The organism is Actinospica robiniae DSM 44927 (genome assembly GCF_000504285.1).
GTDB classification, from domain to species: Bacteria; Actinomycetota; Actinomycetes; order Streptomycetales; family Catenulisporaceae; genus Actinospica; species Actinospica robiniae.
Genome location: NZ_KI632511.1, coordinates 6,896,037 through 6,952,680, shown reverse-complemented (window position 1 = coordinate 6,952,680; position 56,644 = coordinate 6,896,037). Strand labels below are relative to the sequence as shown.

Annotated in this window: 52 protein-coding genes and 1 pseudogene (2 of these 53 only partly in view); 20 read left to right on the top strand and 33 right to left on the bottom strand. The window is 67.6% G+C overall.

All coding sequences use genetic code 11. The annotated features are described in order from the left end of the window. From mreC to ACTRO_RS29850, 3 genes are all read right to left on the bottom strand, one after another. Positions 1-614, bottom strand: partial view of a rod shape-determining protein MreC gene (mreC, locus tag ACTRO_RS29860; RefSeq protein ID WP_051451597.1) — the 5' portion only. The gene continues 259 nt to the left of window position 1, outside the view; the window shows 614 of its 873 coding nt (coding positions 1-614); it begins with the start codon at positions 612-614; its stop codon lies beyond the left edge, outside the window. A 52-nt stretch (positions 615-666) separates the two neighbouring features. Then, on the bottom strand, positions 667-1,686 hold the full coding sequence (locus ACTRO_RS29855) for a rod shape-determining protein (protein WP_034277304.1): 1,020 nt from the start codon (positions 1,684-1,686) through the stop codon (positions 667-669). A 331-nt stretch (positions 1,687-2,017) separates the two neighbouring features. Beyond that, a complete protein-coding gene (locus tag ACTRO_RS29850) occupies positions 2,018-3,358 on the bottom strand; it encodes an MFS transporter (RefSeq protein ID WP_211244457.1) in 1,341 nt (446 codons plus the stop codon). A 228-nt stretch (positions 3,359-3,586) separates the two neighbouring features. On the opposite strand from ACTRO_RS29850, the gene ACTRO_RS29845 reads away from it, so the two are divergent. After that, positions 3,587-4,477 carry a tyrosine-protein phosphatase gene (locus ACTRO_RS29845; RefSeq protein WP_051451596.1) on the top strand — a complete coding sequence of 297 codons (891 nt, stop codon included), beginning with the start codon at positions 3,587-3,589 and terminating at the stop codon, positions 4,475-4,477. Between the two features lie 85 nt (positions 4,478-4,562). On the opposite strand, the gene ACTRO_RS29840 is transcribed toward ACTRO_RS29845, so the two are convergent. The 6 genes from ACTRO_RS29840 to ACTRO_RS29815 all read right to left on the bottom strand — a co-directional run bounded on the left by ACTRO_RS29840 (position 4,563) and on the right by ACTRO_RS29815 (position 11,280). Continuing rightward, the gene (locus ACTRO_RS29840) at positions 4,563-5,351 is read right to left on the bottom strand and encodes a maleylpyruvate isomerase family mycothiol-dependent enzyme (RefSeq protein ID WP_051451595.1); all 789 of its coding nucleotides are present in this window, start codon (positions 5,349-5,351) and stop codon (positions 4,563-4,565) included. Between the two features lie 102 nt (positions 5,352-5,453). Next, on the bottom strand, positions 5,454-9,044 hold the full coding sequence (dnaE, locus tag ACTRO_RS29835) for a DNA polymerase III subunit alpha (RefSeq protein WP_034268412.1): 3,591 nt from the start codon (positions 9,042-9,044) through the stop codon (positions 5,454-5,456). 89 nt (positions 9,045-9,133) lie between these two features. Further along, positions 9,134-9,622: a DUF6348 family protein gene (locus tag ACTRO_RS50510; protein ID WP_157436536.1), complete on the bottom strand. Its 489-nt coding sequence runs from the start codon at positions 9,620-9,622 to the stop codon at positions 9,134-9,136. Positions 9,623-9,639: 17 nt separating this feature from the next. Continuing rightward, positions 9,640-10,065, bottom strand: coding sequence for a DUF6348 family protein (locus ACTRO_RS50505; RefSeq protein WP_034268406.1), 426 nt, complete (start codon positions 10,063-10,065; stop codon positions 9,640-9,642). 55 nt (positions 10,066-10,120) lie between these two features. Then, positions 10,121-10,561 carry a GNAT family N-acetyltransferase gene (locus tag ACTRO_RS29820; protein ID WP_034268402.1) on the bottom strand — a complete coding sequence of 147 codons (441 nt, stop codon included), beginning with the start codon at positions 10,559-10,561 and terminating at the stop codon, positions 10,121-10,123. A 62-nt stretch (positions 10,562-10,623) separates the two neighbouring features. After that, the gene (locus ACTRO_RS29815; RefSeq protein WP_034268399.1) at positions 10,624-11,280 is read right to left on the bottom strand and encodes a hypothetical protein; all 657 of its coding nucleotides are present in this window, start codon (positions 11,278-11,280) and stop codon (positions 10,624-10,626) included. A gap of 85 nt (positions 11,281-11,365) precedes the next feature. Between ACTRO_RS29815 and ACTRO_RS29810 the strand changes: the two genes are divergently transcribed. Next, complete coding sequence (locus ACTRO_RS29810; protein ID WP_034268396.1) at positions 11,366-11,824, top strand: MarR family winged helix-turn-helix transcriptional regulator; 459 nt, start codon at positions 11,366-11,368, stop codon at positions 11,822-11,824. A gap of 251 nt (positions 11,825-12,075) precedes the next feature. Here the strand turns inward: ACTRO_RS29810 and ACTRO_RS29805 are convergent, their stop codons facing one another. Continuing rightward, a complete protein-coding gene (locus ACTRO_RS29805; RefSeq protein WP_051451594.1) occupies positions 12,076-12,345 on the bottom strand; it encodes a DUF1883 domain-containing protein in 270 nt (89 codons plus the stop codon). Between the two features lie 385 nt (positions 12,346-12,730). Between ACTRO_RS29805 and ACTRO_RS29800 the strand changes: the two genes are divergently transcribed. The 4 genes from ACTRO_RS29800 to ACTRO_RS47610 all read left to right on the top strand — a co-directional run bounded on the left by ACTRO_RS29800 (position 12,731) and on the right by ACTRO_RS47610 (position 18,342). After that, a complete protein-coding gene (locus tag ACTRO_RS29800; protein ID WP_051451593.1) occupies positions 12,731-13,531 on the top strand; it encodes an abortive infection family protein in 801 nt (266 codons plus the stop codon). Positions 13,532-13,765: 234 nt separating this feature from the next. Continuing rightward, positions 13,766-14,761 carry a DNA adenine methylase gene (locus tag ACTRO_RS46195; protein WP_342673736.1) on the top strand — a complete coding sequence of 332 codons (996 nt, stop codon included), beginning with the start codon at positions 13,766-13,768 and terminating at the stop codon, positions 14,759-14,761. Positions 14,762-14,839: 78 nt separating this feature from the next. After that, positions 14,840-16,936: an ATP-binding protein gene (locus tag ACTRO_RS46190; protein WP_084316618.1), complete on the top strand. Its 2,097-nt coding sequence runs from the start codon at positions 14,840-14,842 to the stop codon at positions 16,934-16,936. 104 nt (positions 16,937-17,040) lie between these two features. Then, positions 17,041-18,342 (top strand): hypothetical protein, encoded by a 1,302-nt coding sequence (locus ACTRO_RS47610; protein WP_157436535.1) that lies wholly within the window; start codon positions 17,041-17,043, stop codon positions 18,340-18,342. A 40-nt stretch (positions 18,343-18,382) separates the two neighbouring features. Here ACTRO_RS47610 and mobF read toward each other — a convergent pair whose 3' ends face one another. The 3 genes from mobF to ACTRO_RS29775 all read right to left on the bottom strand — a co-directional run bounded on the left by mobF (position 18,383) and on the right by ACTRO_RS29775 (position 24,333). After that, positions 18,383-22,183, bottom strand: a complete 3,801-nt coding sequence (gene mobF / locus ACTRO_RS29785; protein ID WP_084316617.1) for a MobF family relaxase — start codon at positions 22,181-22,183, stop codon at positions 18,383-18,385. A gap of 471 nt (positions 22,184-22,654) precedes the next feature. Continuing rightward, positions 22,655-23,233 carry an HD domain-containing protein gene (locus tag ACTRO_RS29780; RefSeq protein WP_034268390.1) on the bottom strand — a complete coding sequence of 193 codons (579 nt, stop codon included), beginning with the start codon at positions 23,231-23,233 and terminating at the stop codon, positions 22,655-22,657. 20 nt (positions 23,234-23,253) lie between these two features. Then, complete coding sequence (locus tag ACTRO_RS29775) at positions 23,254-24,333, bottom strand: helix-turn-helix domain-containing protein (RefSeq protein ID WP_051451590.1); 1,080 nt, start codon at positions 24,331-24,333, stop codon at positions 23,254-23,256. Between the two features lie 161 nt (positions 24,334-24,494). Between ACTRO_RS29775 and ACTRO_RS51530 the strand changes: the two are divergent. The 8 genes and pseudogenes from ACTRO_RS51530 to ACTRO_RS29735 form a co-directional block, all read left to right on the top strand. Then, positions 24,495-24,902 (top strand): annotated as a pseudogene (locus ACTRO_RS51530) (ATP-binding protein); the annotation flags it as partial. Between the two features lie 113 nt (positions 24,903-25,015). Then, positions 25,016-25,375 (top strand): hypothetical protein, encoded by a 360-nt coding sequence (locus ACTRO_RS49945; protein WP_034268381.1) that lies wholly within the window; start codon positions 25,016-25,018, stop codon positions 25,373-25,375. 138 nt (positions 25,376-25,513) lie between these two features. Continuing rightward, positions 25,514-26,752 carry a methyltransferase, FxLD system gene (fxlM, locus tag ACTRO_RS29760; RefSeq protein WP_051451589.1) on the top strand — a complete coding sequence of 413 codons (1,239 nt, stop codon included), beginning with the start codon at positions 25,514-25,516 and terminating at the stop codon, positions 26,750-26,752. A 68-nt stretch (positions 26,753-26,820) separates the two neighbouring features. Further along, positions 26,821-27,009: an FxLD family lanthipeptide gene (locus tag ACTRO_RS29755; RefSeq protein WP_034268378.1), complete on the top strand. Its 189-nt coding sequence runs from the start codon at positions 26,821-26,823 to the stop codon at positions 27,007-27,009. Positions 27,010-27,093: 84 nt separating this feature from the next. Beyond that, positions 27,094-30,201 (top strand): lantibiotic dehydratase, encoded by a 3,108-nt coding sequence (locus ACTRO_RS29750; RefSeq protein ID WP_034268375.1) that lies wholly within the window; start codon positions 27,094-27,096, stop codon positions 30,199-30,201. After that, positions 30,198-31,370, top strand: coding sequence for a lanthionine synthetase C family protein (locus tag ACTRO_RS29745; protein ID WP_051451588.1), 1,173 nt, complete (start codon positions 30,198-30,200; stop codon positions 31,368-31,370). The genes ACTRO_RS29750 and ACTRO_RS29745 overlap by 4 nt, the downstream gene beginning before the upstream one ends. Continuing rightward, positions 31,352-32,332 (top strand): thiopeptide-type bacteriocin biosynthesis protein, encoded by a 981-nt coding sequence (locus tag ACTRO_RS29740; protein ID WP_034268373.1) that lies wholly within the window; start codon positions 31,352-31,354, stop codon positions 32,330-32,332. The genes ACTRO_RS29745 and ACTRO_RS29740 overlap by 19 nt, the downstream gene beginning before the upstream one ends. 2 nt (positions 32,333-32,334) lie before the next feature. Beyond that, entirely contained in the window at positions 32,335-33,432 is a 1,098-nt protein-coding gene (locus ACTRO_RS29735) for a hypothetical protein (protein WP_034268371.1), read from the top strand. A gap of 85 nt (positions 33,433-33,517) precedes the next feature. On the opposite strand, the gene ACTRO_RS47605 is transcribed toward ACTRO_RS29735, so the two are convergent. The 5 genes from ACTRO_RS47605 to ACTRO_RS29710 all read right to left on the bottom strand — a co-directional run bounded on the left by ACTRO_RS47605 (position 33,518) and on the right by ACTRO_RS29710 (position 37,910). Then, complete coding sequence (locus ACTRO_RS47605; protein WP_342673735.1) at positions 33,518-34,573, bottom strand: HNH endonuclease; 1,056 nt, start codon at positions 34,571-34,573, stop codon at positions 33,518-33,520. A gap of 250 nt (positions 34,574-34,823) precedes the next feature. Then, a complete protein-coding gene (locus ACTRO_RS46180; RefSeq protein ID WP_211244456.1) occupies positions 34,824-36,269 on the bottom strand; it encodes a restriction endonuclease in 1,446 nt (481 codons plus the stop codon). Positions 36,270-36,342: 73 nt separating this feature from the next. Next, positions 36,343-37,347, bottom strand: a complete 1,005-nt coding sequence (locus tag ACTRO_RS29720) for a DnaB-like helicase N-terminal domain-containing protein (protein WP_034268365.1) — start codon at positions 37,345-37,347, stop codon at positions 36,343-36,345. An 8-nt stretch (positions 37,348-37,355) separates the two neighbouring features. Beyond that, entirely contained in the window at positions 37,356-37,649 is a 294-nt protein-coding gene (locus tag ACTRO_RS29715) for a hypothetical protein (RefSeq protein WP_034268362.1), read from the bottom strand. Between the two features lie 66 nt (positions 37,650-37,715). Beyond that, positions 37,716-37,910 (bottom strand): helix-turn-helix transcriptional regulator, encoded by a 195-nt coding sequence (locus tag ACTRO_RS29710; protein ID WP_034268359.1) that lies wholly within the window; start codon positions 37,908-37,910, stop codon positions 37,716-37,718. A gap of 166 nt (positions 37,911-38,076) precedes the next feature. Here ACTRO_RS29710 and ACTRO_RS44125 point away from each other — a divergent pair, with 166 nt between their 5' ends. Both ACTRO_RS44125 and ACTRO_RS29700 read left to right on the top strand, forming a co-directional pair. After that, the gene (locus ACTRO_RS44125; RefSeq protein WP_157436532.1) at positions 38,077-38,685 is read left to right on the top strand and encodes a helix-turn-helix domain-containing protein; all 609 of its coding nucleotides are present in this window, start codon (positions 38,077-38,079) and stop codon (positions 38,683-38,685) included. 22 nt (positions 38,686-38,707) lie between these two features. Then, positions 38,708-39,964, top strand: a complete 1,257-nt coding sequence (locus tag ACTRO_RS29700; RefSeq protein WP_051451586.1) for a tyrosine-type recombinase/integrase — start codon at positions 38,708-38,710, stop codon at positions 39,962-39,964. A gap of 69 nt (positions 39,965-40,033) precedes the next feature. Here ACTRO_RS29700 and ndk read toward each other — a convergent pair whose 3' ends face one another. From ndk to rsmD, 10 genes are all read right to left on the bottom strand, one after another. Then, complete coding sequence (ndk, locus tag ACTRO_RS29695; RefSeq protein ID WP_034268356.1) at positions 40,034-40,465, bottom strand: nucleoside-diphosphate kinase; 432 nt, start codon at positions 40,463-40,465, stop codon at positions 40,034-40,036. A 144-nt stretch (positions 40,466-40,609) separates the two neighbouring features. Next, positions 40,610-40,942 (bottom strand): DUF4233 domain-containing protein, encoded by a 333-nt coding sequence (locus tag ACTRO_RS29690; protein ID WP_211244455.1) that lies wholly within the window; start codon positions 40,940-40,942, stop codon positions 40,610-40,612. Between the two features lie 133 nt (positions 40,943-41,075). Beyond that, complete coding sequence (gene folC / locus ACTRO_RS29685) at positions 41,076-42,452, bottom strand: bifunctional tetrahydrofolate synthase/dihydrofolate synthase (protein ID WP_051451585.1); 1,377 nt, start codon at positions 42,450-42,452, stop codon at positions 41,076-41,078. Positions 42,453-42,498: 46 nt separating this feature from the next. Further along, positions 42,499-43,335, bottom strand: coding sequence for a bifunctional DNA-formamidopyrimidine glycosylase/DNA-(apurinic or apyrimidinic site) lyase (mutM, locus tag ACTRO_RS29680; RefSeq protein WP_034268347.1), 837 nt, complete (start codon positions 43,333-43,335; stop codon positions 42,499-42,501). Then, positions 43,328-44,080, bottom strand: a complete 753-nt coding sequence (gene rnc, locus ACTRO_RS29675) for a ribonuclease III (protein WP_034268345.1) — start codon at positions 44,078-44,080, stop codon at positions 43,328-43,330. The genes mutM and rnc overlap by 8 nt, the downstream gene beginning before the upstream one ends. Before the next feature lie 25 nt (positions 44,081-44,105). Beyond that, entirely contained in the window at positions 44,106-44,279 is a 174-nt protein-coding gene (gene rpmF, locus ACTRO_RS29670; protein WP_034268343.1) for a 50S ribosomal protein L32, read from the bottom strand. A 119-nt stretch (positions 44,280-44,398) separates the two neighbouring features. Further along, positions 44,399-44,974 carry a YceD family protein gene (locus ACTRO_RS29665; protein WP_034268341.1) on the bottom strand — a complete coding sequence of 192 codons (576 nt, stop codon included), beginning with the start codon at positions 44,972-44,974 and terminating at the stop codon, positions 44,399-44,401. Between the two features lie 136 nt (positions 44,975-45,110). Continuing rightward, a complete protein-coding gene (locus ACTRO_RS29660; protein ID WP_051451584.1) occupies positions 45,111-46,202 on the bottom strand; it encodes an ATP synthase subunit B family protein in 1,092 nt (363 codons plus the stop codon). A gap of 169 nt (positions 46,203-46,371) precedes the next feature. Next, complete coding sequence (gene coaD, locus ACTRO_RS29655; RefSeq protein WP_051451583.1) at positions 46,372-46,884, bottom strand: pantetheine-phosphate adenylyltransferase; 513 nt, start codon at positions 46,882-46,884, stop codon at positions 46,372-46,374. Further along, entirely contained in the window at positions 46,874-47,443 is a 570-nt protein-coding gene (gene rsmD / locus ACTRO_RS29650; RefSeq protein ID WP_034268336.1) for a 16S rRNA (guanine(966)-N(2))-methyltransferase RsmD, read from the bottom strand. Before rsmD ends, coaD begins: the two co-directional genes overlap by 11 nt. A 126-nt stretch (positions 47,444-47,569) precedes the next feature. Here rsmD and ACTRO_RS29645 point away from each other — a divergent pair, with 126 nt between their 5' ends. Then, positions 47,570-48,073, top strand: a complete 504-nt coding sequence (locus ACTRO_RS29645) for a PNPOx family protein (RefSeq protein WP_211244454.1) — start codon at positions 47,570-47,572, stop codon at positions 48,071-48,073. On the opposite strand, the gene ACTRO_RS29640 is transcribed toward ACTRO_RS29645, so the two are convergent. The 4 genes from ACTRO_RS29640 to ACTRO_RS29625 are packed head-to-tail and all read right to left on the bottom strand — an operon-like array spanning position 48,042 to position 54,059. Then, entirely contained in the window at positions 48,042-49,052 is a 1,011-nt protein-coding gene (locus ACTRO_RS29640) for a hypothetical protein (RefSeq protein WP_034268330.1), read from the bottom strand. The two genes, ACTRO_RS29645 and ACTRO_RS29640, sit on opposite strands and share 32 nt — an antisense overlap. Beyond that, the gene (locus ACTRO_RS44120; protein WP_051451582.1) at positions 49,049-49,978 is read right to left on the bottom strand and encodes an SCO2583/SCO2584 N-terminal domain-containing protein; all 930 of its coding nucleotides are present in this window, start codon (positions 49,976-49,978) and stop codon (positions 49,049-49,051) included. The genes ACTRO_RS29640 and ACTRO_RS44120 overlap by 4 nt, the downstream gene beginning before the upstream one ends. Before the next feature lie 60 nt (positions 49,979-50,038). After that, positions 50,039-52,252 carry an ATP-dependent DNA helicase RecG gene (recG, locus tag ACTRO_RS29630; RefSeq protein WP_034268327.1) on the bottom strand — a complete coding sequence of 738 codons (2,214 nt, stop codon included), beginning with the start codon at positions 52,250-52,252 and terminating at the stop codon, positions 50,039-50,041. 58 nt (positions 52,253-52,310) lie between these two features. Then, a complete protein-coding gene (locus tag ACTRO_RS29625; RefSeq protein ID WP_211244453.1) occupies positions 52,311-54,059 on the bottom strand; it encodes a DAK2 domain-containing protein in 1,749 nt (582 codons plus the stop codon). A 160-nt stretch (positions 54,060-54,219) separates the two neighbouring features. Here ACTRO_RS29625 and rpmB point away from each other — a divergent pair, with 160 nt between their 5' ends. The 3 genes from rpmB (at position 54,220) to ACTRO_RS29610 (ending at position 56,278) form a co-directional block, all read left to right on the top strand. Continuing rightward, positions 54,220-54,408, top strand: a complete 189-nt coding sequence (rpmB, locus tag ACTRO_RS29620; RefSeq protein WP_034268322.1) for a 50S ribosomal protein L28 — start codon at positions 54,220-54,222, stop codon at positions 54,406-54,408. Positions 54,409-54,581: 173 nt separating this feature from the next. Then, entirely contained in the window at positions 54,582-55,103 is a 522-nt protein-coding gene (locus tag ACTRO_RS29615; RefSeq protein WP_245594526.1) for a SigE family RNA polymerase sigma factor, read from the top strand. Then, complete coding sequence (locus tag ACTRO_RS29610; RefSeq protein ID WP_034268319.1) at positions 55,100-56,278, top strand: hypothetical protein; 1,179 nt, start codon at positions 55,100-55,102, stop codon at positions 56,276-56,278. The genes ACTRO_RS29615 and ACTRO_RS29610 overlap by 4 nt, the downstream gene beginning before the upstream one ends. A 9-nt stretch (positions 56,279-56,287) precedes the next feature. On the opposite strand, the gene thiD is transcribed toward ACTRO_RS29610, so the two are convergent. Beyond that, a protein-coding gene (thiD, locus tag ACTRO_RS29605; RefSeq protein ID WP_034268317.1) for a bifunctional hydroxymethylpyrimidine kinase/phosphomethylpyrimidine kinase crosses the window boundary here: on the bottom strand, positions 56,288-56,644 show its 3' portion. The gene runs 456 nt beyond the window's last position; only the last 357 of its 813 coding nucleotides appear in the window; its start codon lies beyond the right edge, outside the window — the gene reads right to left on this strand; its stop codon occupies positions 56,288-56,290.

Below are 56,644 nucleotides of genomic sequence, written 5' to 3'. Positions count from 1 at the left end.
AGCGTGTGCGGGTCCTGGCCCACCGCGGTGCCGATCGGCCCCGACCCGGCCAGCCGCACGCCGAGGATGGAGTCCGGGTCCACCGCCAGCAGCACGGTGCAGGTCTGCGGCCCGACGCCGGCCACGTGGCCGACCAGTCCGTCGCCGGTGATCACGGTCTGGTCCACCGCCACCCCGTCCCGGCTGCCCGCGTCCAGGGTCGCGGTCCAGCTGCCGTCCTGGGTCGGCGCGAGCGCGACCAGCCGGGCCGGCACCGTGGACAGGCCGCCGATCGCGGTGATCTTCTCCAGCGCGTCCAGCTGGGCCGCCCGGTCCCGGTCCTGCGAGCCCGTCTCCACCTCGGTGCGCAGCGTGGAGACCTGCGCCTGCAGGCTCTTGATCCGGGTGAGGTCGGCGGTGGAGTGCCCCCAGCCGTCGAACAGCGAGCCGACAGAGCGGGTGGCCGAGTCCGCCGTGCGCTCCACCGGCCCGAACACGCCCGCGGCCACGTTCCTGGCCTGGTCCAGCGGCCCCCGCTCGCCCGGCTGCCGCCCGTGCGCGTCCACGGTGATCAGCGCGAATCCGGCCAGCAGCAGCGCCAGGAGCCCGAGCCGGGTGCGGCGGGTGTCTCGCATGAATCAAGGTCCTTCGTCAGGTACGGCGGGGTCCGCGGGCTCGGCGCCCCGGCTAGCGGCGGACTCCGGTGCCGAGCACCGGCTGGAGCGCGTCGAAGTCCTCCACGCAGCGGCCGGAGCCGAGCACGACCGAGTCCAGCGGGTTCTCCGCGACCAGCACCGGCATCCCGGTCTCCCGGCGCAGCCGCTGGTCCAGGCCGCGCAGCAGGGCCCCGCCGCCGGTCAGCACGATGCCGCGGTCCATGATGTCGCCGGACAGCTCCGGCGGGCACTTGTCCAGGGTGTCGCGCACCGCGTCGATGATCTGCGCCACCGGCTCCTCTATGGCCCGGCGGACCTCGGTGGAGGTGAGCACGATGATCTTCGGGAGGCCGGAGACCAGGTCCCGGCCGCGCACCTCGGCGTGCAGCTCGTTGTCGGTCTCGTCGGCCGAGCCGATGGCCAGCTTGATCTCCTCGGCGGTGCGGTCGCCGAGCAGGATCGAGTACTCCTTCTTGGCGTACTGGATGACCGCGTTGTCGAGCTCGTCCCCGGCCACCCGCACCGAGTTCGCGGTCACGATGCCGGCGTAGGAGATGACCGCGACCTCGGTGGTGCCGCCGCCGATGTCCACCACCATGTTCCCGGTGGCCTCCTGGATCGGCAGCCCCACCCCGATCGCCGCCGCCATCGGCTCCTCGATCAGGTGCACCTGCCGGGCCCCGGCCGCGTCCGCCGCGTCCTCCACCGCCCGCCGCTCCACCCCGGTGATGCCGCTGGGCACGCAGATGACCACCCGCGGCTGGGCCAGCAGCCGGCGCGGATGGACCTTGCGGATGAAGTAGCGCAGCATCCGCTCGGCGATCTCGAAGTCGGCGATCACCCCGTCCTTGAGCGGCCGGATGGCCACGATGTTGCCGGGGGTGCGCCCCATCATCTTCTTGGCCTCGGCGCCCACCGCCAGCACGGCCCCGTTGTGCGTGTTGACCGCGACGACGGAAGGCTCGTTCAGCACGATGCCCCGCCCCCGGACGTATACCAAGGTGTTGGCGGTACCCAGATCCACCGCGATGTCCCGGCCGACGACCGACATGCCCATAGCTGTAGCAACCTTCCGCGAGCGCTGACCGGCCTGCGCGAGGGCGGGGCGGTCGAGCGCGATCACCCAGAGCGAGGGATTTCTGACGCCGAGTGAGCTTTCCCGTCGATCCTAGCCACAAGCACGGCCTGTTCCGTGACGCCTGGGGCCTTCCCGGTGGGCGTGTCGGCGGAAACGGCTGTTCGCCTGGTCGAGTGACGAAAGAGCTTCGCTGATCGAGCGGCCGAGTGAGCGAACGGGTCGCGGAGAGGTGGTGGCGGCTGCCGTCGCCGCGGTCAGTCCTCGCCGCGGTCAGCCGTCGTCGCGGCCGGCGGACCGGGGACCGTCAGATCTCGGCGCGGTAGTCCCGGTACTGCGGCACGAACACGGCCACGGCGATCATCCCGAGCACGACGAGCACGCCACCGCCCGTGATCGTGGCCCGGGTGCCGATCGCCGCGCCCCCGATCCCGTGCACGAGGTCGGCCAGCCGCGGCCCGCCGGCCACGACGACCGTGAAGACGCCCTGCATCCGTCCCTTGAGCTCGTCGGTGACGACGGTCTGCAGGATCGATTGCCGGAAGACCATCGACATCAGGTCGGCCGCGCCGCCGAGGGCGAGGAAGGTCGTGGCGAGGGTGACGTTGCCGGACAGGCCGAAGCCGATGATGGCCGCGCCCCAGGCCCCGACGGCCACGATCGTCAGCATTCCGTGCCGCGCCATCCGGGAGAAGGACCCGGACAGCAGCCCGCCGAGCAGCGAGCCGAGCGGGATGCCGGCGTAGAGCCAGCCGAGCGCGAGCGAGTGGCCGGCGAAGGTGGTATCGGCCAACTGCGGGAACAGGGCGCGCGGCATGCCGAAGGTCATGGCGATCAGGTCGACGCCGAAGGACCAGGCGAGCAGCCGGTTGTTCAGGCCGACCTTGAAGCCCTCGGTGATGTGCGAGACTCCGGCCCGCTTGGGCGCCGACCCCAGCGGCGGCAGCGACGGAAGCCGCAGCACCGCCCACAGCGTGACGGTCAGGCCGCACGCGTCGAGCAGGTAGAGCGTGGAGAGCCCGGTGATCGGGATCAGCGCGCCGCCGACCATCGGCCCGATCAGCGACCCGGCGGACATGACGGTGCCGCCGAGCGCGTTGGCCGCGGGCAGCTCCTCCGACGGCACGAGCCGCGGGATGGTGGCCTGGCGCGCGGGCGAGTTCATGCCGAACATCGCCTGCTGGACCATGAGCAGGCCGATCAGCAGGGCTATGGAGTCGACGTGCAGGGCGGCCTGGACCCACAGCGCGATCGACGAGGCCGCGACGCCGGTGTTGGTCAGCAGCATCAGCGTGCGCCGGTCCATGGTGTCCGCGACCGCGCCGCCCCACAGCCCGAAGACGATGAGCGGAAGCAGCCCGCAGAAACTGGCGATGCCGACCCAGCCCGAGGAGTCGGTGAGCTGGTAGACCTGGAACGGCACGGCGACCGCGGTCATCTGGCTGCCCATGGCCGTGACGATGCTGGAGGTCCACAGCCGCCGGTAGGACGGGTGCCGCAGCGGCCGCGTGTCCACGGCCAGCTTCCGCAGCCGCCCGCGCCGCACCGACGGTTCGTCACTCGGCGGAGTCGCGTCGAGCCGGAGAGTGTCCGTCGCGGATCCCTCGTCATCCGGCTCGGACGGAGCGGAGGACGGGATGGAGGTCACGGACGACACGGTAAAGAATGGTACAGCTACTTGAACCTTACGTACCCCCAGTATTCAGCGGGCGGGATGGGAGCCGGCCCTGCCGCGCGGAATTCGAACCGGCGTCGCGAGCCCGCCTGGGAGCCGGGCCGCCGCGCGGAGTTCGAACCGGCGCGCTAGCTCGTCCGGGCCTCCGGATCGGCCCTCGTCGACCAACCTCCGTTAACCCGTCTGGGTTAGCGTGGCCGAATGAGCAGCGTCGAGGAACACGACCAGTCCGCCATCACCCTCTCCGCCCATGCCTCCACGCCCGTGCACCCGCCCGCGCCCGTGAACCTGCCCCCCGCCACATCGGACTCGGGCGCGTCCAGCCCGGCATATTCGCTGCTCAAAGCCGATGCGCCAGCGAAGGCGGCCGCGTCCTTCGACGTCGGCCTGCCCGCCGCGTACCTCGACGAGGTCGGCCTCGAGCGCGTGCTGAACATCGCCGGCGTGCACAACGCCCGCGACCTCGGCGGCCTGTCCGGCACGCTAGGCACAGTGCGTCGCGGCCGCGTGCTGCGCTCCGCCGCCCTCGACAAGCTGACGCCCGCTGGCGCCCGGACGCTCGCCGACCTCGGCCTCCGCACCATCTTCGACCTGCGCACGCAAGAGGAGCGCGACGAAGCTCCGAGCCGGCTGTCCCACGCCGAACTCACCGCGGTCGACCTGGTCGTCCTCGACTACCTCGGCACACTCGACGATCTGCCCGGCGGCCAGATGGAGATGTACCTGCACATCGTCGAGCGCAGCGCGACCGGGATCGTCGACCTGCTCGAGCAACTCGGCCGACCGAACGCGGCGCCCGCGCTGGTGCACTGCACCGCGGGCAAGGACCGGACCGGACTGACCATCGCCCTGCTGCTCGACCTGCTCGGCGTGCCGCGCACCGCGATCGTCGCCGACTACGTCGCGAGCAACAACGGCCTGCTCGGCCGCATCCGGACGAACGTCTCGGCCGGGCTGCTGGAGGACACGCTCGCCGCACTGGATGAGCGCTACGGCTCGCCGCGCGGGTACCTCGAGGCGCACGGACTGACCGAAGCGACAGTCGCGGCGTTGCGGGCCGAACTGCTTGAGGCGACGGTCGCAGCAAGCTGAGCTGACGCGCGCCGAACGCTCCGCCGCAGGCCGAAGCACTTGGACCCGCGTTCACTTTCACCTTCGAACTTCGACCTTCGACTGGCTACTGCGTCGCCTCCTTTCGCAGGGCCTTGAGCTGCGCCACCGCCCGATCGTCGCCCTCGATCTGCACCGCGGCGTCGTCCGTCCTGACCCAGAGCCACAGCAGCACCTCGGCGGGAGAGCCGGAGACCGTCACCGCAGCGGGCTCGGCCGACGCCGCAGTCGCCGCGGCCGCGGCCTCGCCGGGCGCGCTGTGGGCGACGTCGACCCCTGTCTCCGACGTGGTCAGCGTCCAGGTGCTGCCGCCCGCGCTCACGGCGAGCGGGCGCGGGTCGGGCTCGCGGAGGGCGGAGCCGTACTCCTCGGGGTACTTCCGGCTGAAGAAGCCGACGAACAGCGTCAGGAACTCGTCGATCCCGTCCAGCGCGATGTCCTCGTCGATCGGCGCGAGCTCGATCCCGGCCACCTGCTCCGCGTCGACGCGGTGGATGACCGACTCGTGCGCCATCCGGCGGATCCAGAAGCCGACCGTCTGGTCCGGGTCGTGCCAGGTGGCCGCCGCATCCGCCGGATCGTGGGCGTCGAAGGCGGCGGTGAGCGCGGCGAACTCCTCGTCGAGGGCTGCGACCGGATCAGGGTCGATACCCTCCGGCGGCCAGTTCTCCGGGAACGCGCCCAGCCGGATGCACTCGACCTTGTGCAGGTACGTCTGGGCGACGTGGTGGGCGAGCTGATCCGCCGTCCAATCGGGACAGCACGGCACCTTCGCCGAACGCTCGGCACTGGCGATCGCCGCGCGCAGCAGCTGGAACTCGTGGTTCAGATCGGCTCGAAGGCGTGTGGTCTCCATACATCGAGTCAATCACCCGCTACCGACAAAATCGGACAGGTCAGGCCGTGCCGCCCGTCGTAGCCGCACGTCGGACAGGCGCCGCCGCCCGCCGGCCGCGCGTCACGCGGCCATGACCCCCGGGCCGAACAGGGCCTTGACCTCGGAGTAGAAGCCGTTGCCCGCGTCCACCCGGTAGGCCGGCAGCGCGTACTTCGCCGTCGTGTCGCTGCCGACGACGTTCAGCTGCACCCGCTGGCCGCCCGGGTAGGTCTCCAGGATCCGCTTGAGCTCGGCCACGGACTGGGCGTTGACCCGCCGCTCGCGCAGCGTGAGCAGCACCGGCATGTCGGAGCCGACGGTGGAGATGTCCAGCGGGGCGAGCTCCTTGCCCATCACCGACTTGACCCCGTCGCGCTCCTTGAGGTTGCCGAGCACCGAGACCGCGGCGTCCGGACGCAGCTCGTCCATGTACAGCTGGTAGGCCTGCGGGAAGAAGAGCACGTCGATACTCGCGTCGAGGTCCTCGACCACCACGGCCGCCCACGTCTCGCCACGCTGGTTGACCTTGCGGTCGACCTTCGTGATCAGGCCGGCGATACGCACCGGACCCTCGGTCCGCTCGTTCTCCAGCAGATCCGGGATGGACAGATCGCGGTTGCGGGCCAGCAGCGGCTCCGCGCCGCCGAGCGGGTGGTCGGAGACGTAGAGGCCGAGCATCTCCCGCTCGTAGCTGAGCAGGACCTTCTTGCTCCACTCCGGCGCGTCCTGCGCGATCGCGGCGCCGCCGAAGGAGCCGGCGTCGGGCTCGTCCGCGCCGAGCTCGCCGAACAGCGAGTCCTGGCCGAAGGCCTCGGCCTTCTTCAGGCTGATCACCGAGTCGACCGCGGATTCGTGCACTTCGATCAGGGCGCGCCGGGGGTGGCCGAGCGAGTCGTACCCGCCGGACTTGATCAGCGACTCGACCGCGCGCTTGTTGCACACGACCAGCTCGACCTTGTCCAGGAAGTCGCCGAACGAGGTGTACGTGCCCTTCGACTTGCGCGCCCGGATGATCGCGTCCACCACGTTCTCGCCGACGTTGCGCACGGCGCCGAGGCCGAAGCGGATGTCGGCGCCGACCGGGGTGAACTGGTGGGCCGAGTCGTTCACGTCCGGCGGCAGCACCCGGATGCCCATGCGCCGGCATTCGGCCAGGTAGACGGCCGACTTGTCCTTGTCGCCACCGGTCGAGGTGAGCAGCGCGGCCATGAACTCGACCGGGTAGTTGGCCTTCAGGTACGCGGTCCAGAACGAGACGATGCCGTAGCCGGCGGTGTGCGACTTGTTGAATCCGTACCCGGAGAAGGGCACGAGCACGTCCCAGACGGACTGGATCGCCTCCTTCGAGTAGCCGTTGTCCGCCATGCCGGCGGAGAAGCGCTCGAACTCGGCGTCCAGGATCTCCTTCTTCTTCTTGCCCATCGCCCGGCGCAGCAGGTCGGCGCCGCCCAGCGAGTAGCCGGCCAGGTTCCGCGCGATCGCCATGACCTGCTCCTGGTAGACCACCAGGCCGTAGGTCTCCCCCAGGATCGGCTCGAGCACCTCGGCCAGCTCCGGGTGGATCGGGGTGGCCTCCTGCCGGCCGTTCTTGCGCTCGGCGTAGTTGATGTGCGAGTTCGCTTCCATCGGGCCCGGCCGGTAGAGCGCGAGCACGGCCGCGATGTCGCCGAACTTGGTCACGCCCATCGACTTGAGCAGGTTGCGCATGCCCGAGTTGTCGAGCTGGAACACCCCGAGCGTGTCGCCGCGGGACATCAGCTCGAAGGTCTTGTCGTCCTGCAGCTCCAGCGTCTCGAGGTCGATCTCGACCCCGTGGTTCACCTTGATCAGCGCGATCGCGTCGGAGATGACCTTGAGGTTGCGCAGCCCCAGGAAGTCCATCTTCAGCAGGCCCATGGCCTCGCAGCTCGGGTATTCGAACCCGGTGATGACCGCGCCGTCCTTCTCCCGCTGGTGCAGCGGGACGGCGTTGGTCAGCGGCTGCGAGCCGATGATGACGGCGCACGCGTGCACGCCGAAGTTGCGCATCATGCCCTCGACGCCGCGTGCGGTGTCGATGACCTTCTTCACGTCCGGGTCCGCGTCGTAGAGCGAGCGGATCTCGCCGGCTTCCTTGTACCGGTCGTGCTTCTCGTCGAAGATGCCGTAGATCGGGATGTCCTTGGCCATCACCGGCGGCGGCAGCGCCTTGGTGATCTTCTCGCCGAGGGCGAAGGGGTAGCCCAGGATCCGGGACGCGTCCTTGATCGCCTGCTTGGTCTTGATCCGGCCGAAGGTGTTGACCTGCGCCACGCACTCGGCGCCGTACTTGTCGGTGACGTAGCGCAGCATCTCGTCGCGCCGGTCGTCCGCGAAGTCGAGGTCGATGTCGGGGGGCGAGATGCGCTCGGGGTTCAGGAACCGCTCGAACAGCAGCGCGTGCTCGATCGGGTCGAGCTCGGTGATGCGCAGGCAGTAGGCGACCATCGAGCCGGTGGCCGAGCCTCGGCCCGGGCCGAGCGCGATGCCGGTGCGCTTGGCGTACTGGCAGATGTCACCGACGATGAGGAAGTACGCGCTGAAGTCCATCCGCTCCATCAGCGCGAGCTCGAGCTCGATCCGGTCCGCGTACTCCTGGCTCAGCTCCGGCCCGAACCGGCGGTGCGCTCCGGCGTAGACCTCCTTGCGCAGCCAGGACGCCTGGGTCTCGCCCTCGGGCACCGGGAACTGCGGCATCCAGGACTTGTTCTCGGCGAAGACCTCGTCGTACGCGTCCGGGGCTACCATCTCGGCGATCAGCAGCGAGCTGTCGCAGGCGCCGGGCACGGAGTCGAACAGCCGGCGCATGTCCTCGGCCGGCTTGATGTAGTAGCCGGTGCCGTTGAAGCGGAAGCGGGTGGGGTCGTCGAGGTTGCGGCCGACGCCGATGGCCAGCATCGCGTCGTGCGCGGGGGCCTGGTCCTCGGTGATGTAGTGCGAGTCGTTGGTGGCCAGCGGCGGGATCCCGAGCTTGCGGCCGATCTCGAGCAGGCCGTCGCGCACCTGGCGCTCGATGCCGAGGTCGTGGTCCATCAGCTCGAGGAAGTAGTGGTCCTTGCCGAAGATGTCCTGGTAGGCCGAGGCCGCCTTGACCGCCTCGTCGAACTGGCCGAGCCGCAGCCGGGTCTGCACCTCGCCGGAGGGGCAGCCGGTGGTGGCGACGATGCCCTCGGCGTGCTGCGAGATCAGCTCGCGGTCCATCCGCGGGGCCTTGTAGAAGCCCTCGAACGAGGCGATGGAGGAGATCTTGAACAGGTTGCGCAGCCCGGTCGCGTTGACCGACTGCATGGTGATGTGGGTGTAGGCGCCCCGCCCGGAGACGTCCTTGCCGCCCTCTTCCTCGTCGTCCCCGCCCGCAGACGGCCGCAGGTGCGCCGGACCGCCCCAGAACACCGGCTTCTTGGTGAACCGCGACTCCGGCGCGACGTACGCCTCGATGCCGATGATGGGCTTGATATCGGCACCCGAGGCCCGGGCGTCCTTGGCCGTCTTCCACAGGTCGTAGGCGCCGAACATGTTGCCGTGGTCGGACATCCCGACCGCGGGCATGCCCAGCCGCGCCGCCTCCGCGACCAGCGGCTTCATCTTGGCCGCACCGTCCAGCTTGGAATACTCGGTGTGGACGTGCAGGTGGACGAAGGAGTCGGAAGACACGGTCGGGGAGCTCCGTTCTTACGTGGCTGACGCGGGCCGACTCCACCTTAGTGCTTCCAGAGATGGGCTGAGCCCGGGCCCCGCCGGGCTCAGCCGACCCGTAGCCGCGGGTCCCGGTCGCCGAGCACCTGCGCCGCCGGCCAGCGCTTCCGAAGCACTTCGGCGAGCAGGAAGTTGCCCACTCCCTCGGCGATCACCATCACGTCGGTGCTGACGCGCACGAGCCGGGTGCGCTCATCGTCGGAGAGTTGCTCGATGAGGTAGGGGGCGGGCAGCGCGAAGCCCGGATGTTCGCCGTCGAGGCACCCGCCGCACTGGCACGCTCCGGCGCAGGCGTCGTCGTGCTGATGACCAGGCCCGTGGCCGGCTACCTCGCCCGCGGCCGGCTCATCGAGATCGAGCCGCACGTTCGGGAACACCGGCTCGGTTCGGCCGGGCGGCAGTGGAATGAGCAGTGCGTAGTAACGCACGGCGGTGAACGCCTTCGGCACCGGCAGGTTCAGCGGGGCCATCGCGGCGGAGGCGGCCTCGTGCCGCTCGCCGTTGACGCGGATCTCGCACTCCATCGATTCGGGCATGCCGCCGTAGAAGACTTTCACCCCGTTGAAGAACGGCGCACGCCACGCTCGTGATCCGGCCCCGTGTGGCCGGCGAAACGCTCGCGCCGGTCGAGCAGTTCGAGCAGGCAGACCCCTGCGGTCTGCACCCAGTTGTCCGCGGCGCGCCGCTCTTCTCCGGCCATCGCCGCGACGCAGTCCAGGAAGTGCGGCACCTCCGGCTGCACGCTCACGTCCGGCAGCGCGGCGAGGTCGTAGTGGCGTCCGCCGCCATGCCGGGGCGGCACGACCGCCACCGCCCACCCCTGCGGGCTGATCAGCGAGTTGCCCCTGAGCTCCGCGCCCCGGGTGACGCCCGGCACGTACGCTTCCAGGCTCGCCTTGACCAGCGCGAGGAACTCGAGGTCCGCCAGCCGCTCCGGCGGCGGCTCGGCGGGGCGTTTGGCACGGCGTATCAAGGGCATGCCGCGGATCTTAGCCGAGCCGAACTTCGGCCCACCGCCGGTTTTCCGGACTTGCTCAGATCAACCGCTTGAACATGTGCACGTCCTCCGCGCCGCCGGGAATGCCCAGCGTGCGGCCGGTTTCGACGTAGTCGTGCCGCTGGTAGAACTCGGGCGCCTGGAAGGTGAAAGACGACACGCAGACGCGGTCGCAGCCGCGTCGGCGGGCCTCCTGCTCGGCGGCGAGCAGGATCTTGCTGCCCCAGCCGTCCTTGCGGTGCCCCTCGCGGACCCACAGCATGCTGATGCCGCACAGCCCGGCCCAGTACCACGCGGTCAGGCCGCCGACGATCTGCCCCGCACCGTCGACGACCTTCACCGAGAAGTGCCCCTGATCCTCCTTGCTGGTGCCGGTCGCGGCGAAGTTGTACTCGTCCAGTCCGGCATCCAGCACGGCGGAGAGTTCGGGGTCCTGGTCGCCGGTGATCAGGTGCGGCGCGCTGTGATCAGTCGTCATGGCGCGAGTATGCCAGGACCGAGATCCGGAGGCTTCGGTCCACAGGCGCCGCCGACGGGGGATCAGCTGTGCGTGTTCACCGCCGCGACCGGCGGTAACCGCTGATCCGACGATGAGGCGGGCGCCAGCCGGGTGATCGCGGTCGGCATCTCCCCGACCGTGAACACGTGGACCGAACCGTCGATCCTGACGGCCGCGAACGAGGCCACGGAGGGGACGTCGTCGGGCATGGCGATCGCATGCTCGCCGGGCAAGAGCCGCTCGTCGAAGACGACCGCGTGCGCACTTCGGGGCTCCGGTGGCTGGAAGGACGTGCCCCACCAGGCCTCGACGGTGACGTGAGCGGCCGCGACGAGGGTGACCAGCACGGAACGTCGAGGGCTGTCGTAGACGACTGACGTGCCCGCCGACGCGTCGGCCGCGACAGCCTCGGCGGCGGCCACCCCGTCGACCTGGGCCGCGATCAGTCCGGGCATGCCGGCAAGCCCCTGGACGAAGGTCACTGCGGGGTTCGCCTTCGCCACCTCCTCACGGAGGAACTGCTTCGTATCGACGGGGACCATGCCGCCGAAGACGAGGATGTCGAGGTCCGCGGCGTCGTAATCGGTCAAGACGTCGTCGAACTGGTTGGTGGCGTCGGCCCGGTAGCCCCGGCCGCGGAGGATGTCGACAGCTTCGAGGAGCACGCTCGGGCTCCGGCCGACGATCAGGACGCGCATCAGCTCTCCTTGTTGGTCGCGCCAACAGTTGGCTCGACCAACATATCAGATGTTGGCCGCGCCAACGACGGCTAGTCTGGGAGCCATGCCGACCCGCCACCATGAGCCCGACCGCGCCCCCGACCGCGTCAAAGACCGCCCGACCTGGCTCATCAGCCGCACCTTCGCCCGTTCGTCCGCGCTGCTCGCCTCGGGCTTCGAAGAGCATGGCGACGGCTTGCGCGGCTACCACTTCCGGCTCCTCGCCGCGCTGGAAGAAGGCCAGGCGAGCCAGGCCGAACTCGGCCGCAGCACCGGCATCGACCGCAGCGACGTGACCGCGGCGCTCACCGACCTCGAAGCGCGCGACCTCGTCGAGCGCCGCGTCGACCCCGAGAACAAGCGCCGCAACATCGTCACGATCACCCCCGCGGGCATGCAGACACTCGCCGACCTCGACGCGGTCGTCGGAGGCGTCCAAGACGCCTTACTGGCACCGCTGACGGCAGCGCAGCGGGATCAGTTCATCGGACTACTGCGACAGCTCCTCGCGCCGACGGGCTGAGCACGACGAAGCCCGGCGCGCGCCTTCGCGTCGCACCGGGCTGATTCGTCCTAGCTGATTCGTCTTCGCCCCTCCCCCGGGGCGGTCCTACGCCAGGTCGGGGAAGAAGAGCTTGATCTCTCCCTGCGGGGAGTGGTTGTGCGATGGAAGCGCCGCACAACCACTCCCACCTGGCCTTTCACTTCTCAACCTCTTCCATCCGTTTCGGCTGCTTTCCGAGCTCTCACGGAACAGCGACGGAACAGACCCGGTCACAAAACCCTGTGGCGGACACGCACGCTGGCCCGAACGTCACCACCCTTCGGCTGCACGATGAGATGCCACTGGCCAGCGCTCGGCGCCTGAAGGGACACCGGCGACTTCCGAACATACCCGCCGTGGTACCGGAAGCGACGGCGCGCAACGAAGTTCTGCACTTCCGCCGGACGCATGAGCATGACGTTTGACGCAACCCCCTCGAGGGTCACAGTCACGATCTCACCCGCAGCAAGGCTCCCGAGATCGTAGTTGAGGAACGACATCGCAGACCTCCACAAGATGTGGGTCCAAATCAAGCCACCGTGGCTAGATCTAGTTGGATTAGAGCATCGTAGCCGGGAGTAGTCAATGCTCGAACGAACCCACGTTCGAGAGCGTACGGCGGGGCACCGCCGACGGAACGTGCGCCAGACCCGATGGGTAACGCAGCCGGAAGCCCGTCCCCGGAGCCGGCCCGACGGGTACCCAGTGCGGCCATCACCAAAAAGACTCGAAACAACAGGGCAAGAACCGGGAGGCCGTTATGATCACGAAGCTCCACGAGGCTTACATAGGGTGGCGAACCTGGCGAAATAAACGAACTATGATATGACTGGATCTTTGCGTATCCTGGGACACCTTGTTCGACTTTCCCCAGGAGAGGCTGCGATGCAAGACCTGTTCGAGATCGGAGCCGTGCTCGGCGCCTTCTTCGGACCCACCGGTCTCGGTCCGTCACATGACCAGCTCACCCAGGCATTCGCCAAGACGGGTCTGTCCGGTGGAGATCCCAGACTGACGGCGACTACGACAGTGTCAAAGATGAAACGCGTCCGTGAGGTCTTCGACTACGCCTCGGAGCAGAATCCCGCTGCCGGGCTACACCTCGCAGAGCGGCTGGTTGCCCTGATGCGCGCTAAAGGCTGTTTTCTCAAGGCCGGCGACCAGTACGCGGGCGCCGAAGCAATTGCTGCGGCCCAGCGCGCCTTCGAGCGCGTCGGCTTCGTCCTCACGGCCGAAGGCGATCTTCACGCGACCGTCATCGAGCAGTTGACAGGCAAGCAGTTGACGAAGGCGCTCCATGGATACGTGCGCCGGATCAACGTCGCCGGGGCCGACGCGGAACTTAAGCTCGGCAGCAGCAAGGATCTGGTCGAAGCCGTCGCCCGGCACGTCCTGACAGAGCGTGGCGGTGGATATAGCCCTGGCCAGAACTTCCCCAGCACCCTTGCCGGAGCCTTTCAGCTGCTCGGCATGTCCGTCCCAACGCCAAACGCTGCGGCGAACGCCAACCCCGCGAAGGCAATCGAAGAGGGGCTTTTTGCTCTGGCACTCAGCGTGAACAGGTTCCGCAATGCTCAGGGCACGGGCCACGGCCGGCCAGCACCTGCGTCAGTCGCCAACCGGGAGGCTGATATGGCAGCACGTACCAGCGCAGCAATCGCCAAAGCCATGCTAGACCGCCTGTAGGCGTCGTCTCCAATGCAGCTCGTAGCGAAGATGGAAAACAGGTGCCCGATATCTTCATATTTGCCCGCAAGCCGTCACGAGAGGAGGCCCTGCGTTAGCAACTTGCCCAACCCAGCTCGGTCGTAAGCCCCCTGCTAAGAAGGTCGATCGACCCTGTTGCAGCAGCAGCCGCACGTGGGAGACTACGCTTGCGTGCTGGCCTACATCCGTAGGACACAAGCGTAAACGGGAGGTGTGGTGGCAGGCGGCGGTAGCTCTCCCCAACGGGCTGCTCGCCGGACGCCTTGGACTCCGGCTGATGTTAGGGACAAGCCGGGCCCGCTTACAGACAGCCGCTTCTTCGAGCAGAGCGTCGTGAGCCCGTTGCGGTACCCTGGCGCGAAGCGCCAGCTCACGCCCGTCATTGAGAACATGATCCGCGCGAACGTACCCCCGCCACGGCTTTTCGTAGAACCCTTTTGCGGTGGAGCTACGACAGCACTGCACATGGCAGGCCGAGGCATCGTTGATCATGTGATCCTCGCCGACGCTGACCCACTAGTTGCGGCATTTTGGTACGTCGCGGCCTTCGACACGTCTTGGCTCATCGGGGCCATGCATGCCGAACCAGTGACGCTGGATCGATGGGACTGGTGGCGGCTCGCAGAACCGCGAAGTCGAAGGGACAAGGCCATGAAGTGCCTGTTCCTGAACCGCACGACCTTCTCCGGCATCTTGCATGGCCGCGCTGGACCCATCGGCGGCCGGGCTCAAGCCTCGCCCTATAAGATCGACTGCAGGTTCGGCAAAGCAGGCCTGGAGCGTCGCCTGAAGGCCGTCGGCGATCTCGCTGCGACGGGTCGAATCCTGGACGTATGGAATCTCGACTGGCGAGAGACCTTCCAACGCCTCATGCAGGAGTATGCCCACCTTAGTTTGGACGAGCTCGCCGTCTACCTCGACCCTCCGTACGTCGAGAAGGCTCCTTACCTCTATGAATGGTCCTTCGAGTCCGACCAACACGAGGCGCTTGCTCGAGAGCTTGCTCAAGCTACGAACTTTCGATGGCTGCTGTCATACGATGACAACGAGACGATCAGAACTCTTTACGCACATGTCCCAGGGGTCACTCGCCTCAGCATCCCTCACAGGTACACGGCAGCAGGCTCGGAGAAACGCTCAGTGCGCAGTGAGTTGCTCGTGACCAACTACCCAGACCTGCCGCCTGAGTCACGGAGCCAAGTCATCTAAACCCGCCGCGGTGTCGCCGTCTTCTGCTAGGAAGGTACCAGCAGCCTAGAGACTCCCAGACTCCTGGAGCAGACAGCGATGACTACGTACTCTGGGATCGCCGCGCAGGCGATCGCTGAAGCAAGCCCTCTACTCGCTTTGCTCAAGGATGCCAAAAGGCTGGGCGGGATCTACCACCTGGACTACGAGCGCGCGACGGTCATCACAGATGATCTTCTCAAGCGAGAGTGCGGTGGCGTGCCACGGCATGGCTTCCTCCTCGCAGCTGCTACGGCACCCAACCAGGAGACCCAGCAACCGCTGGACGAGGACGAGATCATCCTTCTGCGCGTGCGAGGCGTCGCTCACTTGCCCAACCAGTCAGAAGTCGTTGCGACCCGTATGGCTGCCATGCGCGATGCCGACCTGCGTGACCGCCGGCCATCCGAAATCCTCGACACCTTGACCGAGGGGCAGATCCAAATGTCAGCCTTCGAATGCGACGTGCTCGGAACCTTTTATCCAGACAGCGTAAAGAACCAGCAGTATGTCCAGTTCGGTGCCGACATCGATAATGTATACGCTGGTGCGCGCTACTTCGTCTATACGCCTTCCGCCAAGGTACTTGAATTCCTAGCTTCATATCCTCAGCGTACTCCTGACGAGATCCGCGATAATGTGAAGCCTGCCCTGATCGAACTAGGACGCGTACGTTTTGCCGCAACCCGTAGGCGGGCCGTTTCTGCCGGCCTTAGCGAGGTTCCCGTACAGGTCCGCGTCACAGATTTCATCGCCCGCAAGACCGCTGTCCTCGGTATGACGCGTGCCGGCAAGTCAAATACGAACAAGACAATATGCACTGCAATTTTTGAGCACTCGGTCGCAACGAAGCGCCCGATAGGGCAATTGATCTTCGACCCTCAAGGCGAATATGCCTCAGTCAATCAGCAGGACCAGACCGGACTCAGACTTCTCGGCGAAGAATGGGTAAGAATCTACAGGCTGGGCGCGAGTGCGGATAATAAGCAGGAACGCTCGTTGACCATCAACTTCTATGGTCAAGCCGAACTCTCGGCAGCCCGCGGCCTGATAGACGAATGTGTTGGGGACCTGGAAGCGGGCTACGTGCAAGCCTTCAGGGCCGCGGAGATTGACGACCCTGATGCTGACAATTATCCCGGCGGCAGGAACGATGACGGATACCGTGCGGCCCGAACGGGCATGTTCCGTGGGCGCTTCGCCCTGTATGCTCTGCTCGCGAAGGCCGGCTTCAAGGTCCCAAATAATTGGCCTGGTATAACATTCATAATGGCCTCGACCTTATCTGACGCCATTATATTAGATTTTGGCCCGTCGACCTTGCAGAAGGAAGATAAGGGCATGGTCAGAATCAGGACCATGGACGGGCTCAAGAACACGATGGACTGGTTGTGCAGGAATATCCAAGCAGCCGAGAAGGCCACGACCAACAAGCCGTACCAGGGACCAGATGTGGCTACCTGGCGCAATTGTGCGCCATTTATGGCCATACGTGCGGCGTACGATGGGAGTGGCGGATCCGCCGTTCTTAATAGGCTGAGGGCGTCCACGGATTTTCATGATCCCAAAGCCTCCACAAGCTTGCTCCCCGAAGTCATTAAGGATCTGACGGCAGGAATGGTCGTCATCGTTGACCTTTCATACGGCTCCGAACGCGTCGCAACTATGCTTTCCGAGCGTCTCGTCCGTGGCCTGCTAGATATGGCTAACCAACGCTTCCGAAGCAACCAGGACCCCCTGCCCATGCAGATAGTCGTAGAGGAAGCTCACCGCCTATTCGATCGCGAAAAGGCGAATAAGAACGAAACCGACCCGTGGGTGCGTCTGGCCAAAGAGTCTGCCAAATATGAAATTGGACTAATCTACGCGACCCAAGAGGTCTCTTCTGTCGACCGGCGAATTCTGTCAAATACGCACAACTGGATCATTGCGCACCTGAACTCAGATCATGAGACCAGGGAGCTTGCGCACTATTATGATTTTGCAGTTTTCTCCGACGAAATCCGGCGTTCAGAGGAGCGAGGGTTCGCCAGGATGAAGACATTTTCCGGGAAGTATATTGTCCCAGTTCAGATTGCAAAATTCGATCACGATATGATCAATCGTGCACGGAAAGCTGCTGGCCTGCCCCCTAACGAAGTCGAGACGGTCGCCTGATGCCCTACTCCAATGAGAGAGCTTCCCGGCTCGGCCATCTGCCTTCCGCCGAGAGCCCACTCATAGTCGAGGCTCTTTCCCGGTGGGAGACCCCTACTCTATCCGTGGACGAGCCTCCGGCTGTCGTGAGTCGTTGCCACGACCTAAGCGAGTTGTCGTTAGATCGGCACAACGGCCCAACCTTTGTAATCTCGTTCGATGGCTCAGACCAAGAGATTGAAGCGCGGCAAGCTTATCCGTCCGTACGAGTTGGGTATATCCAAATCGCCGGCGTGCTCGTTCGCGTCGATGAGTTTCTCAATGCGCGCGTAGACGGCCTCGTCGATGCCCGTAAAGTGCAACGCGCTCAGACGCGCCAGACTATCCAGACTGTTTTACCTGGCTCACAAGTGACTCGGCCGAAGATGTCCGGGGTCGAGTCGTGGCGGGTCGAGCTGTTCGAGACCTTCAAGCGGCAGGCCATTGCCGACTTTGGAACCCCGTACTCACTGGTGGATGCACTACTCCGCCTACACGGCGACCCAGGACAGCCAGAGGCGAGCGTCCGAACGACCCTTGGCAAGTGCCCCGAGTGCGGCCAGCCCAACCAGGAGGTTGGGAGTGAGCCGACGCAATGTTCCGGATGCCATGGCGCGTTGTACCCGACAGACCTTCTTCGCACGCACGAAGAATATGCCGATGAGGGGCCGAACGCAGATATTCTGACGCGAACGATGAATGTCGCAGAACGGCTTCTCTCACTCGCTTATATCGACAACTTCGCACGATATGCACCGATGGCTCTCAGCTCAGGCATGTTCATAACCGACGGCCCATTGGCATTCCACGGACCCACTGCTCCCTTGAAGCGACGCATGGTCGAATACTGGGGCAGGTTATGTCGATGGCTACAAGAACAAGGCCACGGCGTACCGCTGCTTGTTGGTATTGAGAAGACCGGCACTTTTGTCGATCACGCCGCCGCAATTTCCGAGCATATCCCTGCAGGCAGCGTTATGACACTAGATAATACTTACATTAGTGAAAAAATCCGCCGACGCGCCAGCGCCGGCATCTATGGAAAGGATGAATTTTACGGTCGCCGCTTCTTCTATAAGACGACGACAGAACAGATGCTCGTACTCACTGTACCTCGCATACCGTCCGGCCAACCTTACGAGAGCGGCCCAGTTGATGCCAATCCGTGCGAAATGCTCGAAAGCTACCCAACCCTTCGAGCCACATTGGAAGCACTCGACCGCTTCCAGACGCGGCTATATCCGAACGCAGTTATCCCGCTCGCTCTCGCCCACTCAGCCGCATCCCTGCCGCTAGGCACTGGCAGGGACGTACTTACCCTACTGGCTCAGCGCGGACTGCACTTAGACCGCAACAGCATTGGTTTTGGCCGAACTCCCTCCTATTGACGGGCGACCATACCCTTCGGCCCTACGTAGATAGGACTTATCACCAGCCGATCGTGGGGCCGCGGCTGTGTTGCGGCTCGGGGATTGGCAGATGCAGTGTCGGCCGCGGCTGGTGGGTGGGCTCGTCATACGCGCGCCCAAGCTCTCTATAGGTCCGCACCTGACGCGCTGCTCGATTCGTTACAGCCTCGGCGATTCTCTGGCGTTCCCCGAGGTTAAAGGCAGCGCGCCACTCTTCACGTGCCTGGGTCTGTGCGTCACCACGGGGGCCAGCAAGGAGCTCCGGTATGCATGGGTCAATGTCGGACCATGCCCGGCCTCGCGCAACCTGCCTGAGGTCAGCGGCGGCGCGGTAAGCATAGGCGTAGGCGTTGTAGTCGGAATGGTTGAACTCCACGCTGGGGCCGAGGGGGTGGTGCGGATCGTTATCGGCGACCTGCTGCTGTTCACGGTAAACAGCGATGACGCAGATACGCGACGCCCATGCGGTGCGCTCGAGCGCGTTGGTGGGTTCGTTGCCCAGCCTCTTGGTCCACGCGGGACGCTCGGCGATAACCTTCTCTGTCACCTCGGCGATGCGACCGCGGATGAGGTTGGCAGCCGACTGGAGGTACACCCACTCGCTCGGTTCGAGGGTGCCGAGTGCGGGCGGTGCGGGCAGCCACGCCGGAAGCGGGAAGATATCGGCCGGGTCCTGGGTGGTGAACTCGACCAGCGCCGCCTTGAGGTTCGTGGTTAGAACCTGGTGGGCGTGTTGGTAGTTGGGGATCAGCACGCTCAGGTCCATCGCGTCGTTTTGGGCCTTGCGGATGCTCTCGGTGGCCGACAGATCGGCGGTCTCACGCGTGATGACGCGCTCGAGGATCTCCGTGGCCGCGTACGCGCTCGGGTCGATACGGACTCTGTCGAGGCGGTCATCGGGATCGAAGCCGGGGACCTGGTGCGTGGCGACGTAGAGCGTCGTGTGTTCGCGGGCGCGGGTCGCTATGACGTAAAGGTTCTCGCGGCTCACCTCCTCCGTGATCAGCGGATGAGCTGTGTCCACGGTCGAGCCCTGAGCGCGGTATGCGGTGGTCGCGTAGCCGAGCTCGACGTGCTGACGGACATAGTCGGCGGGTAGGACGGCACGCCCACTATGCCCCTGGTTCTTGACGATCAGCGAACCGTCGTCGCGGCGGTCAGTGACAGTCCAGGTGTCGCCGTTCTTGACGAAGTCTCGGCCTGAGCAGACGGACATGCGCCGGTCGTTCCGGCGGGTGACGATCCAGTCTCCGACACCGGCTTGGTTCTCGTCGCGCAGGACCGCGCCGACGGCTTCGACTTGGCCAGCGGCAACGCGGTCCTCGCGGGCGCGGGCGTTGAGGACGGTGACGTCTTGATTCGTGGCGGCGGCCATCAGGCTGGTTTTGCCGGCGAGCACGTCGGTTCGCCAGCCTTCGTATGCGGCCTCGATCATCGCACCGCGAGAGCCGCCCTTGATCCGGTCATGCTGCTCGTAGAAGTCGAGCGCGGTCGCGTCTCCGTCGCGCAGCTTCAGCGTCGCGTCGGCCTCGGCCGGGTCGCGGAAGCGGTGGAGCGTGGTGAGTTCGGTGGCGCCGGCCTCGTTGACGAGCAGGCGGAGGGCGCCGCCGGATTCGACGGCTCCGAGTTGTCGATGGTCGCCCAGCAGGCGTACGGCTACGCCGCGGTCTGCGGCGAGTTGAACGAGTCGGTCGAGGTTGAGGGTGCCGGCCATGCCCGCTTCGTCGAGCAGGATGACGTCGCCCTCGCGGATGCGAAAACGCTCGCGGTCCGCGGATACTGCCTTGCCTGAGCGCAGAGCCTCTGCGGCCGGGCCTTGGGTGTACTCCCATAGGAACTTGTGCAGGTTCTCGGCCTTCACGCCGAGCTCGTCACCCAGGACGGCGGCCGATGCGGCGGACGTGCCGAGCGCGATAACGCGTCGTCCGGACGCTTCGGATATCGCCGCGAACGCACGCATGGCAGTGGTTTTGCCGGAGCCGGCCGGGCCGAGGCCGACGCTGACTTGGTGGGGATCGGTGGCGAAGGCGAGGGCCAGAGCGCGCTGACCTTGGTCGAGTCGGCCGAGTTCGGCCTCGAAGCGGGCGAGGGCTACATCCGCGATAGCAGACGGGACAGGCGTTTGCCGCGCGGAGGTGGTGGTAGCCGCTGCTATGAGGCGCGACTCGGCGTCCAGGATCAGCGAGCTGGTGTAGCGGGCGGCGGCGTGCTCGCTGAAGATCGATGCGCCGTCCGAACGTCGCAGTCGCGCTGGCTCGTCGAGGAGCGCGATCGCGTCTACCCGTATGCACAGATCCGGGCCGACGGCGTGCTCAAGGACCTTCCCGATGAAGGGCTCGTGTGCGTCGGGATCGGCGATGCCGCCCTCGATACGTGCAAGTCTTTCCGCTTCGGCACGCAGGTTCCAGATGGTCCACGTCGATCGCATCTCAGCCACGTTCGCCACGACCCTGGCGGCGGTCTCGACTGGATCGAGCGCGATGGTCGGGGCCGGTATCGCGCGCTGTGCGGGCACTGCGGCCATCACCTGGGTGACGATCGCTGGTCCGAGAGCGTCCGCCGCCGACTGGGTCCAGTCTGCGCGCATCTGTTGGAGGGAGCGCGGCGCCTTCTTGCCTTCCCTCGTCTCCAGGTTCGCCTGGCGGGCCAGCTTGTGGCACGCACCGGCCGCAGGATCGTGGCCGTGATCCCGCCGGTACTGTCGCACCAGCTGGTCGTATCGCGCTTCGATCTCCGTGCGCCGAGATGAGAAGTGCTGAATCAGTGCGGTGGGCACGCCGACTACCTCACGTACCGGTTCCCGGCCTGGAACGGTGTCCGGCCTGACCGTGAATGCCACCCCGAGCCGGGCGGTCAGCTCGGTCTCGAAGCGGGTGTTGTAGAACTCGGAGGCTGCCACTGTCATCCGGTACAGGCCGCGTGCGTCGAGCGCTCGCCACTTCCCGTCGACACCGAGGACTTTGCTGCTGAGCGCCACGTGGGTGTGCAGGTTGGGGTCGCCGGCCCTCGAATCGTAGTGGTCGAACACCGCGGCGATGAGGCCGTGCGTCTCGATCTGTGCCTGGCCGCGGCTACCCGTCCGAGTAAACGCGGCGTGGTCCTCGAGCAGTCCGAGGGCAGCGTCACGCGCGGCCTCGTGGGCGGCGCGCACCGCTTTTCGTACCTCGGCACGCTCGTCGAGCGCCCACATGACGGCGGCGGACTTCACCGGTGCGAACACGACGTCGAATCCGGCAACGGCAGCACGCTGTCTGTGTGCTTCCTCCGCCTTAACCTTCTTCGTCTCGGCAGCCGTCACCGCTCGCCCAGTCTCAGCCGCGATTCGGCCGAGCCGCGCAGCTACGCGCGTCTCGAAGTTCTCAAGGCCTTCGTACATCGGGAACGCGCGGCCAAGAGCGGCCGACGTGTACGCGCGGCGGACCATCGCGTTGATCCCGCGCGTTCCACGAACCGCGTCTTGGTGCTCTTCTATGTATCGGTCGACGAGCTGCTCGGTGCGCGGGTGCATCCCCAGGCCGAAGAGGTAGAACATCTCCTCTTCCGTCACCCTCTGCCCGGCGACGCCGAGCATCGGCGCGCCTCGGCCAGCCCACACTCCGGGCGGATTGCCCTCTGCGGTGTAGTACTCCGACGCGGACATCCCGCGTTCACGCTGGACGTCGCCGCCCGCGACCTGACGGGTGAGGTACGTGTACCCGTTGCCGGCGGTGAGCTTGTGGATGGTCATCACAGTCACCACCCACCCTTCGATACCTCGTCGCACTTGGGGGCGAGAGACGTCAGGGAGGCGCCTATTTTCAGAGCCATTACCTGTCGCCATTCGGTCGCCATATTGGTGACTCTAGCACGCAGGTAAGCGCGTCTTCGATGTTTTCTGCAAGAGGTGTCTTGTCGAGCTCTTGGGTGCGCTGAGCTGGTTCGATGATTGAATCTTGGCGACTGACGGAGGGCAGTAGGGTTTTCTAGCTGGATTCTTCTCGTTGCTTCTCGATGCTTTTCACTGGGGAGTTAAGGAAGGGTACTTTGAGGCGGACTTGAGTGCTCTCGCGCATTTCTATGGCGTTCGCTTTGGAGGGCCGCCCGCTGGTCCATGTAGTCGGCCGGGCGGGCGCGGTCCAGGGTGCGCGGCAGCGCATCGCGTCAGCGACGGCGGAGCCGCCCTTGACCGCAACCGTCCTGCCGCATCATCCAGAAGACGGGCGGCCCTGAATCTGGTGGCGAGCACGTGCCGGCGAGACGTCCGTTCATGGCCGATGAAGTCTCGACGATCTGCAAGCCGCGCCGCGTCCAGTTAGCTTCGAATCGCCTCGGCGTGCCACTGCTGTGACGACTCCTGGCTCAGCGCCGCGTCCGCGATCTGCTTGCCTGCCTTGGTACGCAGCTTGGACCGGCTGGTCTCGATCCAGCCGCCGACGTTGCGCGCGCCGGCGTCGCGGTACTCGATCGCCTGGAACAGGCACTCCAGCTTGTCCGCGTCCCGTGCGCACTGCGCTTCCGGGCTCTCGGCGCTCTCGTACTCGTGGATCAGCGCCCGCACGTCCGCGGCGACGTCCTCGGGGAGGCCGGAGACCTGGTCTGCAGTGACGGTCTCGTTCGAGGCTGCGTCGAGGTACTTGCGACCCAGGTGCGGGATGTCGAGGACGCGCGTCTCTTGGGTGTCGTGCCAGACCGCGAGGTATGTCGCCCTCGCAGGATCGGCGCCTTCGGCCTTGGCGAGCAGTCCGGCGATGAGTGCCGTTCGGAAGCTGTGCTCCGCGATGGACTCGGGGCTGCTGATACCGCAGTAGGACCAGCCTGTGCGCGGCAGGAGCTTGAGTACTCCCGCCTCGTGGATCAAGTGTGCAACCCGGTCTGCCTCGGAGCTCTCCATGCGTCTAGCCTTCCTAGCGATCAACGGTGCAACTTGAGGGCGTACCTTAGCGCGTTCAGTTCGGAGATCGTCCGATCTGACTCGAAGGACTCGTCCAGCAGTCTCTCAATCTTCCCAGTCAGCTCCTGCACCACACCCGGCTGCTCGCTGAGCAGGCGTGCTCGTACCCCGACCAGTGCCCACAGTGTGTGCACGTTGAGTTCGAGGTAGCCGAGGCTTGGGTCAAGGCGGTCGAGGAGGTGGCGCAGAAGGATGTCTCCGTGCCACCCGCTCATGCCCGCGACCATGAAGCTGTCGTCTCGCTGCTGGTGCCGCGCCTCACCGACCCAGTAGGCCCAGTAGCGCAGGTTGGCCATCTGGCTCTGCTCGTCAGCCAGGCCACGCTCGATGAAGTCGAGGAGCAGCGTCCGGTCACCGCGACGCGTCATGGACGCGGCGAGTGACCGCGCGGCCGGCCACGATTCGGACCAGCCGTTCAGACCGTGGAGAAGGCGGCTCCGATGCGCCGCGAGGAAGCTGCGGGCGTCGTCCCTTGAGTCGAAGCTGAGCAGGTACAGCGCTTGGCGACGCAGCAGGGTGTCTCCGGAGGCTTCTGTGACGTCGACGATCTGGCGAAGGTGGTCGAAGAACCTCGTGCGGCTCTGGGCATCGAGGAACGGTCGAGGGTGCCGCTGGCCGCGGCTTTGCGGGAGATCGAGACCGGCCGGGCTGCGGGTGCTGATCGGCCACGCGATGAGGTCGACGGTCTCGCGGCGGAGGACCCAGATGCCGAGGGGGTGGACGTCGCCGGGTCGATAGTCGGCGCCGAGAGCAATCGCGAAGTCGACGATGTGGTCGGCTTCGAGGGCTTGGTCCAACAGACTCACGAGGTCGGGCCGCGCGCCGTTGCTCATGAGTCGGTGGCGTATGGCCGCCATCTGGCCGACTTGGGTCGACGCGAGGGGCCTTCGGCCCGACTCCCAGCCCGCCACGGTGTCCGCGGAGACGGACAGCAAAGCCGCGAACTGTTCCCTGCTCACCGATGGCTTCGTGGTGTCACGCGCCAGCCGTAGGACGAAGCCCGCGATCACGTTGCGCGGCGCGGCCTGACTGCCAGTCATAGTTGGCAACCATCTCCTCGGCCGACCCGGCGCATGAGCAAAGACTACCTGTACTGCCGGTCACTGTCTCAGCCGGTTGCGTAGCCGTACCTTCGTGATCGAGGAAGAGATCTAACGCCGAGTTACGAAGCGGCTCCGAAATTCGCGGGAGGTGATGCCAGATGAAACTCGCATCGGCCAAGCTCGTTGGCGGAGCCAGTCGGCATCGTGAGACGTTGCGATTCCTGGCGCGCCCGGGCCAAGTAGCTGTTTGTCGGCGCGAGGTGCTCGCGGTGCTCCGCGCCTGGAGCACTCTCGTCCAACTCGAGGACGTGGAACTTCTCCTCAGCGAGATCGTCACCAATGCGATTCTGTACGGCACAGCCACGGATGCTGCCGTGGCCTGGGTGCGGGTGGAGTTGGACGAAACCGAGCAGGGTCTCCTCGTCCGCGTGCAGAACGAAGGCTCCCAGTGGAGGCCGGAAGCAGGCGAGCCTGCCGACCTCATGGAGTCGGGTCGTGGGCTGCTGCTCGTCGAGGAACTGGCGGAGACCTGGGGCCACGAGTGCACGGAGGACGGCACGACCGTCCACTTCCTCATCCGGTACCTCGACACGCTGCCGGGCGGGCCGCGGGCGGTCGCCGAACGCAGCGGCATCGGGCCGGAGACCCGCCCGGCCACTACCGGGGAGATGAGCCGACCATGCGACATCCCTACGATCCCGTCGCGGCGGTCGAGTTCGCACGACGTCAGATCGACGTGGCCAACGAGATCCTCACCGGGCATCTCGGAACGGGCCACGGGCTCTGCATGTGCGGCAAGACCCTACCGTGCACGGTGGCGTTCAGCTGCTCAGAGATTCAGCGCATCTACCAGGGCGAATTGGCCGAGCTCAGCTCTCCTCCTGCCGACACCATCGCGCTCCCAGTCCTTGCTGAGCCGCAACTCGTTCCGGCGCCGAAGCATCAGCATCGGATGCCGTACTGGCGGACGTTCTGCCGGGGCTGGCCGCGTAGCCCCCGGCACGCCGCACGCGATGGCTCGACGTCCGCAGACTTCTGACTGTCTGTTGCTCGCGCTGTACTGGGGTCGCTCGGGAACCGGGAGCATCGGCGGCCTCGGCGGGCGAATACCGAGGCCGGCGGCCAGCAGAGAACAACGACGTCAGCGAGCGAGCACGACATCAGTAGGGAGTTGGACATGACACGAGCGGTGGATCTGATGAAAGACACGGGCAGCGAGGCGACGTTCCGTGACGCCTTGGTGGAGAAGCTGCTGGCGACAGGAATGATCACGACGCCTGCCGTGGAGACCGCCTTCCGGCGTGTGCCCCGAGAGAGGTTCGCTCCGGCAGGTACTCCCCTGGAGACGGTCTACAACGCCGACGACGCGGTCCCGACCAAGACCGACCAGTACGGAGTGGTCATCTCGTCCGTCTCGGCGCCGTTCATCCAGGCCCAGATGATCGAGCAAGCCGCGATCGAGCCTGGTATGAGCGTCTTGGAGATCGGGAGTGGCGGATACAACGCCGCGCTCCTGGCCGAGGTCGTGGGTCCGGACGGCCTCGTCGTCAGCATGGACATCGACAAGGACGTCATCGACCGGGCCGAAGCCGCCCTGGCTGAGGCGGGCTACAGCGATCGGGTCAGGGTCGTCCTGGGAGATGCCGGGCACGGCGTCCCCGATGTCGAGCACTTCGACCGCATCGTGGTGACGGTCGGGGCCTGGGAGATCGCGCCCAGCTGGCTGGAGCAGTTGGCCGATGGAGGGCGGATCGTGCTGCCGCTCCGCATGAAGGGCGTGACTCGCACGATCGCGTTCCGCCGCGACGGTGATCACTTGGTCAGCACGTCCGCCCAGGTCGCGGGGTTCGTCGCCATGCAGGGCGAGGGGGCGCATCCGGAGAAGGTCTACGAGCTCCCGGACGGCCGCGGCAAGGCGATCAAGCTGCGGTATGACGACGGCACGCTCGAAAATCCGCACCGACTCGACAAAGTGCTGGCCACCGAGCGGAAGGCAATGTGGTCCGGCGTCACCCTCGGACGAGGCGCGTCCTTCGCGACGCTCCACTTGTGGTTTGCGAGCTTCCTCGACGGCTTCTGCAAGTTCGCCGCGGACGACGGAATGTCGATGGTGGACGAAGGCGGCAGTTGGTTCCCGTTCGGCGTGGTGCGGGGGGACTCGTTCGCATACCTCGTCGTGCGGCCGGCCGCCGAGGGCTCCGAATTCGGCGCACTGGCGTACGGGCTGCACGCGGACGAGGCGGGCGGCGCGCTGGTCGCGCAGATCCGGGCCTGGGACGAAGCCGCCCGCAGCGGGCCCGCCCCGACCTTCGCCGTATGGCCGCTCGACACCGACCGTTCCGCATTTCCGGAACGCACGGGCGTGGTCCCGAAGGACCACAGCCTGATCACGATCTCCTGGCCGGCCGCGGATTGATCCACCGCGCGCGTCCGCGACGGGCCAGGTAGCACCACCGACCATCAACGGAAGGAGACAGAGGACAGATGCCGCCGAATTTGACGCTCGACGCCCCCGACCTGGACACCGAGGTCGGCGAGGACGAGTTCGACCTGGACATGACGGTCGTGGAGGCCACGACTCCCATCGTCGTGCTGATGTGCGACACGGACGACGGCTGCGGCAGCACGTGCAGTAACAGCGCGTGCGCCACGGGCTCCAACGACCCGTCCTGACCCGATCCGCCGTCGGCGCCCGCACGCCGGGCGCCGACGGCCCTCGCTAGGCCAACGCTCGGCCCACACGAAGGAGGTTGGAACGTGGCTGTCTCATCTCGATACGAACACGCTGGCGTCGTACTCGTTCGCGCTACGACCTATACGGCGGGCCTGGACCTTCCGCTGAGCTTCGACCCCGCCGACGACTCCGCAATGCGGAGCGAAGGCCGCGTCTGGCTGGCACGTGTGTGGGCGGAGGACCGGTTTCGAGAAGCCCTGAGCGTCGCTAGTCCTGCTCTCGCCACGCAGATCGACACGGTCCTCTCCGAAGATCCGGCCCGCTTGGTCGTCCGTGACCTGCGTCGTACGGTCCTCTCGGCAATCTCCTACGTGGCCAGGTGGCAGCGCCGTACGACCCCATTCGGGCTGTTCGCGGGCGTAGCCAGTGCCGCCGCCGGAACACGCGCAGATGGCCAGATCGGCACGGATCATCGTGTCCATCTCCGAGCGGACGCCGAATGGCTTGGCGTGCTGGTCGATGAGCTCGAAGGTCACCCGCAGTTACGTCGCAGGCTTCTGGTCGCCGCCGACAGCGGACGCGTCGTCCGGGACGACCGGGTGATCGTCGCAGGCCGTCCTCGACCCGGTGAGTTTCCCGGGCCGCTCCTCGAGCTTTCGGTGGCCAACACCCGGCCCGTGCAGGCGGCCCTGAACCTGTGCGCTCAGCCGATCCGCTTCGACGAACTCGTGCCGCGACTGGCAGCGCAGTTCCCGGCCGTAGCCGTTGAGAAGATCGAGCAGTTGCTCCACAACCTGATTGACCACCAGATCGTCACTACGAGCCTCCGCGCTCCGATGACAGCTGTTGACGCATTCGCCCATGTCCTGGACGCCTTGAGAGCCGCGGCAGCTCACGAACTGCCGGATCTGAAGGTCACGGTAGACCGACTCGACGAGATCGCCGCCAGCCTTCGGTCTGCGTCGTGCACATCCCTGACTCCGGTGGGAACGAGTACGCGCAGAAGGATCGTCGCGATGATGCGCGCGGCGGCACCGCGGCACGACACTCACGGCTATCCGCTGGCCGTCGATGTTCGACTCGATGCGAAGATCACTGTTCCGGACGCGGTTCTGCGCGAGGCCGCTGCCGCTGCGGACGTCCTGGTCAGATTGAGCACGAAGCCGTTCGGCACGTCGGCCTGGATCAACTACCACCAGCGTTTCCGGGCTCGCTATGGTCCAGGCGCGCTCGTCCCGGTCCGCGAACTGGTCGCCGATTCAGGGCTCGGCTACCCAGCCGGCTATCTCGGCGCCCCACAGGCCCGCCCCACGTGGCGAACGGTCAATGAGCGCGATGTGACCATGCTGGCGGCCCTTCAGCGCGCGAATTGGGAACGATCGCAGGAGATCGAGCTAACAGAACCACTGATCCGGGCGTTGACGGCCGGAGAGCGAGGCACTCCGGTCCCGCCGCAGCGGGTCGAGCTCGCCTTCGACCTCCACGCGCACAGCCTCGATGACATCGACCGTGGCCGATTCGAACTGTGGATCGATGCCGTACCCAGGTCGGGCAGCAGCATGGCTGGCCGCTTCGCCTACCTCTTCGACTCAGCAGACACAGCACGACTGGCCGCGTCATTCCGTGATGAGGCTCCGAACACAGCGGCAATGCAGCTGTCGTTCCCGCCCCGACGCCTCCACAACGAGAACATCGTGCGCACGCCGGAGCTGCTTCCGGACGTGATCCGGATTTCCGAGTTCAGCGCTGACGGCCGACCGGGAGTCTCCGTGGACGACCTTGGCGTCACCGCCGACGACGAGCAGCTCTACCTCGTGCACCTGCCGACCGGCAAGCGCGTCGTCCCCCGCACGCTGCACGCTCTCGAAGCCACAATCCACACGCCGTTGCTCGCTCGCTTCTTGTCCGAAGTCGCTGACGCGCGCAGCGCCGTGTTCTCACCTTTCAACTTCGGCGCCGCCCGGACGCTGCCCTATACGCCGCGTATCCGGTACCGGCGAACGGTCCTCGCGCCCGCGCGGTGGCTGCTCAAGGCCTCGGACCTCGGAGACGATGTAGCCGCCGGCGAGTGGGAGCGGCGGTTGAAGGACTGGGCTGGGGAGTGGCGCGTTCCAGCTCGCGTCGTCCTCTGCCAAGGGGAACTGCGACTGCCTCTCGACCTGGACCACGTGCTGGATCGGGCGCTCCTGCGCCTCCAGCTCAGACGCACCGAACGAGTTGAGCTGCGGGAGGCGGGCGACCCGGACGCGCACGATTGGCTCGGCGTGCCCTCGCAACTGCTCGTCCCGCTCGTCTTGAAGGCTTCGTCGTCTACGAGGCAGCTGCCCGCCGTCACCACCAGACCAAGCCCTGCTCAGAACGCTGGCTACGGTGACGTGCTCCACGTCCAGCTGATCGGGAATCCGGCACGCTTCGACGAGATCCTGGGCAGGCATCTGCCGGCCGCTGTCGAAGGGCTCGGCGGCGACCGGGTTGTTCGCTGGTGGGTTCGGAGATTCCGCGATCTGATTCGGCTGGACACCGACCAGTACGTCTCACTCTTCCTCCGGCTGGCCGACTCGGACGCGTACGGGAATGTCGCGCGCCAGGTCGCGAACGTCGCAAGCGGTCTACAGGCCCGCGGGCTCATATCGCGAGTGGCCATCGCCTCGTACCAGGAACAGCCCGGCCGATACGGCGAAGGAGAGGCGCTCGCCAGCGCAAAGCTCGTCTTCGCCGCCGACACCGCGGCGGCCGTCGCGCAGATCAACGCCGCAGCCCAAGCAGCGATCCCGGCACAAGCCCTTGCCGCCGTGTCGATGACCGTCATAGCCGCGGCATTCGCGCCGGACGCCGAGACCGGATGCCGACTGCTCGCGCAGGTGTTGAAGCAGGAGACCGGGCCCATGGACCGTGCCCTCCGCGAGGTCGCCGTCAGGCTTGCGGAACCGACCCGCCGATATGCGGAGATATCGAAGCTGCGTGGGGGCGAGGCTGTCGTGCGGGCGTGGGACGCGCGTGACGAGGCCCTGAAGTCCTACTACACGGCGTTGGCCGCTCAGCGCGACCCATCGGGTGTGCTTCGCACGCTGCTGCACGACCACCACGTTCGAGCGCTCGGGGTCGATCCCAAGTTCGAAGCCCTCACAAATCGCCTCGCTCGCTCCTGCGCGCTGCGTCGCATAGCGCTGTCAGAGGTGGGCAGCCGATGACGATCGACCCGACCGAGACCAGCGACGACATCGAGCAAGCCCGCGCCCAGTCGCTTGCTTCCGGCGCAGCCGGCACCGCGTTGCTCGACGTGGAACGCGCTCTGACCGGCAGCGGTGCTTGGAAACCGGCAGCCGCGCAGATCCGCGCGGCGACGGCGTCGCCCATCACCGCGGCAGGACACACCGGCCTCTACTACGGCGTCCCCTCGATCTGCTTCCTGCTGCACGCGGCAACTTCGGACCGAGGCGCCCGCTACCGTACCGCCGCGAAAGTCGCAGACCAGCACACCATCGCTGTCGTGGAGCTCCGAGTCGGTGCGGCAATCAGAGCTCGTACCGAAGGCCTACCGCTGACCTTCAAGGAGTACGACCTCCTCTATGGACTGGTCGGGCTCACCTCACTGATGGTGCGCCACCTGCCGGAAGCCGCAGTCCTTCCCGACGCTCTCAACTACCTCGTCGGTCTGACTACGCCGCGCCACGTCGACGGCCTGGCCGTCTCCGGATGGTGGGTTGAGCACGACCCGGACCGGATCGTGCCCACTCCTGGCGGCCACGCGAATCTCGGGATGGCACATGGGGCCGCCGGCCTCCTCGCCGTCCTCGCGATCTCGGCCTCGCGCGGTATCGAGGTACCCGGCCAGCGCGAAGCGATCGAGTCGATACTCGACTTCTTCGATCAGTGGCGTCAAGAAGGGCCGGACGGGCCCTGGTGGCCGCAGTGGCTCACACGCGAGGACTTGCGGTCGGGCGAGCCCAGCCAGAGGTCGCCAGGGCGAATCTCGTGGTGCTACGGGGCGCCCGGCATCACCCGTGCACAGCAGTTGGCCGCGCTCGCACTCGGAGACGACGTACGCCAGGCACGCGCCGAACAGGACTTCGCGGCGAACCTCACTGAGACCAACTTCCGGCAGATCAAGGATGCAGGGATCTGCCATGGCGCGGCCGGCATCTTCCAGACCGCGTGGCGCGCATCGCGAGACGCGAAGACGCCCCACCTCGCTGGCCGGCTGCCCGACGTCGCCCTACTAGTGAAGCGCCAGAGCGCTGAAGCCGCCGCCCGGCCGGGCTTCCTCACCGGCGCTGCCGGCGTCGAACTCGCCCTCGAAACCCTTCGTCGGGATGCTCCTCCGCTATCGGGATGGGACGCATGCCTACTGATCAACTAACCACCGCGCCTACCGCCTGCCTCGCGGACGGCGTGCTCTCGGTCCTCGCCGGTGGCGACTTCGCACAGATCGCAGCCCAGTTCAACATGACTCCCGAAGAGCTCGACGAGGCTGTCTGCGTCTACCAGGCCGCCGGAGTCGCCGCACTTGAGCAGCGTGCAGAACGCGAGTGGTTCCAGGTTCGCATCCAGTTCGTGGACTGGAATGCGGCCGAGAAGATCGGCGCGGGCGTGCTACTCCCCCAGCTCGATCGGCTGGAGCAGACCGGAGCGATCACCGGCTGGTGGTTCCTCCGGAAGTACCCCTGCTGGCGTATCCGAGTGCTGGGAATCGGCCCGTGCACGCCCGCCCAATCCGTCGCTCCCGTACTGGACGAACTGGCCGCTGCGGGCCACATCCAGCCCTGGCAGCCAACGATCTACGAGCCGGAAGTAGCCGCGTTCGGCGGCGACGTCGGAGTCAACGCGGCCCACAGTCTCTTCTTCGCCGACAGCCGCGGCGTCTTGGAGTACGTCAGTCACCCCGCACCCGGTCTGGGCCCTCGCGAGATGTCGATGCTGCTGTGCGCCGCGATGATGCGAGTTGCGGGGCTCGACTCCTTCGAGTGCGGCGACGTGTTCGACCGCGTGACCAGGCTCCGCCCTCGCCTCACCGCCGAAGCAGCACCCAAAATCGAGAAGCTGGCCGCAGACGTGGGCAGACTCCTACGCGTTCCGGTCTCCGCAGACTCAGCTCTCTTCGCCCCGGGCGGCCCCGCCCACCAGGCCCGGCCCTGGCTCTACGCATTCGAAGCGGCCGGCAGGACATTCGGCGAGGCCGCGGCCAGCGGCACCCTGGAACGCGGATTGCGAGCGATCCTCACCCACATAGTGATCTTCCACTGGAACCGCCTCGGTCTGTCGGCGACTCAGCAGCGCATCCTCGCCCGAGCCGCGACACTCGCCACCCTCCCTCGGAGCTGAACATGGACGAATCAACCCTCGTCGCAGCTTCGCGGCGCTTCCCCCTTCTTAGCCGCCCACGGCCGGCATGCCCCAGCCTGACCGAGCGAGTCGACGAGATCGCCCAGGTTGCTCAAAGCATCCGCGCTGGCGACGCCGACGTACTCACGAACGCAACCTACGTCCTGAACAAAGCCGCGCTGATCGCCAGCGACAGCGGCGACGCTCCCCTTGCCCGCGACCTGTGCTGGCAGCAAATCAACATCTTCCGCGACACCGGCCCGACCCTCAGCGTGACCAACGTCGGATACATGCTCGCACCCGTACTCAACCTCGCCCGACTCAGCATCCGCTCCGGCGGCGGCAACGACGCTGTCGACCTGCTGGAGAACATGCTCCGAGCCATCAAGGAGCGCTCCGATCTGGAAGTCGATGGCCGCGTGCTTCCCATCGCCGGGATGGTCGGCACAAGGGAGGAGCACCGGAAGCTCTATGAGTGGGCGTGGAAGTCCTGCATCTCAGACGGAGTTCGAGCGCTGGCATTACAGGCTCGTTGGGACGAGGCAGTCCAGCACGCCGAGCGGCACCGCGGCATTGGACTGCACCTCATGGAGGGACGCCAGGCCGCGATCGTCGCGGCCTGCTTGAACGGCCACGGGGGCGACGCGGCCGAACTCTTCGCGGCCAGCACCCTCACCGAGCCATGGGAACGGCAGGTCGCAACCTGCCTCGACGTCATGTGCACGTACACAGCAGGGAAAGACTTCACCGCGAAAATGACAGCGATGATCGCCAGCTTCTATGCCCTTCCACCGGTTTCCGGCCGTATGCCGTATTTTGCTCGATTGGGCGTCAGTGTCGCTACCCTCGCAAGAGGCTTCTCCCCCGAAGCAGCAAATCGGCTCCTCATGTACTCCGCCGAAAAAGTGCTGCTCTTGGGTGACGGGTATGCTGCGCGCGAGGTCGCCACCTACAAGAGCGCACCGCTTTGCCTGGACAGCATGCGGCAGCAAGAATTGCTCAAGGTTGCGGCTTCTTCGGGGCTAGGTTCAGGACCGCTGTCTGACGTTCTATTCACTTCCATTGATCTGAGCAAGAATGCATTATCCGGCGCAATCTAATTTCTACAAGAACAACTTCGAGAAGCGTGCACCGAAAAGTGAAGGCGCATAGCATTCGCGCGCTCCAATCCACTACACGCCAATTTTATGATCGACTAGACCGAAAGTCGCCGATATTATCGATGTCCGCGCAGAGGTTTAGCAGCACTCCATAGTCGTGATTCTTATTCTCGACCAACTCATCGACAACACTCTCGATATAGGGCATCCCTGGATAGAGCAGGCCGCGCTCCAGCCTATGCGAAGAATAGCCGAGCCGGTACTTCTCGAAAGTGAATCCGTCCCCACGAAACATGAGGCACAAACCCTCGTCAAATCGATAATACGGGTCCAAATCTTCAATGATAGCGTCAATGACAAAATTGACGGACCTGGTGGCTTCTACTACGAGAGAGAAGATGATGGCAGCTCGCACATCTTCGACACGAGACAATCTCTCGTATTTGTCCTCGTCCCACTCTAGGTTGACCGTCTCTCGGTGCATCATCAGAGAGTCTTCGCCCCACGATTTCATTGAACCGCTAAGCATAGACGATAGATCAGCCATGGCAAGCCGGTGGTTCTCAAAGGCTATAACCAGGGCTGGAAATCCCTTGTCCCACCTTTTCGCCAACAGCCACTCACAAAGCCGCTGCAGCTGCTCAAACCTATCCCGAGCAATCGTCGGCCGTGGCGTATTTAGACTGTAGCTGAGCTCATGCCAATCGTCGAGCCCAAGCTTTTTCTCCCAGATCGCCACCGATACTGCGGTTCGTTCACACAATTCGCGGCGCTTCTTCCCAGCTTCTCCAAGAGTAGAATCAACAGCCTCCTCGTGCGTTGCCTTCATGGCAACGAGCATCTCTACCGGAAAATCGGATCCGCCGTCTTTATCGATCTTTGTATGGTGCGTCGGACATAGCAAGATAAGATTTTCGTAACTGTCGAGCATATCTACCGGATAGCTCTCATCGTGCCTTGGACCATCAGCCTTACTAGATCGAATGTGAGCTTCCTCGCCCAAGATGATTCCTGCGCTCTGAGCGATTTCCAAGGCATCCATACCAGGTGTATCGATCAGCTTCTGGGAGCAGCCAGTGTAAGCGCAACGGTTCCCAGCCCTTCCCCAAAGGTATTTCCGCGGCACGACATTAATGGACATTGACACCCATCTCGCTCACATTACGCGAAGGTTCTTCCTGCGGCCGATTCTGCCCTAACCGCCTCAAGTCACTTCTCAAATGCTACCATTTCGGCAATAGCTATGGGCACGCTTTACCAGATTTACTGGGAGGCCCCATGATCCATACTCTGCAGGAACCCCGAGATCGTGCCCGGAGTCCGAGCTCTGCGCCCACTTGACGACACAACGCAGCCTTCCCTCCTTCTCCTACACGTAGCAGTACCGTGCATCAGCTCCGACCGATCAATACATCGAGACCCATGTGTTCGAGGAGGAGCGCCTTCAGGTGGGTACCGTCGTACAGGGTGATGCGGCCCATCTCTCTGGCGTAGTCGTAGCTGGCCTTGCCGAACTTGGAGGTGGTCACGACGATGCCGGTGGCGGCCTTCTTCTGGGCCATGCTGCCGTAGAGGGCGCGGACGGCTTCGACGGGGACGGTCTTGCTGTAGCGCTTCGCTTGGATGACGCAGACGCCGGTGTTGAAGGGCTCTTCGCGGTAGGCGATGGCGTCGATGCCGTCGTCCTGTGAGTTCTGGGTGCGCCAGGACTTCATGCCCATGGCCTCTGCGAGCTGCTGGATGAGCTTTTCGAACTCGTACGGCGAGATCTTCATCAGGTCGGTGCGGTGATCGAGGGCGGCCAGCGCTGCAACCTCGCCGGCGAGCTTGTACTTCTTGAGGAACTCAAGGTCGATGATCGGCGTCACCGGGATCAGGTCGTAGGGGTTCTCGGTGATGAGGGCCTTTAGGTGGTGGAGGCACTGGACGGCATCGAGTTCCGGGGAGTCGAGGACCAGCGTCCCGAACTGCTCGCGTTCGGCTTGAACCGTGACGAGGCAGGGGTTGATCTTCTGGCCGGTGGCTGGGTCGGTTCCTCGTGAGTGGCCGTTTAGGACCACTTCGACGACGAGTTCAGGGGACGTGATCTGCATCGTGTAGTCGAGGGCGCTCAGGGCTATCCCGGCCACGAGCTTGCGGTAGAGCACTTGCACCTCGGCGTCTTTGCGGGCGATCGGTTCGATCAACTTCTTCGAGGCGACGTACTTGTACTCCCGCGCGACGGGGATGTTCGTTTTACGGGGTAGATCGACCTGGAGCACCAGTCTGCGAGCTTCGGGCTCGTACGTGCCGGTCACGACGTCGCGGCCCTGAAGATAGTTGAGACCGTTCAACACGCTGCAGACGGCGTCCGCGAAGAGCTGGCCGTCGTCGGCCTGCGGGTCGACGTCTGTCGATGTGCGCAGATCCGCCAGGTCGCGGTCTCGGCCAGCCAGGATGTGGTCGATGTACTCGACCAACTCGGTGACCTCATCCGTCTTTCGGTCGGCCTCGTCGCGCAGTGCCTGGATCTCGTCGGCCTTGCGCTTGCGCTCATAGGCCGCGGCTTGGGCCTTCGCCGTGCGCTCGCTCTGGGCCTCGCGGCTGTCGATGCCTCGGAGCACCGCCGCAACGGCGCGTGCGTTCTCGGCGCGCTCCTTCGCCTCGCGGTTTGCCTCGGCGCGTTCTGCGCGGCGCTGTTCGGCTTCGAGGCGCTTCTGTTCGTCGCGCTGACGCTTGGCCTCGGCGTCCGCCGCCTTCTTCGCTGCTGCCGCCTGCTGCCGCTTCTCGGCTTGCTGCTGCTTGGCGAACTCGCGGTACATCTGGGCAGGGGTCTTCCGCTCGTCGCGGCTCGCCATGGTGGCCTCCGAGGATCACAGCAGTCTGTCTTGCCGGATCCTTCCCGGAGTGCTTCATGATCGAACGGACGGATCAGGAGCCCATGCGGGGGCCGTGGCCGCGCTCGGGGCCGCGTGGCGGGTCGTAGGACGGGCGGGGGTAGTCAGGTTCGGGCTCGGGGATGCGGTCGCGGCCGAGTTGGCGTTCGACGGCGTATGCCTGAGCCCGCTGGCTGTAGGTGGGGCCCGGGCGCGGTGTTCGTGGTGCGTTGGGGTGGGTGGTGGTCTGCGGGGTGGGGTTGGCGAGGCTGGGGAGGACTTCGGATGCGGTGCCGGGGGTTACGGGGATGGCGGCGAGCCGGTCGATGTAGGCGAGGGCGTCTACGCCGGGGCTGGAGCTGGGGGCGCCGATGGTGCCGGCGTGCTGGATGCGGTCGAGTTCCCAGGCGAGGGTCAGACGGTCGACGGGCTCGGCGCGGCGGTGGAGTTCCTGGAGGGCGTCGAAGGCGTCGCTGCGGGCGAGCGATGAGAAGTTGTCGGGGCTGAGCCAAGGCGGCAGCTGGTCGAGCTCGTTTGGGTGCTGGATCAGGTCGGCGAGGACGCGCTCTTCGCGGTTGGGGCGGCTGCCCTTCCAGCCTCCGGGGATGGGGGCTTGCTCGGCTTCGTCAGAGATTGTGACGCTGGCGCGGTCTAGGACTTCGGCCTCGGCGTGGAGTTGGGTGTTGGGCTCAGAGGAGTCTCGGAGGCGGGCGGCGTGGAGTTGCATGGTGCGGTGGAGATCCGACTCGACGAGCATGCGGGCGTAGGCAGCGACCGACTCGGGGTGAGGGCAGGCGTTGGCGAGGGCCTCGTAGTCGGGGCTGGCGCCAGTGGCGGAGTAGACGTTGTCGAGGTGGGCGCTCAGGGTGCTGCCGGACTGGTCGGGGTCGCGGGACAGCTCGGTGCGGATGGCGCCGAAGAGGGCGGCGCGGGCGGGGTCCGCGAACTGGGCGGGGTCCAGGTAGGCAATGTCCTGGAAGACGTCGGGGCGTAGGAGGAGGGCGCCCAGGACGGCTTGCTCGGCGCGTTCTGCCAGAGACTCGAGGGCTTCGGTGGTCATGGGCCGTCTCACCTCTCCCCTGCCGTCTGAGCAGCCGTCTGGAATGCTGCCTGGACCGGCTTCGAGCGCTCCACCGAGGCGCGTACGGCTGCGTCGGCGGCGGCGAGTTTGGCGGCGAAGGAATCGAGGCCGTCAGAGACCTGGCTGTCGGTCAGCTTCACCCAGCCGAAGGGGGCCATGCCCCACCACGCGTTCTCGTAGTGGATGTACTTGGTGATGGTCTGGCTGAGGCAGGTGGCCGCGCCCTCGATGAGGGCGCGAGCCATGGTCGTGTGGTCGAGCATTTCGATGCTCTCGCCCACGACCTCTCCCTCCTCTGCACAAGCACTCGCACGCGTCTTCGCTGATCAGCCTGCCGTGTGGCACGGTTACTCGCCACACAGGTCGGACGATCGTGTGGCGAGCCATGCGAGTACGTCCTCGCGCATGTAGCGGCGGTGCTTGCCGACCTTGTAGGAGCGCGGGCCAGTGCGCTTGTGGTTCATCTGGTAGAGCGTCGCGGCGGGGATGCCGAGGAATTCGGCGGTTTGCTGGTGGCTCCACAGGTGGTCAGGTGTGGTCATGGCTACCTCTTCTGTCTGTATGACTTCTTCTCTTGCGAGAGTGGCTAGGTAACCATCGTGCGCTCATGGCTTGAAATATGTAACTCAGGCGGTGAAACTAGTCAGTATGACTAGAGCGACCGGCGGGAAGGGCTCACCGAACTCCTCCTCCGTGGTGGCGGCAACGATGAGCGATGTCGCGGCCACGCGTATCCGCACGGCTCGGAAGCGGCGGGGCTGGTCGGCTCAGGAGCTTGCCGACCGGCTCGCGGCGGCCGGGGCGCCGGAGCTGAGCATGTTCGTCATTTCGAACATCGAGTCGGGGCGGCGGAAGGCGGACGGGAAGCGCCGGCGGGAGGTGACGGTGGATGAGTTGTTTCTCATCGCCTACGTGCTCGGGGTGCCGCCGATCCATCTGCTCGTGCCAGCCGAGGAAAGCGAGACGCCGGTCGAAGTCGCGCCAAACGTGCACGTGGACAAGCCGGATCTGATGCTTCGGTGGATCCGGGGCGACCAGACGTTGCCGGGGGTGGATCCGCGGGGGTACTTCGCCGCGACGCTTGAGCACGTTCAAGCTCCGGACGGGCAGCAGACGCTGGCCGAGTACACGAGGAATGTCCTGCACGATCAGGCTCGGGAGATCGTCGAGCAGTTCAACTCGGAGGCCGAGCAGTTGGCGGCGCGGGCGCGGGACAGGGTCAGCGCGTTGACCGAGAGCCTGGAGCAGGCGATCAGCAGCGGGGCTACGGGAGAGGAGTTGCAGGCGCTGCTACGCGAGATCAGCAAGAAGGAATGATGCGAGAGAAAGGAGTGGATTGATGGCCTTCGTGAAGGATCTGTGGTTCTCGAACGTCAAAGATCCAGAGACTGGGGACACCAAGAGGGAGAAGACGGATCGACACGGCAGGGGCAAGCGTTGGCTGGCCTCGTGGATCGATCCGGAGGGGCGCGAGCGGTCGCGTGCCTTTGAGAGGAAGGTCGACGCCGAGAAGCACGCTGACGCGATGTCTGTCGATGCGGCTCGCGGCGACTACATCGATCCGAAAGCCGGGCTGACGAAGTTCAGCGAGCTCGGGCAGCGTTGGCTCGATTCGCGGGTTGTGGACCCTTCGTCGATGATCCGGTACGAGTCGTCGTACCGGCTGCACGTGCTGCCCGCGTTCGGGAACAAGGCACTCAAGGCGATCACGCCCTCGCTGATCCAGGCGTGGATCGGGCAGATGGCTCAGTCGTTCTCGCCTTCGAGCATCACGACGGCGTTCCGCGTGCTCCAGGGCGTTCTGGAGCTGGCCGTCGCGGATGAGTCGATCAAGAAGAATCCGGCGAAGTCGCGTGTGGTGCAGGTTCCGAAGACGGGCGGGAAGGAGGTTCAGGCCTGGGCGGACGAGCAGGTACGGCTGCTGATCGACGCGCATCCTGATCCGTATCGGGCGATACCCGCGATCGGGGCGGCCTGTGGGCTGCGGCAGACCGAGCTGTTCGGGCTCGCGCTGGAGGACGTCGATTTCTCCGAGCAGGTGCTCAGGGTTCGTCGTCAGGTCAAGAAGCTCCGTGGCGGCTTCGTGTACGCCCTGCCGAAGAACGACCGGGAGCGAGTCGTGCCGCTGCCTACGTGGGCGGCGAAGGTGCTGCGGGGCCACGCCAAGGCCTACCGGCCGAGCCCGTACACGCTGCCTTGGGAAAAGCTGGACGGGAAGCCGCGCTCGCACAACCTGCTGTTCCGGTGGAGCGACGACAAGGCGCTTCGGGCCAACACGTTCAACGACTTCGTTTGGAAGCCGGCGCTCGTGAAGGCGGCCGTCATTCCCGAGCCTCCGGCTCAGAGGGTGCGCGGGCACGTGCAGTACGCGACGGACCGGGAGCACGGGATGCACGCGCTGCGGCATTACTACGCGAGCGTGCTGCTTGCTGATGGGGTCTCGATTAAGGAGCTGGCCGAGTACCTCGGCCACGCGGATCCCGGGTTCACGCTTCGGGTCTATGCACACATGCTCCCCGGCTCGCACGACCGGGCCATCAAGGCGATCGACCGGCGCATGGGAGGCGCCTTCCTCACGGAACAGTCGGTCGTCTGACGGAACAGGGACGGAACAAGACGGGGAGCAGGTTCAGCTACAGGCTTCTGAGCTGCGTATTCGCTGAGATTAAGCCAGATCCGGGAAGAACAGCTTGATCTCGCGCTCGGCCGAGGCCGGGGAGTCGGAGCCGTGGACGAGGTTCTGCACCACGGTGGTGCCGACGTCGGTGGCGAGGTCGCCGCGGATGGTGCCGGGCGCGGCCTTGACCGGGTCGGTGGCGCCGGAGAGGGTGCGGAAGGCCTCGATGCAGCGGTGGCCCTCGATCACCATGGCGACGACGGGGCCGGAGAGCATGAACGAGACCAGCGGCTCGAAGAACGGCTTGCCCTGGTGCTCCGCGTAGTGCTCCTCCACCAGTTCGCGGGGCAGGGTGCGCAGATCCATCGCGGCGATCCGGATGCCCTTCCGCTCGAGCCGGTCGATGATCGTGCCGATCAGGGCACGCTTGACGCCGTCGGGCTTGACCAGAACGAGCGAGCGCTCCACGAGGGTCGCCACCTTTCCTTCCTTTCCGCGCGCCACGCGTGGCCCACGAGCTTGTCCCCGCTTCCAGGGGGTGCGTTCACATGATGTTATGACCCAAGTCACGCCGGGTCATACCCGGGGCCGACGACCTCGGGGTTTCGCTCCGCGCGAGCGGGATCAATCGCCGTGGGCGGCTTCCCAGGCCCGCATGCGCTCGGCCTTGATCTGCTCGCCCTTCGCACCGTAGTGCAGGCCGGCCCACCACAGTCCGGCGAAGATGACGCCGAGCACGAACATGTCGGTGACCCAGAAGCCGGCCGCGATGAAGGCGACCTGCAGCGCCCAGCCGAGGGCGTAGGCCCAGCGGAAGCGCAGCAGGCCGCTCAGCAGGACGCTGATCACGCCGAGGACGACGGCCAGCTGCCAGCCGCCGGCCGGGTGCAGCTTGGCCGCGACCAGGCCGAAGAAGAGCGCGATGAAAGCCTCGAAGACGAGGACCGCAGCGGCCATCCGGCGCATGGGCTCTTGCCACCTCACCTGTGTTCTGAAGATCGGACCGGGCGCGGGGGTCCGGCGCCGGCTCCCGGCCCGCTCCACCTGCCCCGCCACCTGCTGTTCGCTACTGCCACGCTACGGCATGGCCTCAACCGCGCAGCAGCCGCCCCGCGTCTCCGGCGGTGACCACCGAGCCGGTCACCAGCACGCCCGCGCCGCCGAGGCTCGGGTCCGGCACGCCGGCTTCGGCCAGCGCCAGCGCGTGGTCGATCGCGTCGTCGAGCCGCTCCACCGCGATCACCCGGTCCTCGCCGAAGACGTCCTCGGCGAGCGCGGCCAGTTCCTCCACCGGCATCGAGCGCAGCGTGGAGTTGCGGGTCACCACGATCTCGTCCACGACCGGCTCGAACGCCTCGAGCACAGCGCGCACGTCTTTGTCCTTCATCGCCGCGAACACGCCGACGAGGTGCTCGAAGGTGAACTCCTCGCTGATCGCCTGCGCGGTGGCCGCGGCGCCGCCGGGGTTGTGCGCGGCGTCCAGGATCACGGCCGGGTTGTGGCGGATCACTTCGAGCCGGCCGGGCGAGCTCACCTTGGCGAACGCGGCGCGCACCACGTCCGGATCCAGCGTGCCGCCGCCCTGGCCGGCGCCGAGGAACGCCTCCACCGCGGCGATGGCGCAGGCCGCGTTCCCGGCCTGGTGCGCGCCGTGCAGCGGCAGGTAGAGGTCCGTGTACTCCTGCGACAGACCCTTGATGGTCAGCTGCTGGCCGCCGACCGCGAGCTGGCGCTCGACCACGCCGAACTCCAGGCCCTCGCGCGCGACGGTCGCGCCGACCTCGGACGCGCGCCGGATGAGCACCTCGGCCGCGTCCACCGGCTGCTGGGCCAGGACGGCCACGGCGCCCGGCTTGATGATCCCGGCCTTCTCCTCGGCGATGTCGCGCACGTTGTCGCCGAGCAGGTGGGTGTGGTCCAGCGAGATCGGGGTGACCACGGCGACCTGGGCGTCGATCACGTTCGTGGAGTCCCAGGTGCCGCCGAGTCCGACCTCGATGACGGCCACGTCCACCGGGGCCTCGGAGAACGCGGCGTAGGCCATGGCCGTGGTCATCTCGAAGAAGGAGAGCGGGAACGGCTGGCGCGCGTCGACCAGCTCGGCGTACGGGAGCAGCTCCCGGTAGACCTCGGTGAAACGTTCCCGGCTGATCGGCTCGCCGTCCACGCAGATGCGCTCGCGGATCTCGGCCAGGTGCGGACTGGTGGTGCGGCCGGTGCGCAGGTTCAGCTCGCGCAGCAGCGCGTCGGCCATCCGCGCGGTGGAGGTCTTGCCGTTGGTGCCGGTGATGTGGATCGAGGGGTACGCGCGCTGCGGTTCGCCGAGCACGTCCATGATCGCCGTGATCCGATCGAGCGAGGGCTCGATCCGGGTCTCCGGCCAGCGCTGGAGCAGTTCGGCCTCGGCGGCCCGGTACTGCGCTTCGATCTCCTGGCTGTGCTCGCTCCCGCTGCTCATATCGCCCATTGTTTCACCACTCGGCGGGGGCGTCGGACGTACCCCGGCGGCGGCTTCAGGGGCGTTGGCAGCGCGGGCAGAAGTAGCTGGAGCGGTTCATGAACGCCGCGCGCCGTATCGGGGTGTCGCAGCGCGGGCAGGGCAGGTCCTCCCGGCCGTACGCGTTGAGCGCGCGGGAGAAGTACCCTGACTCGCCGTTGACGTTGACGTACAGCGAGTCGAAGGACGTCCCGCCCTGTTCCAGGGATTCGCCGAGCACCTTGCGCACCTCGGCGAGCAGGGTGACCGCCTTGGGGCGGGTGAGCGCGCCGGCCGAGCGTTCGTAGTGCAGCCCGGCCCGCCACAGCGACTCGTCGGCGTAGATGTTGCCGATGCCGCTGATGAGCGTCTGGTCCAGCAGGGCGCGCTTGATCCCGGTCTGCTTGGCTCGCAGGGCCTTGAGGAACGCGGCGTCGTCGAACTCGGGGTCCAGCGGGTCGCGGGCGATGTGCGCGACCGGCGCGGGCACGGAGCCGGCCATCGGTTCCAGGCTCAGGCCGCCGAAGGTGCGCTGGTCCACGAAGCGCAGCTGCGGACCGCCGTCGCTGAACTCGACGCGCACGCGCAGGTGCACCTCGTCGGGGGCTTCCGCGGGCTGGACCAGGAGCTGGCCGCTCATGCCGAGGTGGCCGAGCAGCGCCTCGCCGCCGTCGAGCGGAAGCCAGAGGTATTTGCCGCGCCGGCCGGCGCCGAGCACGCGCTGGCCGGACAGCCGGCCTGCGAAGTCCGCGGCCCCGGCGACGTGCCGCCGGATCGCGCGGGGGTGGAGCACCTCGACCCGGCTGACGGTGCGTCCGGCGACCCACCGGTCCAGGCCTCGGCGTACGACCTCGACCTCGGGCAGCTCAGGCACCGGCGGGACTCGCGGGTCGGGCCGTGCCGTCGGGCTCCGCCTTGGCCGAGCCGTACTCCTTGCGGATGGCGCGGTAGGCGTGCTCGGCGGCGATCTGCTCGGCGTTCTTCTTCGACCGGCCCTGGCCGCTCGGGTAGTCGACCTCGTTCACCCGCACCCGGGCGGTGAAGGACTTGTCGTGCTCCGGGCCCTCTTCCTCGACCAGGTACGCGGGCACGCCGAGGGAGGGCTCGGCGGTCAGCTCCTGCAGCGAGGTCTTCCAGTCGAGGCCGGCGCCGAGTCCGGCGGAGGCCTCGATCAACCGGTCGAACAGCCGGTGGATCAGCTCGCTGACGGTGTCGAGACCGTGGTCCAGGTACACCGCGCCGAGCAGCGCCTCCATGGCGTCGGCCAGGATGGAGGACTTGTCGCGGCCGCCGGTGGCCTCCTCGCCCTTGCCCAGGCGCAGGAAGTCGCCGAGCTCGAGCTCGCGGCCCACCTCGGCCAGCGCCTTGGCACTGACCACATGGGAGCGGAACTTCGCCAGCTGACCCTCCGGCAGATCCGGATGGGTGTGGTAGAGCGTGCTGGTGACCACGATGCCGAGCACCGAGTCGCCGAGGAACTCCAACCGCTCGTTGGTCGGGCAGTGGCCGTTCTCGTAGGCGAAGGACCGGTGCGTGAGCGCCTGCTCCAGGAGCTGCGGGTCGATCGGCAGACCGAGCCGCTGCTCCAGGAGCACGGGCGGTTTCAGGGAGTCGGTCACGACCGTCTTCCGTCGGGCCGCGGCCTTAGACGGCCAGCACCTGGCGCTTGTCGTAGGTGCCGCAGTTCTGGCAGACGGTGTGCGGACGCTTCGTCTCCCGGCACCGGTCGCAGGCGACCAGGGTCAGCGGGGCGGCCTTCCACTGGGCGCGGCGCGTACGGGTACGGCTGCGGGACTTCTTGCGCTTCGGAACGGCCACGGCTCAAACTCCTGGTCAGTTACTGCAAAGGTCATTCGGTCGTACCCGACGACTTTACCGGAAGTCGGCGGGTGTTACGAACCACGGCCCCCGCACACGGGTTCGGCCGAGGTGACGGCCTATTCGGAGCGCTCGGTGCCGAGTCCGCTCAGGGCGGCCCAGCGCGGATCCACCGCGTCGTGGTGGTGCTCCGGATCCTCGGCCAGCGAGGCGCCGCACTGCGGGCACAGGCCCGGGCAGTCCGGCTCGCACAGCGGCTGCAGCGGGAGGTCGAGCATGACCGCGTCGCGCACCAGGGGTTCGACGTCGACGAGCTCCTCGACGACGGCGACGGCCTCCTCGCGCTCCTCGGCGGTCAGCTCCTCCGGGTCGTAATAGAAGAGCTCCTGGAAGTCGGCGTCGACCTCGACCTCGACCGGGTCGAGGCAGCGCACGCACTCGCCGACCAGCGAGCCGGAGACCCGGCCGGTGGCCAGCACGCCCTCCACGACGGACTCGAGGCGCAGGTCGAGCAGCAGGTCCGCGCTCTCCGGGGTGTAGAGCCCGTCGAGGGTGGAGCCGCCGCCGAGCAGGGCCTCGGCCGGCAGGTCGCGGTCGAACTGGCGCATCGCGCCGGGGCGCCGGCCGAACTCGCGCACGTCGAAGACGTAGGGCGAGCGCACGTCTGGACGCTTCGGCTTGGATACGGGAGGCATGCCTCAAGTCTACCCGCCGTTCGGCCGCCCTCGGCCGGGTTTACGCCGCGGCCGACGACGCCCGGGCGCCGACGGTGCGGATGTCACCGTCGGCGCCCGGGCGTTCACGCGGCGTCAGGCCACCGCCGCGCGTGGCTCAGCGGTACTGCTGTTGCTGCTGGAACTGGCGCACGTCGATCAGGCCGGTGTCGAAGTACGAGGTCTCGTCCGCCGGGTACTCCGGCCCGGGACCCGGCTGGTGGCCGGGGTGGCCGTAGCCGGCCGGGGCGCCGTAGCCCTGCTGCTGGCCGTAGGCGTCCTGGCCGTAGGGGGCCTCGGCCGGGAACTCGCCGGTGCCGTAGCCCTGGACCGCGCCCTGGTCGTATCCGGGCTGCTCGTACGCGCCGCTGTCGTAGCCCTGGGCTTCGGCGGCGTAGTACGGCTGCTGCGGAGCCTGAGCGTAGCCCTGCTCGTCGTAGCCGGTGTGCGGGTGCGGCTCGTAGGGGCGCTCGGCCTCCTCGAAGGCGATCCGGGTGAACTCCCCGGTCGTCTCGAAGCTGCCGGAGTCGAAGTTGCCCCCGTCGAAGCCGTTGCCGTCGAAGCCGCCGCCGTCGAAGGTGCCGCCGGTCTCGAAGTCGTTGCCCTCGAAGCGGTTCTCGCCCTCGAAGTCGTTGCCCTCGAAGCGGTTGTCGTAGGGCTCGCGCACCTGCGGCATCTCGCCGGTGCCGGAGAAGTCCCGGGACCGCTTGCGCTCGGCCGCGACCAGGTCCTGCTCCTCGACGTGCCGGCCGAGCTCCTCCATCGGGTTGCTGCCGCGCATCTTGTCGCGGCCGCGGCCGACGGCCTGGAGCGTCTTGCCCAGCACCACCTCGAAGTTGGCCAGCTTCTGGTCGACGTACTCGTCCGCCTCGGCCCGGATGGCGTCCGCCTCGCGGCGGGCTTCGTCCAGGATGTGCGACGCCGCCCCGCGGGCCTCGCGGGAGATGTCGGTGTTGTTGATGATGGAGTCGCGCTCCCCGCGGGTGCGCTCGATCAGGCGTTCGGCCTCGCGACGGCCTTCGGCCAGGACGGACTCGCGGTCGTCCAGAACCCGGCGGGCCCGGTCCATCTCCTCCGGCATCCCGCGCTTGAGCTCGTCGAGCAGCTCGAGCACCTGTGTGCGGTTGATGACGCACGACGCCGACATCGGCATCGCACGCGCACCCTCCACGATCTCGATGAGCTCGTCGATCTTCGCGTTGACGTCCAACGGACTCCAACTCCCTGCGTCACCTAGGCGCCGCCGGCTCGGCCGCGCCCGTCCACGGTACCCCGAACCGCGCGGCGGACGGAGAGCACCGAGGCAACTGCCCCCTTTGTCCGGAAAGTCCGGGCGTCAGCCCTCGGCGACGCGGGCCGGGGCGCCGACGGGGTGTCGGCTACTTGCGCAGCCGCTCGACCAGCTGCGCCAGCACCGGCTCGGGCAGCAGCCCGGAGACGTCGCCGCCGAGTGCGCAGACCTCCTTGATCAGCGAGGAGGACAGGAAGCTGTAGAGCGGGTTGGTGGCGACGAACAGGGTCTCGACGCCGGCCAGCCGGTGGTTCATCTGCGACATCTGAAGTTCGTAGTCGAAGTCGCCCACCGCCCGCAGACCCTTGACGATCGCCTTGATCCCGCGCTCGGCGCAGAAGTCCACCAGCAGGCCGTCGACCATCTCGACGGTGACGTTGGGCAGGTGCCCGGTCACCTCGCGGATCATGCGCATCCGCTCCTCGAAGGGGAACAGGCCGTTCTTGCCCGCGTTCTTGCCCACCGCGACGACGACTTCGTCGAAGAGCCCGGTCATGCGGGTGATGATGTCAAGGTGTCCGTTGGTCACCGGGTCGAAGGATCCGGGGCAGACCACCCGGCGCCGGGGCGAGGGCCCGGGGTTCGTAGCGTCACTGCTCACGGCGGTGACCGTACCAGAGGGTGCCTTCGCCGTACTTCCGGGCCCGGAGCGGATCGAAGCCCTCGGGCCACGGGAACTCCGGATCGCGGCTGGCGCGCTCGACGCAGACCAGCGCGCTCTCGGCGAGCCAGCCGTGCCGGGCGAAGTCCGCGATCAGCTCGCCCAGCGCCTTCGCCTCGAGCGCGTAGGGCGGGTCGAGGAAGAGCACCTCGTACGGCGCCTCGGCGCAGTCCTGCGCGGCCACCTGCTCGACCCGGTCGGTCAGCAGCCGGCCGCCGGGCACGCCGACGGTGCGCAGGTTGGTCCGGATCGCCTCGGCGGCGCGCGGGTCGGTCTCGATCATCAGGGCCGCCGCGGCGCCGCGGGACAGTGCCTCGACGCCGACCGCGCCGGAGCCGGCGAACGCGTCGATCACCCGCATTCCGCCGAGGCCGTGCAGACGCGCGTCGAGCGACGAGAACAGCCCCTCCCTGGCCCGGTCGGAGGTCGGACGGGTACCGGCGCCGGGCGGCACGACGAGCTGCCGGCCGCGGGCCTGGCCTGCGATGATCCTGGTCACCGGGCCAGTTTACGGGGCCCGGCGGCCGGGACGCGGCTGTGCGCGGGCTGTGCGGTTGCTGGGGATTCGCCGGTAACCGCCCGTTTCCGTTGCGGCCCGGCGGGGGCGGGTCTAGCGTCGGGATGCATGAGTACTGACACCTCATCCACGCCGGGTGCCGGGGCCCCGGGGCAGCCGCAGACCATGGCCTACCAGCAACTTCTGAACCGGATCATGCGCGGGCTGCTGGCCGCGCCGCTCGTCTCGTCGGGCATCGGCAGGTACCTGATCACGCTCTACGTCGTCGGCCGCAAGAGCGGACGGCGCTACGACGTGCCGGTCGCCTACGTCGAGCACGAGGACGCGCTGCTGATCGGCACATGCTTCGGCTGGGCCAAGAACCTGCGCACCGGTGAGCCGCTCGACGTGCGGTACAAGGGCAGGCGCCGCAGCGCCGACGTCGAAATGATCCGGGACGAGACCAGCGTGGTCGCGCTCTACGACGTGATCTGCCGGCACAACAAGAACTTCGCCAAGTTCAACAAGATCGCCATCGAGGCCGACGGCAGCCCCCGCCCGGCCGACCTGCGGCAGGCCTGGCAGAGCGGCGCACTGGTGATCAAACTGAAGCTTCGCCGACCGTCGGCCTGATCCGGGACCTGATGAAGGCCGCGGCGAGCAGGACGACCGTCTGCGCGACGAGCAGCCAGAATCCGAGCTCGAGCGAGGTGTGGATCACCGAGCCGACCGAGCCGTCACCCATCCGGCCGATGACCTCTGCGCCGTGCCGACCGTAGAGCGAGGACACCGGCCAGATGACTCGGACCACGCCGTCCACGATCAGGCGGACCGCGCTGAAGACGGGCACGAGGAACGCGGCGACGGAGAGGAACCGCGAACGGAACACGACGGCCGAGACCGCCACGATCGCGATGAACACCCAGTCGGCCAGGTATCCGCCCTTCGTCACGGCGGTGGCGTCGGTATAGGTGCAACAGTGCAGGCCACGGGTCAGGTCGTGATCGATCCGGATGTCGACCAGGTTCGAACCGACGGCGCAGGCGAGGCTGACCAGGCCGGCGGCGATGCCGAGCTGCCGGATTCGGGCACGGGTGGCCGGCGGCGGCGGTGGAGCGGCCGGGCCCTCGGCTCGGCGCCGGCGGATGAGTTCGGCCGCGGACAGGGCCCCCGCCGACGTACCGGCGATGAGCGAGACACAGAACAGGTAATTCCCGGGGTAGGTTCCGTTCCAATCCACCGGGCGCAGATCACTGGGTGCGGTGGCCGCCCAGGACAAGCCGATGAACATCGACAGACCCAGGCCGAGCGTCCGGGTGCGCAGGCGCAGCAGCAGGACGCCGATCAGAACGAAGCCGAGGCAGGCCGTCCCCTTGTCGGATATCTCGGCGGTGTAATCGCCCTGCACGGGGTTGATCAGGACTTTCGTCTGCCCGAAGACCAGCCACGCCACCTGCAGCACGGCCGTGGAGAACCACAGCACGGCCGCCGCGACCGTCGGTATCGTCCGGCGTTCGCTCCAGGCGTCGCCGACCTGCGCGGGTACGGCCGGCAGCGAGATGTCGCCGCCTCGGCCGGGCACCGGCACGGCCCACGGATCGATCTGGGTCACGGGTTGTCCTCCCCTTCCGCTGACAGGTTCTCGCCGATCGAGGTCTGCAGCGGATTCAGCAGCTTCCCCAGGTCCTCGGCGTCGGTCCCGCGGCCGTCGGCCCACTGCGCCATGAAGACGCCGAGCTGGTGCCCGTCGCTGGCGAAGTCCTGCACGACCGCGTCCTCGGCGGACAGGTCCGCCAGGCCGGAGTCCACCGGCGGGATCTGCGTGGCGACCTCGAAGTCGGTCTCGTTCATGGACAGGTCGTTCATGATCCGCAGCGCGTCCCGGGTGTCCTCGAGCGTGAAGACCACGACGTTGAACTGGTCGCCCGCCGCGTCCTTGTAAAGCGCTTCCTCGCCGCCCACGCAGCCGTTGCTCTGCGCGAGCAGGCCCGCCAGCCTCGCGCCGACCAGGTCGGACTTGATGCAGTCGGCGAGCCTGCCGGACTGCAGCAGCTCGTACGAGGCTCCGTCCGCGGCCGGGACGGTCTTGGGGAACAGCTGCGCCAGCGGGATCATCCCGTCCGCGGCGAGGTACGCGGAGTCGCTCGTCGCGGTGACCGTCGAGGTCGCCTGCTGCGCGTTCGCGCCTGCCGCTCCGGAGCGGCCGCGGTCGGTCTCGATCATGGCGAAGGCGAGCGCGCCGATGATCACGGCGATCGCGGTGTTGCGCGGCCAGGCCCGGCCGCCGGGGTTTCCGCGGCGGTACTTCGCCTTGCGCGCGCCGTTCGCCTCGACCGTGGCGTCGCCGAAGGTCGGAGCGTCGCCGCGCCACGGCGTGGTCGGCGGTGGCTGGTCACGCCACTGGCTCTGCAGCATCCGCGCCCGGGCCGAGGGCTCGTGCACGCGGGCCGGCCGCCCGGCTGCCATATCGCGCAGCAGTTTCGCGAACTCCGCGTCGAATTCCGGATCCGGCTCGGGTCCCCCCACGGTGTCGGTCACGGGCCGAGATTAGGGTGGCCAGGCCATTACGGCAAGAGCCAAACGTGAGCCAACCTCATGTCATGTCATGGCCAGGTAGTCGGCCCGATCAGAGTCCTGCAACGCGGCCACCGCGGCGCGCAGCCCCGGCTGCCCGGCCAGCTCCGGGTCCTCGGCGACCAGCTCCGTCGCGGCCTGCCTGGCCCGGCCGATCAGCTCCTCGTCCTTGAGCACCGAGAGCAGTCGCAGGGAGCTGCGCCGTCCGGACTGGGCCGCCCCGAGCACGTCGCCCTCGCGGCGCTGCTCGAGGTCGATCCGGGAGAGCTCGAACCCGTCCAGCGTGCCCGCCACCGCGTCCAGCCGCTCCCGCGCCGGGGTGTCCGCGAACGCCTCCGTCACCAGCAGGCACAGGCCCGGGACGCTGCCCCGGCCGACCCGGCCGCGCAGCTGGTGCAGCTGGGAGACGCCGAAGCGGTCGGCGTCGAGGATGACCATGACGCTCGCGTTCGGCACGTTCACGCCGACCTCGACCACGGTCGTGGCCACCAGCACGTCCAGCGAGCCCTCGTTGAACGCCGTCATCACCTCGTCCTTCTCCGCGGGCGCGAGCCGGCCGTGCAGCACGCCGATGCGCAGACCGGCCAGCGGCCCGGCCTCGAGCTCGGCCGCGATGTCGGCGACGGCCAGCGGGGCACGGCGCTCCGACTCGGCGGCCTCGGGCGGCGGCGCGTCGCTCTCGTCCCCGTCCGTCTCGTCGCCGGCCTCGCCGCCGATCCGCGGGCACACGACATAGGCCTGATGCCCGGCGGCGACCTCCTCCCGGATCCGCTCCCAGGCGCGGACGAAGAAGTTCGGCTTCTCCAGCGCGGGCACCACGTGCGTCGAGATCGGCGAGCGGCCGCCGGGCAGCTCGGCCAGCACGGACGTCTCCAGGTCGCCGAACACGGTCATGGCCACGGTGCGCGGGATCGGCGTCGCGGTCATCACCAGCAGGTGCGGCGGCACGGATCCCTTCGCGCGCAAAGCGTCGCGCTGCTCCACGCCGAACCGGTGCTGCTCGTCCACCACCACCAGGCCGAGGTCCTGGAACTGCACGTGCTCCTGGATGACGGCGTGCGTGCCGACCACGATCCCGGCGTCCCCGCCGGCCGCGTCGAGCAGGTTCGCCTTGCGTTCCTTCGCGCCCTGAGAACCCGTCAGCAGCGCGACCTTCGTCCCGTCCGGGTCGCCGTCGAGCTGGCCCGGGCGGGCGATCGAGCCGAGCATCTGCGTGATCGAACGGTGGTGCTGCTGCGCGAGCACCTCGGTCGGGGCCAGCAGCACGGCCTGGCCGCCGCCGTCCACGACCGTCAGCATCGCCCGCAGCGCCACGATCGTCTTGCCGGAACCCACCTCGCCCTGCAGCAGCCGGTGCATCGGGTGGGTCTGCGCCAGGTCCTGCTCGATCTCGGCGCACACGGCCTGCTGGCCGGCGGTCAGCGTGAACGGAAGCCGCTGGTCGAAGCGCTCGAGCACGCCCCCGGGCCGGCTCTCGCGGGCGGCGGCCGTCTCACCCAGCGAGGCGAGCCGGCGCTTCGCCAGCACGATCTGCAGCGGCAGGGCCTCGTCCCACTTCAGCCGCTCCTTGGCCGGGAAGGTCTCGGCGACCTCGTCGGGCCGGTGCACGCGCTCGAACGCGGTGCGCAGATCCATCAACCGGAACTGCTTGCGCAGCGCGGCCGGCAGCGGGTCCTCGAGCTGCGGCAGGGAGTCGAGCACGACCCGCACGCAGCGTTCGATGGTCCAGGTGGGCAGTTTCGCGGTGGCCGGATACACCGGCCGCGGCTTGGCGAACTCCTCCGCGGCCTTGCCCTCGTCCTCATCCGCGTCGTAGAGGTAGTACTCCGGCTGCACGACCTGCGGGCGGCCGCGGAAGCTGCCCACCTTGCCGGCGAAGAGGCCTGACTTGCCCGGCCGCAGCTCGCGGTCGGCCACCCAGGAGTTGAAGAAGGTCAGCTGGAGCGAGCCCCTGCCGTCGGTGATCTCCACCTCCACCCGCGGCGGCCGGCGGCCCGGCCCGGGATGCTTGGTGACCTTGGCCACCTCGGCCTGGACCGTGATCTCCTCGTCCAGCTGAACCCGGCTCAGATCCGAGAACTCGCCGCGCTCGTAGTAGCGCCGCGGGTAGTAGCGCAGCAGATCCCCGAGGGTCGCCAGTCTCAGCTCTTTGACCAGCACCTTCGCGGTGCGGTCGCCCACCACCCCGGCGAGGGGGAGGCCGAGGGGGTCCGCGGCCCCGGTTCCCGCGACGCTCATCCGCTTCCCTTCCTCGCTTCCGGCCACCCGCCTCCCGGGTGCCCGTCGGACGGGCCCGCTACTCGACCCCGATCAGCAGCGGCCAGTCCGTCTGCCCGCCGTCGTAGGCGACCACGTCCATCTCCGGCCTGCGGGCGAGCACCCGGCTGGTGACGGCGTCCACGAGCCGCGCGGTGGGCAGCCCGAGGCCCGCGCCGGCCACCAAGGTCACCATCTCACCGCCCGCCGACACCATCCGGTCCACCACGCCCAGCGCGGCCTCCAGCACGGAGTCCGCGATCACCGCGACGTCGTCCTCGATGAAGCCGAGCACGTCTCCGGCCGCGACCACGCCGGCCATCGTCCAGGCGTCGTCCTCGGCCAGCCGCAGCGCACCGTAGCGGGTGGCGCCGGCCGCCGCGGTCATCGCGACCACGTCGGCGTCGAAGCGGCGGCCCGGCTCGTGCACCGCGAGCGCGGCCACGGCCTGCACGGCCGCCTTGCTCGGGATCACCGCGACCCGCACCCCGGGCAGGTCGCGCTCGGCCTGGTCGGCCGCGGCGAAGGCGCCGGCCAGGCCGTCGGGGTCGGAGGTCACGATGACCACCTCGCGCACGCCCGCGTCCAGCACCGCCCGGCTCAGCTGCGCGCTGGTCGGCGGACGGTCGTCCGGGCCGGTCAGCGGCAGCGCGCCGGCCTCGGCGAACAGGGCGGCGATGCCCGGGCCGGCGGCCGCGGCCAGCACCACCCGGCCGGAGCGCGGCGCCGGGCGCGGGGTGCCGCCGTGGTCGAGGCACTCGGTCAGCGCGGTCACCCGCAGGTCGCGCGGACGGCCGTGGTCGAGCGCGGCCTCGATCGCCGGGCCCGGCTGATGCAGGTGGACGTGCACGCGGTAGCGGCCGGAACCGCCCGCTATGACCAGGGAGTCGCCGCCGTCGGCCGCGCAGATCCGCTCCAGCTCGGCCCGCAGCGCGTCCACCGACTCGGTGTCGATCAGGAAGACCAGCTCCAGCCCCGGACCCTGCCCGCCGGAGCCCTCGGACCGGCCCACCGAGGGCCGGCCCGACGACGACTTGGGCGGGCGCATCGGGCGCAGCAGCGAACGCCGTGCGGGCTCGAGCCGGCGCGGGTCGTACCCGCCGACCAGCGCGGCGAGCACGTCCAGGAACACGCAGACACCGCGGCCGCCGGCGTCGACCACGCCCGCGGCGGTCAGCGCGGGCAGCTGGCTCTGGGTCTCACGCAGCGCGGCCGCGGCGGCCTGCCGGGCGGCCTCGGCCACCGCGGCGAACGCGGGCGGCGGCGCGTCGGCGTCGGTGCTGCGGCGCACCAGCTCGCGGGCGGCTTCGGCGGCGGCCCGGGCGACCGAGAGCATCGTGCCCTCGACCGGCCGGGAGACGGCGCCGCGGGCCGCCTCGTCCGCCCGGGCCAGTGCGGCGGCGAGCACGCCGGGGTCGACGAAGCCGCCGACCCGGGCAGTCGCGGCCAGCTCGTCCGCCAGCCCGCGCAGCAACTGGGCCAGGATCGCGCCGGAGTTGCCGTGCGCGGCCTCCAGCGCTCCGTCCGCCAGCGCGCCCAGCGTCGCCGCCGCGCCCGCCGCCCCCGCGTCGGCGGAGCGCTCGAGCGCGTCGAGCCGCTCACACGCGGCGTCGAAGGTGAGGTAGAGGTTGGTGCCGGTGTCGCCATCGGGCACCGGGAAGACGTTGAGGGCGTCGATCTCCTCGCGCGCCCTGCCGAGCGCGGCCAGGCAGGCCCGGGCCCAGGCGCGCACCGCGGATCCGTCGACGGCTTCGAGCACGGCGCGCCCTTCCTGAGCGGGATTTCCCACCCGCCGACCACACTGGCAGAATCGATTGACAGCCCAACACCTTAGGTGTTCCGAAGGCGGATTGGCACCGGACCGGATTGGTGGGTTACCCTGACCAGGTTGCCCGGAACACGCCTGGGCGCGAGTCCACCTGTAACAACGGTCTTTTGGAGTGTCTCCCGTGGCTGCCAACTGTGACGTCTGCGGCAAGGGTCCGGGTTTCGGCATGAACGTGTCGCACTCGCACCGTCGCACCAAGCGTCGGTTCAACCCGAACATCCAGAACATCCGCACGACGCTGCCGAACGGCACGCCGAAGCGGCAGAACGTCTGCACCAAGTGCCTGAAGGCCGGCAAGGTCACTCGCTGACCTTCGCCTGCGCTCACCGGAGCACCGGAAGCCACGCAGAGCGTTTCCGAAGGGCGGTCCCCACGACATGTGGGTGACCGCCCTTCGAGGTGTCATTTGCACGCGCCGCCTCCGCGCTCCGCGGTGCGACCCGGCCGCCCTCGGGCCGGTTGGCGGCGGTGACCGATTTCCGCATGGACGGGATCCCGATGCCACCGCACCTACCTGACTGGGACTTCGCCGAGCACATGGCCACGCGCACGCCCTGGCTGCGGCGCGTCGCCTATCTGCTGTGCCAGGACTGGGACCAGGCCGACGACCTGGCGCAGATCTCGATGACGAGGCTCTACGCGCACTGGCCGCGGGACCGTACGTTCCAGAATCTGGACGGCCACCTGCGCGCCATCCTCGTCGACACCTTCATCTCCGAGACGCGCCGCCCCTGGTGGAAGCGCATCGTCTCCCCCGGGCACGTCGCCGAGGACCTCGCGGTCGAGACACCCGACCTGGACGTCTCGCTCAGCCTGCGCGATGCCTTCGCCACCCTGCCGCCGCGGCAGCGCGCCGCGCTCGTGCTGCGCTACTACTGCGATCTGACGGTGAAACAGACCGCGGCCGAACTCAACTGCTCCCAGAGCAGGGTCAAGTCCCACACCTCCCGCGCAATCGCGTCGCTGTGCGCGCTGCTCGAGATCGAAGGCGGGGTGTCAGCGTGAACAAGCAGCCCTTCTCCGACTGGATCGGCGACGAGGAGCAGCACGGCACAGCCGGGCAGAGCCGGTTCGATCCGGCCGAGGCTCTGCACCGGCTCGCCCAGGAGGCGGCGCCGCCGAGCCGGATCGACGTCGCCAAGGCGGCGCGGGACGGATTCCTGCTCCGCCGCCGGCACAAGATCGTCCGAAGCCTGGCCGGGGTGGCCGCCGTCGGTGCCGTCGCGACGGCAGGCCTGCTGCTGCCCGACAGAACGCTCGGCACCGCGAATCCGAGGTCCTCGGACACCTGCCCCACCTTGGTCGGCGAGGCCGATCCGGGGCCCGGCGACTACCGCACCGAGGTGCCCGGCCGGTTCGGCTGGCTGCCCTCGGATGAGGTCTCCCAGGTCAGCCAAGCGGTTCCGTTCTTCGACGGCGGCTTCGCGATCAGCACGAGCAGCCCGTACGTCCTCTACGCCGCTTCCGCCTCCGACCCGGATGTGGAGATCTCTCTGTCGGTCTACGCGTACGCGGCCCAGGTGCCGGGCCAGCAGGCCGCGGTGCCGCCGGGTTGCCCGGCCACGTCGGTCGTCTCCACCGCGGGCTATCGGATCGCCGCGCGGAACGTCAACGGCGGCAAGGCCTACTGGTTCACGATCCACCCGGACATCATCGACGACGAGGGGTCCGCCGAACTGGTCTGGCAGACGCCTTCGGGTACGTGGGCTTCGGTCTCCGGGTCCTACCTCGAGATCAACACGGCGGAGAAGACGCTCGAGCACGTGGCGGACACGGCCGTCATCGGTACCACGACCGTCGCCACTCCGCTGCAGATCAAGGGGGTACCCGCGCGAGCGCAGATGCGGCTCGCCCAGGTACAGGTCGATCGGCCCGTCGACGGCGGCACGAGCGCGTACAGCGTTCTGGTCACCCTGACCTTCGGCACCGGAGCGAACAGGGGGCAGGTCGAGATCTGGGCCGGTCCGCCGGATGAGGACCCGGACGCGGACCCGCTGCTTTCCTATCCGTCGCACACGTGCAGGACGATCACGGGCTGGCGGGTATGCGCTGCGGAGACGCGGTCGCCCGGCGTCGGGACCTCTATCGCCGGCGGGCTCGACACTGTGCTGCGCGACCTCGTCGTGTGCGGCCAGGACACCTCGACCTGGTCGGCGGACCTGATCACCGGCACGAAGTGACCGGCCGGCTCAGCGCGCGCCGGGATGCCCGACCGGTCCGATCCCCGCGCCGAGCGGATATCCGAGCGCGATGGCCTCGGTGACGTAGTCCTTCGCGCGCTGGACGGCCTCCGGCACCGGTACTCCGGTGCCCAGGAACGTGGCGACGGAGCTGGCGTACGTGCAGCCGGTGCCGTGCGTGTGCCGGTTGGGGATGCGTTCGGCGACGAACCAGTGCTCGGATTCGCCGTCGGTGAGCAGGTCGGCCGCGGCGTCGTCAGCGAGGTGGCCGCCCTTGAGCAGGATCCAGCGCGGACCGTGGGCGAGCAGGTCGCGAGCCGCCTCGCACATGGCCGCGCGGTCGGGCACAGGCCGGCCGAGCAGCCA

What these genes read in the sequence shown, in the direction of transcription:
- ACTRO_RS29855 (WP_034277304.1), bottom strand. Translation starts at nt 1,686, where the DNA reads ATGTCGGTCGTCGGCCGGGACATCGCGGTGGATCTGGGTACCGCCAAC.
- ACTRO_RS29845 (WP_051451596.1), top strand. Translation starts at nt 3,587, where the DNA reads ATGAGCAGCGTCGAGGAACACGACCAGTCCGCCATCACCCTCTCCGCC.
- ACTRO_RS29840 (WP_051451595.1), bottom strand. Translation starts at nt 5,351, where the DNA reads ATGGAGACCACACGCCTTCGAGCCGATCTGAACCACGAGTTCCAGCTG.
- ACTRO_RS50510 (WP_157436536.1), bottom strand. Translation starts at nt 9,622, where the DNA reads ATGCCCGAATCGATGGAGTGCGAGATCCGCGTCAACGGCGAGCGGCAC.
- ACTRO_RS50505 (WP_034268406.1), bottom strand. Translation starts at nt 10,065, where the DNA reads ATGCCCTTGATACGCCGTGCCAAACGCCCCGCCGAGCCGCCGCCGGAG.
- ACTRO_RS29820 (WP_034268402.1), bottom strand. Translation starts at nt 10,561, where the DNA reads ATGACGACTGATCACAGCGCGCCGCACCTGATCACCGGCGACCAGGAC.
- ACTRO_RS29815 (WP_034268399.1), bottom strand. Translation starts at nt 11,280, where the DNA reads ATGCGCGTCCTGATCGTCGGCCGGAGCCCGAGCGTGCTCCTCGAAGCT.
- ACTRO_RS29810 (WP_034268396.1), top strand. Translation starts at nt 11,366, where the DNA reads ATGCCGACCCGCCACCATGAGCCCGACCGCGCCCCCGACCGCGTCAAA.
- ACTRO_RS29805 (WP_051451594.1), bottom strand. Translation starts at nt 12,345, where the DNA reads ATGTCGTTCCTCAACTACGATCTCGGGAGCCTTGCTGCGGGTGAGATC.
- ACTRO_RS29800 (WP_051451593.1), top strand. Translation starts at nt 12,731, where the DNA reads ATGCAAGACCTGTTCGAGATCGGAGCCGTGCTCGGCGCCTTCTTCGGA.
- ACTRO_RS46190 (WP_084316618.1), top strand. Translation starts at nt 14,840, where the DNA reads ATGACTACGTACTCTGGGATCGCCGCGCAGGCGATCGCTGAAGCAAGC.
- mobF (WP_084316617.1), bottom strand. Translation starts at nt 22,183, where the DNA reads ATGGCGACAGGTAATGGCTCTGAAAATAGGCGCCTCCCTGACGTCTCT.
- ACTRO_RS29780 (WP_034268390.1), bottom strand. Translation starts at nt 23,233, where the DNA reads ATGGAGAGCTCCGAGGCAGACCGGGTTGCACACTTGATCCACGAGGCG.
- ACTRO_RS29775 (WP_051451590.1), bottom strand. Translation starts at nt 24,333, where the DNA reads ATGACTGGCAGTCAGGCCGCGCCGCGCAACGTGATCGCGGGCTTCGTC.
- ACTRO_RS49945 (WP_034268381.1), top strand. Translation starts at nt 25,016, where the DNA reads ATGCGACATCCCTACGATCCCGTCGCGGCGGTCGAGTTCGCACGACGT.
- fxlM (WP_051451589.1), top strand. Translation starts at nt 25,514, where the DNA reads ATGACACGAGCGGTGGATCTGATGAAAGACACGGGCAGCGAGGCGACG.
- ACTRO_RS29755 (WP_034268378.1), top strand. Translation starts at nt 26,821, where the DNA reads ATGCCGCCGAATTTGACGCTCGACGCCCCCGACCTGGACACCGAGGTC.
- ACTRO_RS29745 (WP_051451588.1), top strand. Translation starts at nt 30,198, where the DNA reads ATGACGATCGACCCGACCGAGACCAGCGACGACATCGAGCAAGCCCGC.
- ACTRO_RS29740 (WP_034268373.1), top strand. Translation starts at nt 31,352, where the DNA reads ATGCCTACTGATCAACTAACCACCGCGCCTACCGCCTGCCTCGCGGAC.
- ACTRO_RS29735 (WP_034268371.1), top strand. Translation starts at nt 32,335, where the DNA reads ATGGACGAATCAACCCTCGTCGCAGCTTCGCGGCGCTTCCCCCTTCTT.
- ACTRO_RS47605 (WP_342673735.1), bottom strand. Translation starts at nt 34,573, where the DNA reads ATGTCCATTAATGTCGTGCCGCGGAAATACCTTTGGGGAAGGGCTGGG.
- ACTRO_RS46180 (WP_211244456.1), bottom strand. Translation starts at nt 36,269, where the DNA reads ATGGCGAGCCGCGACGAGCGGAAGACCCCTGCCCAGATGTACCGCGAG.
- ACTRO_RS29720 (WP_034268365.1), bottom strand. Translation starts at nt 37,347, where the DNA reads ATGACCACCGAAGCCCTCGAGTCTCTGGCAGAACGCGCCGAGCAAGCC.
- ACTRO_RS29710 (WP_034268359.1), bottom strand. Translation starts at nt 37,910, where the DNA reads ATGACCACACCTGACCACCTGTGGAGCCACCAGCAAACCGCCGAATTC.
- ACTRO_RS44125 (WP_157436532.1), top strand. Translation starts at nt 38,077, where the DNA reads ATGAGCGATGTCGCGGCCACGCGTATCCGCACGGCTCGGAAGCGGCGG.
- ACTRO_RS29700 (WP_051451586.1), top strand. Translation starts at nt 38,708, where the DNA reads ATGGCCTTCGTGAAGGATCTGTGGTTCTCGAACGTCAAAGATCCAGAG.
- ACTRO_RS29690 (WP_211244455.1), bottom strand. Translation starts at nt 40,942, where the DNA reads ATGGCCGCTGCGGTCCTCGTCTTCGAGGCTTTCATCGCGCTCTTCTTC.
- folC (WP_051451585.1), bottom strand. Translation starts at nt 42,452, where the DNA reads ATGGGCGATATGAGCAGCGGGAGCGAGCACAGCCAGGAGATCGAAGCG.
- ACTRO_RS29665 (WP_034268341.1), bottom strand. Translation starts at nt 44,974, where the DNA reads ATGCCTCCCGTATCCAAGCCGAAGCGTCCAGACGTGCGCTCGCCCTAC.
- ACTRO_RS29645 (WP_211244454.1), top strand. Translation starts at nt 47,570, where the DNA reads ATGAGTACTGACACCTCATCCACGCCGGGTGCCGGGGCCCCGGGGCAG.
- recG (WP_034268327.1), bottom strand. Translation starts at nt 52,252, where the DNA reads ATGAGCGTCGCGGGAACCGGGGCCGCGGACCCCCTCGGCCTCCCCCTC.
- ACTRO_RS29615 (WP_245594526.1), top strand. Translation starts at nt 54,582, where the DNA reads ATGGACGGGATCCCGATGCCACCGCACCTACCTGACTGGGACTTCGCC.